The following is a 52,398-nucleotide window of genomic DNA, read 5'->3' as shown; positions in this document are numbered from 1 at the left end:
TTTGCGCCGATGATAGTGTGGCACTTGCCCATGCGAAAGTAGGTCACCGCCAGGTCCTATACTGAAGCCCTCGTACCCTGTACGAGGGCTTCTTTCATTGGTGCGTGGCGATCATGCCGGATACGCGAAGAAGCCCCCGTGCCATGCACGGGGGCTTCTTCGCTTCTCAGGATAAATAGCCAATGCTGGCTAGCGGTTCTCCCATTGCGCCGACGCCAGCCGGGCCATGTGCGAGTACGACTCGGTTTCGGTGTACTGGCGGCGCAGCCAGTCCGCATCGCTGTCGCTGCGAATCACCCGCTGTGCCAGCGCATCGAGCTGCGGCTGCGTGCCCAGTTGCCCGGCCTGCGGCGCGAGCCGGGACAGCATGGTCAGGATCGAGGCACTCAGCGAGGCGACCTTGCCGTCGCTGCCGATGATCTCGCCCTGCAGGCCGAAGCGGCAGGCCTGGAAGCGGTTGTAGCTGTAGGTCAGGTAGACGTCGGCGCTCGGCGTGCTGTCGTCGGCCAGGAAAGCAGCCGCCAGCGTGCGCGCATAGGCACCCAGCTCAACCGCCCGTTCCAGCGACAGTGGCGTATCGCAGACCCGGATTTCCACCGTGCCGTATTCCGGCTTGGGCCGGACGTCCCAGTAGAAATCCTTCATCGAGCGCACGATGCCGTAACCGGCCATGCGCTCGAAATAGTCGTTGAACGACGACCAGTCGAGCACGAACGGCATCGAGCCGGACAGCGGAAAGGCATTGACCGCATTCAGACGCGACGAGGCGAAGGCGCTGTCACTGCCCTGCCAGTACGGCGAGGAGGCCGACAGCGCGATGAAATGCGGAATCACCGCTGCCAGCCGGTGTGTCAGCCGGCAGGCGGCATCGCCGTCCGGGCAGCCGATATGGATGTGCTGGCCGAATACCGTGAACTGCTTGGCCAGATAGCCGTACAGCTCGGATACCAGCTTGTAGCGCTCCTTCGGATAGATGCGCTGCTCGGCAAAGCGCGAAAACGGGTGGGTGCCACCGCCGGACAGGGCCAGGTTGAGCTTGTCGGCGGCACCCAGCAGTTGCTTGCGGATGGTTTTCAGCTCGTCGAGCATGGCATTGGCGTCGGTGTGGACGGCGCTGGCGATCTCGATCATGCCTTCAGTGATTTCCGGCTTGATGTCGCCGACCGGGCCCTGGCGCTCGATCAGCCGCATCATGTCGGCGGCACCCCGGGTCAGCGCGTAGTCGCGCCGGTTGAGGATCTGCAGTTCCAGCTCGATACCGAAAGTCAGTGGCGTCGATGGCGTGAATTCGAGTCTCATCGCGTGTTCTCCCCGTGTTCCTTGCAGACGCGCAGCGCCTGACGGATGACGATCGGCCCGAGCAGTTCGGACAGCAGCAGTATCGACAGCGAGATGGCTGCCAACTGGCTGGCCAGCACCGGGTTGAACTGGCCGACCATGCCGATGCCGATCAGCGGGGCGCCGGCGACCGGCCACAGCGTGGCGCCGATGGCGACGCCCTGCCGGTAGTCGACGCCATTGGGCCGGGCCAGCAGCACCATCATCGCTACCGGCACCGCCAGCCGGACCACCAGCACGACCACGGCCGGCAGCCAGGCCACGGCCAGCGCACGGGGTTCCAGCGCGGCACCGGCGAGGACAAACAGGGCGACATACAGCAGCCTGCCATAAGGCAGCAGATCCGGTTCGGCCAGGGCGAACTGGCGGTCCAGGCGGCGGGTGGCGCTGCCGAACACCAGCAGCGACACGGCGGCCGGCCAGCCGAGCCAGCTGCAGATGCCCATGGTGACGGTGACCAGGGCGACCAGAATCACTGGCTGGTAGCCGTCGAGCTTGCCAAGCCAGTCGGCCAGCCGGACCGCCAGCCAGGCGCTGAACAGACCAAGCAGCAGGGCGGCGACGCTGCGTGCAAGCAGGCTGAGCAGCGAGGCGGTCAGCGGCTGGCTGTGTGCCTGCCAGCCGGCCAGGGTCAGCCCCAGCGCCAGCCAGCCGAGCAGGTGGATCAGCGCGGTCTGGTTCAGCGCCCGCTCGCTGACCACGCCTTCGGCGCGCAGCTCGCGTATGGTCAGCAGCAGCGTCGCCGGCGAGACGGCCAGCGTCAGCGCGGCGATCAGCAGCGAGGTGGTCACGCTGAGGCCGACGGCGCCGAGTGCCACCGCCACGGCGGCGAACAGGGTCATGGCGATGGCCAGCGAGGTCATGGCCAGCCAGCGCTCGCGCAGCAACCAGCCGACGTCGAGCCGGCGCCCGAGCTGGAACAGGATCAGTGCCAGCCCGATTTCCACCAGCGGCTGCAGATCGGTCAGTTGCGCCTGGTTGACCAGACCGAGTGCGGCCGGGCCGAGAATGAAGCCGGTCAGGACCCAGGCCGACAGGATCGGCAGGCGCAGGGTACGGACAAACAGGCGGGCACCGATAATGCCTGCCGCCAGCAGGGCACCAAAGGTGGTCAGTATGTTGAACGAGGCCGGCAGGGCCGGCAGCAGTTCGGCGAGATGATTCATCGCAGGCCTCCTGGCGGCATGGCGCCGCGGTTGGTCGCGGTGGGACACGGGACGTCAGGCGCCGGTCTGGAAACCGGACCACGCGACAAGGAGGGGGACGCGTCGGCTGCCCGCTGCGGACAGGACGATTCCCCGGGCGGGAATGAACAACTGTGCTACAGGCTATGCGCTGTCGGACAACAGCGAAAGCAAATGGCGATTTATTTTTTCTATGAGCGGGCACCCTCCGGCGGCAGATATTTTCCTGTCATGGCCCGGTCCGCATGCCGCTTGTCCCGCCGGCCGGGGTCGGGCACACTTCCGCCGTTTTCCGCGCGGGGTGCGCGGCAGCCTTCACCCGTCGGCTGCGCAAGATGGACGGGAATCGCTGGCGAATCAGGGTCCTGCGTGACCCGGTGGCCGGCGTACTCTCTGGACCGGGAGTTACCGAATGACTGACATTCTTGGCGATGGCGCGATGCGCCGTCAGGGCCTGTACGGCTCGAATATCGAAAATACCTACGCAGGCGTGCTGTCGTTCATGCGCCGCAACTACACGCGCGACCTGCGCGGTGTCGACGTCGCCGTCAGCGGCGTGCCGCTGGATCTGGCGACCACTTTCCGTCCCGGCGCCCGCCTCGGGCCGGCGGCGGTGCGTGCCGCGTCGGTGCAACTGGCCGAACTGAAACCGTTCCCGTGGGGCTTCGACCCGTTCGATGACCTGGCGGTGATCGATTACGGCGACTGCTGGTTCGATGCGCACAATCCGCTGACGATCAAGAAAAGCATCGTCGACCATGCGCGCACCATTATCGACAGCGGCGCGAAGATGCTGACCTTTGGCGGCGACCATTACATCACCTACCCGCTGCTGACCGCACATGCGGAAAAATACGGCAAGCCGCTGTCGCTGATCCACTTCGATGCGCATTGCGATACCTGGCCGGACGATGAGCCGGACAGCCTGAATCACGGCACCATGTTCTACAAGGCGATCCGGGAAGGCCTGATCGACCCGGCGCGCTCGGTGCAGATCGGCATCCGCACCTGGAACGACGACTTCATGGGCATGCAGATGCTCGACGCGCCGACCGTGCATGAAATCGGCTGTGCCGAAGTGCTGCGCCGGATCAAGGCCATCGTCGGCGACAATCCGACCTATCTGACCTTCGACATCGACTGCCTGGACCCGGCCTTTGCACCGGGCACCGGCACGCCGGTTCCGGGCGGCCTGAGCAGTGCGCAGGCGCTGCAGATCATCCGCGGCATGGAAGACGTCAACCTGGTCGGCATGGACGTGGTTGAAGTGTCGCCGCCGTTCGACCAGAGCGAAATCACCGCCATTTCGGCGGCGCATATCGCCGTCGACCTGCTGTGCGTGCTGCGCAACCGCAAGCTGGCAGGCAAGCTGTAAGACCCCGGCTGCCGGACTAGACCAGGTCCGGCAGCCATTTCGCCACCAGCAACAGGGCCAGCAGCAGCCCGGATTCGCTGAGTTCGATGCCGGCACCGAGGCAGTCGCCGGTCACCCCGCCCAGCCGTGCCATCAGTGTGCGGCGCCAGGCCAGCCACAGCAGTGGCGCCACCAGCAGCGCCGGTGCAAACCAGGCCGACGCGGCCGCCAGCGCCGCGAATGACAGCCAGAAGCTGGGCCAGTGCGTGCACCAGCCGAATCGTTCCGCCTGCCCGCCGGCCGCCAGCTGCGGCATCGTCCCCGACCAGTACACCGCGCCGAGCCGGGCCCAGGCCGGCAGCAGCAGCCAGGCCAGCCACGGCGTGCCCGTCTGCACCAGCAGCATCACCAGCACCAGCTTGGTCGCCAGCTGCATGACCAGCGCGACCACGCCGAAACTGCCGACATGCGGATCTTTCAGCACGGCCAGGAAGCGTTCCGGTGAGCGGTGCGCGGCGCCGAGTCCGTCTGCCAGATCGGCCAGACCATCCAGATGCAGCGCGCCGGTGACCCAGGTCCAGACGCCGACCACCGCCAGTGCGGCCAGCCACGGGTCGATCAGCGCGCCGGCACCGGCTGCTGCCGCCAGCAGCAACCCGACCATCAGCCCGACCGTGGCGAACCAGCGTGCGGATTCCGTCAGCCAGGCCGGATCGAAAGTGGCCAGGCGCGGGGTCGGCAGGCGGGTCAGGAACTGTACGGCGAGAATCAGGCCACGCATCGGCGGGTCATCCTTGAGTCAGGGGAGCGGCACCGGCACCCGGCGTCGAAAAGGCATGCGCCAGCCCGGCATCCAGCCGCGCCCAGCTGGCGTCATCGGGCAGGCCGAAGCGCAGGCTGGGGCCATGGCCACCGAGGGCAGGGAAACAGCGCACCAGAATGCCCTGCTGCGCCAGCGCGTGGTACCGGGCGGGGGCGTCCGGATGCGGGCACCAGCAGAACAATGGCGTCGAGGCGACTTTCAGTCCGTGCTGTTCCAGCAGGGCGACGAGGCGCGATTGCTGGCGCTGCAGCCGGTCGCGCATTGCCTGTTGCCAGTCGGTATCGGCCAGCGCGGCCGCTACCACGGCACGGGCCGGACCGCTGACCGCCCAGGCGCCGAGTTCGGCTGCCAGCCGGTCGATCAGCGCGGGCTCGCCGAGCGCGAAGCCGGCGCGCAGCCCGGCCAGGCCGAAGAACTTGCCGACGGAACGGCAGACCAGCAAGCCCGGTGCGCCGGTATGGGCGGCAATGCTGTGCGCCGGCGAGGCGTCCATGAAAGCTTCATCGACCAGCAGCAGGCCGCCGTGTGCGGCCAGGGCCTCACGCCAGCGCAGCAGTGTCCCGGGCGCGACCCGCTCGGTGGTGGGGTTGTTCGGATTCACCACCAGCAGGACATCGAGCGTCGGCAGGGCTGCCTCGATGCCGTCGAGGTCGACCGGCACCACCTCGTGTCCGGCGCGGCGCCAGGCCGGCGCGTACTCGCTGTAGGTCAGCGGCGCGATGCCGATCCGGCCGGGCGGCAACAGCCGCGGCAGGGTGCGGATGGCGGCCTGACTGCCGGCGACGGCCAGCACGCGGGCTGCGGGCGGCGCGCCGTAGTAGTGGGCGGCGATGGCCGGCAGCGCGTCGTCGTCGTCGGGCAGCCGGCGCCAGACATCGACATCCAGCGGCGGCAGCGGGTAGCTGCACGGATTGATGCCGGTGGACAGGTCGAGCCAGTCGGCCAGTGGCCGGTCGAAGTGCCGCGCGGCTTCGCGCAGCCTGCCGCCATGCGGTGGGGGAGAGATCGTCATAGCAGGGAGGCCAGAGTGAGCGCGGGCAGGATGGCGCCGAACGCCAGCCAGGCCTGCTGGGTCCGTACCACCAGCCGCCAGGCTTCGGTAATGTGATGGTCGCCGGCGGTTTCGCCGCAGCCGAGCGGCGGGCGGTCTTCGATGTGTCCGTGGTAACGGGCCGGGCCGCCAAGACAGACGCCGAGACTGCCGGCGCCGGCCGCCATCACCGGGCCGGCGTTGGGGCTGTCCCAGTGCCGGGCCTGGGTTTTCCAGCAGGCGAATGCGTCGTGGCTGTGGCCGAGCAGGGCATAGCTGATGGCAGTCAGCCGGGCTGGCAGCCAGTTCAGCACATCGTCGGCACGGGCGGCCACCCGACCGAAATGCAGCAGGCGCGGTGTCCGGTAGCCCCACATGGCGTCCAGGGTATTGGCCAGCCGATAGGCCAGCGCGCCGGGGCCGCCGGCCACGGCGAACCAGAACAATGCGCCGAAGATGGCATCGTTGCCGTTCTCCAGCGTGGATTCGACCGCGGCGCGGGCGACGGCGGCCTCATCGGCATCGTCGAGATCACGCGATACGATGCGGGCGGTCAGCGCACGTGCGGCCGGCAGGTCGCCGGCGGCCAGGGCGGCGGCGATCGGGCGGACGTGGGCGCCGAGGCTTTGCGCGCCGAGGGTGAAATACAGCAGCAGGGCATGCACCAGCAGTGCCAGTGGCAGTGGCAGTGCCATGACGAGGGCCTGGGCGGCGACCGCCGGTGGCAGCACCAGCGCACACCAGCCGCACGCACCGAGCAGCAGCCGGGAACCGGGCCGGCCGTCGGGGCGGTTGAAGGTTCGTTCGAGCCAGCCGGCGAGGTGGCCGAAGCCGACCAGTGGATGGGCACGGCGCGGCTCGCCCAGCAGGTAGTCGAGCGCGACACCGGCGACGGCTGCGCTCCAGAGCCAGAATGCGTGAATGCCGATGGCGTGCATGGGGGCCATTCGATGCGCACGGCGGCGCCAGGAAACGGAGCGGTATTGTATAGGCTGCGCGTCACCGCCCCCAAACCGGGCACGCCATTCGTCAGCCGGACGCCGGCGCCATGGTGGCCGGCTCAACCCATTGCCGGGTTGGCCAGTGCAATCAGGTAGTCGGGGCAGCCGTCGGCCAGCGACAGCTGCACGTAACCGCCACGCGAGACGAACAGCCGTCGCGCGCTGGGCAGCGACAGTTCGAGCCGCGCGGCCAGCACGGCGGCGATCACGCCGCCGTGGGTAATCAGGACGGCGTGGCCGTCGCCGAGGCGCTCGACCCAGCTATCGAATGCGCTGATGACCCGGGTGCGGAAGCCGGCCAGCGTTTCGCCACCATCCGGCAGCAAGCGGCCGTTGCTGTACTCGGCCTGCCAGTCGGCCGGCAGGCCGTCCAGCGGGGCGCCGTCCCAGACGCCGAAATCGGTTTCGGCAAAACCGGCATCGACGTGCAGCGCCAGACCGGCATCGGCGGCGAAGTCTTCTGCCGATGCCAGACAGCGCTGCAGCGGCGAACAGGCGATCGCCGTGACCGGTGCCATGGCCGTCAGCGCCGGCCAGCCCCGGCGCATGGTGTCGCGTCCGGCCCCGGTCAGCGGCGGGTTGCTGCGCCGGCCGACCAGCAGGCCGGCGGCGTCGATCTCGCCGTGCCGCCACAAGGTAATGCGCTTCATTCGTGGTCCCGGTCGCTGACGCCGGCTTCGGCAAAGGTGGCCATGTCGGCATGCAGCCGGATCGCCATCTGCAGCATCGGCACGGTCAGCGCCGCGCCGGATCCCTCGCCGAGGCGCAGCCCGAAGTCGTACAGCGGCTCCAGCCCCATCGCGGTCAGTGCCAGCTCATGACCCAGTTCCCGGGAACGGTGCGAGGCCAGCAGCCAGTCGCGGGTGTCGATATCGATGCCGCAGGCGACCAGGGCCGCGGCTGCGGTGATGAAGCCGTCAACCAGTGCCGGTACACCGGCGCTGGCGGCTTCGAGGTAGTAACCGGCAATGGCGGCGATTTCCAGCCCGCCGACCTCGGCCAGCCAGCCGGCCGCCGTGTCGGTAGTCCGGGCGCGCAGCAGCGCCTTTTCGACCGCTCCCCGCTTGCGGGCCATGCCCTGGTCGTCCACACCGGTACCGCGCCCGACCACATCGACCGGGCGGGCGCCGCTCAGTGCGCAGATCAGCGCGGCCGACGGGGTGGTGTTGCCGATGCCCATCTCACCGGCGATCAGCAGCGTTGCACCGGCGGCAATGGCGCGGCGGGCGGCGGCGCGGCCGGCTTCGATCGCCTGTTCGCATTCCTGTTCCTGCATGGCCGGTTCGTCGCACAGATTGCGCGAACCGTAGCGGACCTTGGCATGCACGATCGGCATGGCCGGATCGAAGTCTGCCGCCACACCGACATCGACCACTTCCAGTGTCGCGTCGATTTCCCGCGCCAGCACACTGATTGCCGCCCCGCCGCGAACGAAGTTCTTCACCATCTCGGCGGTGACTTCGACCGGATAAGCCGAGACGCCGCTGCGGGCGACGCCATGGTCGGCGGCAAAGACAGTGATGGCGGGGCGCAGGCGCGAGGGAATGGCGCGGCCCTGCCAGGCCGCGAACTGGCAGGCGAGGGTTTCCAGCTTGCCGAGACTGCCGGCGGGTTTGGTCAGTCGCGCCTGGCGGGCGACGGCGGCATCGAAGGCGGACGCATCGGGATGGGGCATCAGGGGGTTCCGGAAGAGAGAAGGGAATCGTCCCGTCTTGCGGGGCGGCGAAAATCGAACGCGAGACCTTACCGCTGCGCCGGCAGCGCTTCAATCGGCATTACGGCGTAATTTGATCTTGCGGGCTGTCATGCCGGCATGCCGCCGCTATAATCCGGCTCCATCTTGCCAGGGTGTCCGCCGCCGTCAGGCGCGGATGAAACGGGAAGCCGGTGACAGGCCGGCGCTGCCCCCGCAACGGTATGGTTCGCATGCAAGCGGCTTCACGCGCCACTGCCCGACAGGGTGGGAAGGCGAGGCCGCGGGAACCCAGCCCGGAGACCGGCCCAGGCAATCTGCAGTGGAGTATCGCGGGGAGGCGGTATGACAGCGACAGCGCGACCGGCATCAGGCCGGGCCGCGCCGATTGTCCATTCTGAAAGGCCATGCGCCTGTCTTTCTCGCACTCCTGATCCGTTTCCAGGGAGTGTTTTTCGTGAAGTGCAATATCCGTAGCAAATGGTTTGTCGCCAGCCTGGCGTCGCTGGCAGTGGCGAATGCGTTCGCTGACGAACCCGCCACCACCGCCGGCGAAATCGTGGTGACCGCCAACCGTTCCGCCACCGACAGCCGTGAACAGACCCGTGACGTGACCGTGATCGGCCAGCAGGAAATCGCCCGTGCCGGCGGCCTGAACCTGCCGCAGCTGCTCGCGCGCCAGTCCGGCGTCGAGTATGCGAGCAACGGCGGCGATGGCCGCGCGAGCGCGCTGTATCTGCGCGGTACCAGCTCCAAGCAGTCGGTGGTGCTGATCGACGGCGTGCGCGTATCGTCGGCGACTTCGGGGCAGACCGCGCTGGAACAGATCCCGCTGGAACTGATCGACCATATCGAAATCGTGCGCGGCCCGGTATCCGGGCTGTACGGCGCTGATGCGATCGGCGGCGTGGTGCAGATTTTCACCAAACAGGGCAAGGGCGCACCGAAGCCGTACCTGAGCGCCGGCGTCGGCAATGACGGCACCTGGCGCGTCGGCGGCGGCATCGGCGGCGTGGTCGGCGATACCTCGTTCTCGCTGAACGTGGCCGGTCGCGGGACCGATGGCGGCTTCTCCGCCACCAATGCGCAGAACACGTTCAGCTACAACCCGGACGATGACGGCTACCGCAACCTCAGCTACAGCGCCAATGTGTCGCACCAGATCGTCGACGGCCATGAAATCGGCATCAAGCTGTTCCAGTCCTTCGGCAAGGCCGACTTTGACAACGGCACGCCGCTGGCCGACGACTACAACAAGCAGCGCGTCCAGAGCAACAGCGTGTACCTGAAAGACCGCTTCAGCGATGTATGGACCAGCACGCTGACCGTGACCAACGGTGTCGATCGCTACGAGACCTACAGCGGGGTGAATCTCGATCGCTCCGGTCTGTACAAGACCACCCAGGATACCTACACCTGGCAGAACGACCTGGACCTCGGCGTGGCCGGCCGGGTGGTGCTGGGTGCCGAGTACCTGAACCAGAAGGTCGACAGCACGCAGGCCTATACCCGGAACGAACGCAACAACAAGGCGGTGTTCGCCGGCTGGAGCGGCAATTTCGGCGACCACCTGCTGAATGCGTCGCTGCGTCATGACGACAACTCGCAGTTCGGTGAAAAGACCACCGGCTCGCTCGGCTATGGCTACCGGCTGACCGACAGCATCAAGCTGACCGCGAACTACGGGACCGCTTTCCGCGTGCCGACCTTCAACGATCTGTACTGGCCGCTGGCCTATGGTTTCCAGGGCAACCCGAACCTGAAGCCGGAGTCGGCCCGCAACGGGGAAGTCGGTGCCGAGTACAACGGGGCATACGGCATGCTGCGGCTGACGGCGTTCGAGAACCGCATCGACGACATGATCAATGGCTATGTGTGCAGCGGCAGCGGTCCGTGCACGGCGGAGAACGTCGACAAGGCCCGCATCCGCGGTCTGGCGCTGGCAGGCAGCACCACCCTGCTGGGTACCCGCATCGCCGCCAACGTCAACTGGCAGGACGGTGAGGATCGCAGCAATGGCAACCAGCTGTCGCAGCGCGCCAGGGTGTTCGGCAGCGTCGACGTCAGCCGCGACATCGGTCCGGTCACGCTGGGCAGTGCCCTGACCGCCGCCGGCTCGCGCTACAGCGATCCGGCCAACAAGCAGCCGCTGGCCGGTTATGGTCTGGTCGACCTGTATGCCGACTACCGGCTGACCCCGACCACCACGCTGTACGCGCGGGTCAACAATGTGTTCGACCGCGACTACACGCTGATCCGGAGTTTCAACCAGCCGGGCCGCGAGTGGCTGGTCGGCGTGAACTGGCAACCGAAGTAAGACCGTGCGTCCGGCATCCCCGGCAGGAGGTTCCATGCTGCATCTGATCACCGGCGGCGCCCGTTCGGGCAAAAGCCGCCATGCCGAGAAACTGGCGCTGGCCCACGTCGGCCCGGTGCATTACCTGGCGACCGCCAGTGTCGGTGATGCCGAGTTTGCCCACCGGGTGGCGATGCACCAGGCACGCCGGCCGGCGTCGTGGCGGGCGGTCGAGTGCGGTGTGGCCCTGAGTGACGCGCTGCAGGATGCCGCGCGTCCGGACGGGCTGGTGCTGATCGACTGCCTGACGCTGTGGCTGGCGCACTTTCTGGCGCCGGGGGAGGCGGAACGCTATCCGCAGGCGCGGGCCACGCTGCTCGACGCGCTGGCCTCGGCGGCGGGCGACGTGGTGGTGGTCAGCAATGAAATCGGCCTCGGCGTGGTGCCGATGGGCGCAGAAACGCGCTGGTTCGTCGATGAGCTGGGCTGGCTGAACCAGTCGGTTGCCGCCATTGCCGACCGGGTCACCCTGGTTGCCGCCGGCCTGCCGCTGGTGTTGAAGGGAGGGGCGTCGCAATGAAGCGAGTGCGCCATGTGGCCCTGCTGCTCTGCCTGTGCCCGCTGCCGGCCATGGCGACACCGGCCGGCGTCAGCGTCAGCGACGATACCGGTGCCCGCGTTTCACTGCCGCAGCCGGCGCGGCGCATCATTTCACTGGCACCGCATGCGACGGAAATGCTGTACGCGATCGGTGCTGGCGGGCGGCTGGTCGGGGCGACCAACTACAGCGACTGGCCGGATGCCGCCCGCCGCCTGCCGCGCGTCGGTGGCTACAGCGGCGTCAGCGTGGAGAAGGTCATGGCGCTGAAGCCGGATCTGGTGGTCGGCTGGGCCAGCGGCAATGCCCCGCGCGAGCTGGCGCGAATCCGGGCGCTCGGCATCCCGGTCTATCTGACCGAACCGGACTCGCTGGATACCGTGCCGGCCAGCATGGAAAAGCTCGGCATCCTCAGCGGCTTCAGTGACGGTGGCCGTCGTCAGGCCGCGGCGTTCCGGACCCGGATCGCCGCACTGCGCGAACGCCATGCCGGACTGACGCCGCTGCCGGTCTTCATCCAGATCAACGTGTCGCCGCTGATGACGGTCAACGGCCGCCAGTTCATCTCGGCACTGGTCGCGCTGTGCGGCGGCCGCAATGTGTTTGCCGCGCTGGCGCCGCGGGTGCCGCAGGTCGGGGTCGAGGCGGTGATGGCGGCGCGACCAGCGGTGATGCTGGTGCCGGGCGATGTCGACCGGCTCGCGGCGTGGAAGCGCTGGACGACGATTCCGGCGGTGGCGAACGGGCAGTTGTACGGCCTGCCGGAAGACCTGGTCAGCCGGCCGGGTCCGCGCCTTGCCGACGGCGCCAGCGCGGTCTGCCGCGTGCTGGACAGTGCCCGCAGCCGGCCGTGACCGGCCGGGATTTGACCCTGTCGGACGGCCACGCTACAGTGCCCCGGATATGGATACCGAACTCGAAAAACTCCAGGCCAGCGTGAGCGAGCTGGCCGCACTGGCCACCCGCCTCGGCAATGAGAATCGCGCCCTGCGCGCAGAGCGGGAGACGCTCGAGCAGGCCAATCGCACCGCGAACGAACGCGTGGCCGCCGCCGAACAGCGGCTGGTCGACCTGTCCGCGCGGCTGGCGGTGACCGAACAGCGCGCGCAGGATGCCGAAGCGCGCAATACCGACCTGACTGCCCGGCTCGATACCACGCGCTCGCGCATCGAAGCCCTCCTGACCCGACTGCCGGAGATCGATAAATGAGTGATACCGTCACCGTCGGCCTCGATCTGCTTGGCCGCCGCTTCACCTTTTCCTGCCCGTCCGAAGAACGCGACAGCCTGATGGCCGCCGCCCGCATCCTCGACGAGAAAATGCGCACCATCCGTGACAACAGCCGGGTGGTCGACGGCGAGCGCATCGCCATCCTCGCCGCGCTGAATCTGACCCATGACCTGATGCTGAAACGGGTCGAAAATCCGCTGGACATGGAAGCGATTCAACGTAAAATAGAATCCATCGACGAGACGGCACAGCGCGCCATACAGGCCCAGGCCGACTTGTTCTGATCTCTTACAGCTTTAGTCCCCTGCGGTGTTCGGGAAGGCTTAAATTCTCTGAACCAATAGATGTTAAAAGGCTGCCAGCTGATTGCGCGTGGGCGAGTCGTGCCGCTAGCCGGTGCGCCCGAAATGCGCTGCCGGTGGCCACCTGAACCTCAGGTTCGGGATGACAAGTCTAATCGGCACCTGCGGGGGCTACCCTCTTCTCCCTCCCCATGACCCTGACGGAAGCCAAGCGCGCCCTGCGCCGCGAACTGCGCGGCAAACGGCTGATGCTGACGCCCCGTTACCGGCTTTCCGCCGCGAACCGGGTCGCCATCCGGGCCCAGTCCTATCTGGCGCCGGGTCGTCGAATCGCCGTCTATCACGCCAGTGGCAGCGAGCTTTCGCTCGCGCCGCTGATTGCGCGCGCGCTCGCGCGCCGCTGCCGGGTGTTCTGGCCGGTGGTGCCGGCGCGCGGCCGGGTGCTTGGCTTCGTCGAACTCACGTCGTCCACCCGCTGGCGCGTCAGCCGGCTCGGCATCGTCGAACCGCTCGGGCCGGTGGTGCCGGCCTCGCGCCTGCAGGCGGTATTCATGCCGCTGGTCGGTTTCGATGCCGCCGGTTACCGGCTCGGCCAGGGGGGCGGCTACTACGATTGCACCCTGTCTCCGCTGATGCGCCGCCACGCCCGTCCGTGGCTGTTCGGCTGCGCGTTTGCCTGCCAGCGCGCCGACGCCATCCCGCGCGAGGCGCACGACCTGCCGCTGGACCGGGTCCTGACCGAACAGCGCGTCTGGCGGCCCGCCCGCTGATCGCCTGCTTGTTCCTGCCGTTCGCCGCAGGCACAATCGATTCCTTCCGCATAGTGAAATGACATGTTCTGGCTGATGAAGTCCGAGCCCGCCTGCTGGGGGATCGACGACCTTGCCCGCGACGGGCGTGGCGAGTGGACCGGGGTGCGCAACTACCAGGTGCGCAACTTTATCCGCGACCGCATGCGGCCCGGCGACCGGGCGTTCCTGTGGCATTCGAGCTGCCGCGAGATCGGCCTGGCCGGGGAGATGGACATTGCATCGGCCGCCTATCCGGACCCGACCCAGTTCGATCCCGACAGCCGCTACTTCGACCCGAAAGCCACGCCGGACCAGCCGCGCTGGTATTCGGTCGACGTGTCGTTCGTCACCCGCTATCCGCGGGTCATCACCATGGCCGAACTGCGTGCCGTGCCCGAGCTGGCGACCCTGCAGGTGCTGGCGCCGGGCAGCCGGCTGTCGGCCATGCCGGTCGATCCGGCACACTGGAAACTGATTCACGAAAGGTGGCGCTAGTGCCCGATCTGTCCATTCTGGCCGCGCTGGCCGGCGTCGGTGTCATTGCCGGTTTTCTGGCCGGCCTGCTGGGGGTGGGGGGCGGGCTGATCATCGTGCCGGCCATGGTGTGGACGCTGGAGGCCAGCGGTTTCCATACCCATGTCCAGCACCTGGCACTCGGCACCTCGCTGGCGGTGATGGTGTTCACCAGCATGTCCAGCGTGCGCGCCCATCATCTGCGCGGTGCCGTCGACTGGAGCATCGTGCGCCGGATGGCACCGTGGATGGTGATCGGCACGCTGGCCGGCACCCAGGTCGCCGGCTATCTGCCCAGCCGCGAACTCAAATGGTTCTTTGTCGTCTATGCGTACGCGGTTGCGGCGCAGATGCTGCTCGACAAGAAGCCGAAGGGCACGCGTACTCTGCCGCAAACCGCCGGCATGGGTGTCGCCGGTGGCCTGATCGGGCTGGTTTCCAGCTTTGTCGGCATCGGTGGCGGCTCGATGAGCGTGCCGTTCATGGTCTGGTGCCAGATCGCCGTACCGCGGGCGATTGCGACCAGTGCCGCGCTCGGCTGGCCGATCGCGGTGTCCGGCGCGATCGGCTACCTGATCAGCGGCTGGCAGGCTCCCGGCCTGCCGCCGTGGTCGGCCGGCTTCATCTATCTGCCGGGCCTGATCACGCTGTGCGTGATCACCAGCGCGCTGGCACCGCTGGGCGCGGCGCTGGCGCACCGCTTGCCGGTCAGCCGGCTGAAGAAGGTGTTCGCCGCCCTGATTGTGGTCATGGCGACCGACATGCTGTGGGGGCTGCTGCGCTAGCAGCCGGACTTCGCCCGCCGCCACAGCGGCCAGCCGGACCCGGCCGACGCCGGGCGGAACACCAGCCAGTTGCCGAGCATGACCAGGGCGACGCCGGCCAGCGCCAGCGGTGTCCATACATAGCCTTCGGCGAACACCGAAATGTTCAGCGCCACCAGCGGGAACAATACCGTGCAGTAGGCGGCGCGCTCCGGGCCAAGCCGGCCGACCAGCATCAGGTAGGCGGTGAAGCCGATCACCGAGCCGGGAATCGCCAGATACAGCAGCGCGCCGACATAGCCGGGGCTGGGGTCGAACACGAATGGCACGCCCGCCGCCGCACTGCCGACCAGCAGCACCAGCGCACCGCTCAGCATGCCCCAGGCGTTGGTGTACAGCGGCTTCAGGCCGAGTGACTGCAGCCGCGCCGACAGCAGGTTGCCGGCCGAGAAGCACAGGGTGCCGACCAGACTCAGGCCGAGGCCGATGGCCGTGCGCATGCCCGAGGTGTGGGAGAACTCCGGCGAGAACAGCGCCAGCAGGCCGAGCAGGCCGACGGCGCCGCCGAGAATCACGTTCGGGGCGATGCGGCGGCCGAGGAACAGGCGTGCATTGACCGCATTCCACAGCGCAGCCGTCGAGAACACCACCGCTTCCAGTCCGGTGGTGATGTAGTCCCCTGCATGGTAGAAGCACAGGAAATTGACGCAGAACAGGCACAGGCCCTGGGCGAATACCAGTCCCCAGGCCTGGCACGGCAGCGGTTTCAGCTGGCGACGCACGGCGAGAATGGCGAACAGCACGGCGGCGGCCAGGGCAAAGCGCCAGCCGATCGACAGGCTGACCGGCACCTCGCCGAGCTGCATCTTGATGGCGATCCAGGTCGTGCCCCAGATCAGCACGACGGACAGGTAAAGCAGGGCATTCATGATGAAACATCCGGAGACGGGAATGTTTCCATCATCACCAGTGATGGCCGTTGCTGCTTGCACGTTCTTGCGCTTTTGTTGCTGCGCGGCAGCATGCGCGGTCGGTCGGCAGTACACTGCCGCACATGGACTCGTCGCTGGACCATCAGATCTTCACCATCCTGTCCGAGCGCTCGCATGCCACGCTCGAACGCGCCGCCATGCTCAGCGACGGCATCGGCGTGGCCGAATGGCGCAACCACGACGACCAGACCTGCTACAGCGAACCGGGCAGTCATACGCTGTCGCTGTACCTGTCCGGCGGGCAGGGCACCTGGCGGCGCAGCCAGCCCGGCCACTATGGCGCACCGGGGCGACTGTGCCTGCTGCCGGGCGACCATGCGTCGGAATGGGTCATCGACGGCGACCTGCACTTCGTCCACCTGTATTTCTCGCCGACCCGGCTGGCCGAACTGATCGTGACCAGCATGGATCGCGAACCCCGCGCGGTGCAGCTGGCCGACCTGACCTATCTGGACGATGCCGTGCTGGCAGGCTGGTGTCGCCGCATCCACGCCATCGACTGGACGGAGGATGCCATGCGGCTGGCGGCGAACGAACTGGTACAGCAGACACTGCTGCACCTGGTGCGCCAGCACAGCGGCTGGCGGCCGTGCGCGGTCCGGGGCGGGCTGGCGCCGGCGCTGCGCCGGCGGCTGGTCGACTATATCGATGCCGGGCTGGATGGCGAGATCACGCTGGCCGAACTGGCCGGGCTGTGCGCGCTGTCCGAATTCCACTTTGCCCGTGCGTTTCGCGCCAGCTTCGGCCTGCCACCGCACGCCTGGCTGATTGCGCGCCGGCTCGACCGCGCGCGCCGCTTGCTGCGCGACGGCGACCTGCCGCTGACCGCGGTGGCGGCGGCCTGCGGCTTTGCCAGCGGCAGCCACCTGACGCGGCGCTTTCGCGACGCGCTTGGCGCAACGCCGTCGCAATATCGCGCGGCGTTGCGGCGTTAGCTGTAGTCGACGATCAGCGGCGCGTGATCGGAGAACTTCTCGTCCTTGTAGACGCTGGCCGAGGTGGCACGCGCGGCCAGTGCCGGTGTGGCGATCTGGTAGTCGATGCGCCAGCCGACGTCCTTGGCATAGGCCTGGCCGCGGTTCGACCACCAGGTGTAGCCGGGGATGTCCGCATACAGCCGGCGCCAGACGTCGACGAAGCCGACGCGGTCGAACACGTCGCTCAGCCACGCGCGTTCCTCGGGCAGGAAGCCGGAGTTCTTCAGGTTGCCCTTCCAGTTTTTCAGGTCGATTTCCTTGTGGGCAATATTCCAGTCACCGCACAGCACCAGGTCACGGCCTTCGGCGATCAGCGCTTCCAGTTGCGGCAGGAAGGCGGCCATGAAGGCGAATTTCACCTGCTGGCGCTCTTCGCTGGACGAGCCGGACGGCAGGTACAGCGAAATCACGCTCAGCGGGCCGAAATCGGCGCGCAGATAGCGGCCTTCGGCATCGAACTCGGGCAGGCCAAGTCCTTCGATCACCCGGTCCGGCTGCTGGCGGGCATAGATGCCGACGCCGCTGTAGCCCTTCTTCTCCGCGCAATGGAAGGCACTGAACGGGTAGCCGGGCGGCTGGCGGTGAAGGGGCGACAGGTCGGCGTCCTGGGCCTTCAGCTCCTGTACGCAGACGATGTCGCCGCCGCTGCCGGCCAGCCAGTTGAAAAACCCTTTCTTGTCCGCCGAGCGGATACCGTTGAGGTTGGCGCTGATGATGCGTGGCAAAGTGGATCTCCGGGAAGGGGGTTGCGGGGCGGGATGCGGCGTGACGCGAGGCGCCGGCACGGGTATGCTTCGCGCCGTTTGCGCGGCCGCGCTGGACGGCCGCCACCGGATCAGGAGTGGGGCCATGAGCGATTTTCGTCAGGATTTTATTCGTTTCGCCGTCGATGAGCAGGTTTTGCGCTTCGGCGAGTTCGTTACCAAGGCCGGCCGGCCGAGCCCGTACTTCTTCAATGCGGGCCTGTTCAACCACGGCGCGAGCCTGCTGGCACTGTCGCGCTTCTATGCCCAGTCGATCGACGCCAGCGGCATCGGCTTCGACATGATGTTCGGCCCGGCCTACAAGGGCATCGTGCTGGCCGGTGGCGTGACCATGGCACTGGCCGAACGTGGTCGCGACGTGCCGTTCGCCTACAACCGCAAGGAAGCCAAGGACCATGGCGAAGGCGGCGTGCTGGTCGGCGCCCCGCTGCGTGGTCGGGTGCTGGTGATCGATGACGTGATTTCCGCCGGTACTTCGGTGCGCGAATCGGTCGAGCTGATCCGTGCCGCCGGCGCGGAACCGGCCGGTGTCGCCATTGCGCTGGACCGGATGGAACGCGGTCAGGGCACGCTGTCGGCCACCCAGGAAGTAGCCGAACAGTTCGGTATCCCGGTGGTCGCCATCGCAACCCTCGACGATCTGCTCGGCTACCTGGCCGGCGCGCCGGAACTCGAACAGAACCTGCAGCGGGTGCAGGCCTATCGTCAGCAGTACGGGGTGGCGGCGAGCTGAACCGGACCCCGGCAGTGCAAAAGCCACGGGCATATTTCCGTGGTTTTTTGCATTCCGTTACCCTGCCTGCCCCCTTTTTCTACAATACTTCCGGATATTGCCAATTCCGGGAGTCGATAAATGCGCACGCTATGGAAACTGTTGATCGCCGCATGGGTGCTGAGCCTGTCCGGTTGCGGCTACAACACGCTGCAGGCCAATGACGAGCAGATCAAGGCCAGCTGGGCTGAAGTGGTGAACCAGTACCAGCGTCGTGCCGATCTGGTGCCGAATCTGGTCAATACGGTCAAGGGCTATGCGACGCACGAGGAAAAAGTGCTGACCCAGGTCACCGAGGCACGGGCGCGGGTGGGCAGCATCCAGGCCTCGCCGGAACTGGTCAACGACCCGGAGGCGTTTGCCCGCTTCCAGTCGGCGCAGGCCGGTCTGAGCAGCGCGCTGTCGCGCCTGCTGGTGGTGTCGGAGAACTATCCGGACCTGAAGGCCAATACCGGCTTCCGCGATCTGCAGGCGCAACTGGAAGGCACCGAGAACCGCATTACCGTGGCCCGCAACCGCTATATCCAGTCGGTGCAGGACTATAACCTGACCGTGCGCAGCTTCCCGTCCAACCTGACCGCCATGGCATTCGGCTACAAGGTCAAGCCGAACTTCACGGTGGAAAACGAACGCGCCATCTCGACGGCGCCGACGGTCGATTTCGGCACCACGCCGGCGGCGCCTGCCGCTGCGGCACCGGGCACGACGAAATGACCCTTGCCGCCACGACCAGGACCCTGCTGACGGCAGTGGCCCTGGTCTGCAGCCTGTTCGCCGCCGCCGGGCCGGTGGCGGTGCCGGCGCTGACCGCGCGGGTGACCGATCTGACCGATACGCTGGACGCCGGGCAGCGCGCCGCGCTGGAGCAGAAGCTGCAGGCCTTCGAGGCGAAGAAGGGCAGCCAGCTGGCGCTGCTGATCGTGCCGACCACTGGCGACGACAGCATCGAGCAATACGGCATGCGGGTGGTCGAGCAATGGAAGCTCGGGCGCAAGAAGGTCGACGACGGGGCACTGCTGATCGTGGCCAGGAATGACCGCAGCCTGCGCATCGAGGTCGGCTACGGGCTGGAGGGCGCGCTGAATGACGCGACCGCCAAGCGGATCATCAGCGAAATCATCGTGCCGCATTTCCGTGACGGCGATTTCTATGCCGGCATCGATGCCGGCCTAGACAGCATGATGGCGGTCATCGATGGCGAGCCCCTGCCGGCGCCGCAGGCGCCGCGTGGCGAGAACGGCGGTGGCGGGCTGGACCTGCTGGTGTTTGCCGTGGTGCCGGTGTTCGTGCTGGGCGGGCTGCTGCGCAGCATGCTGGGCCGGCTGCCGGCCGCACTGCTGCTGGGGGCGGGGACGGCGGCGGTGTTCGAATGGCTGTTTGCCACCCCCTTGCTGCTGACGCTCGGTGCCGGTGCGCTGTCCTTCGTGCTGACCCTGCTCGGCATCGTGGGGACCGGTGGCGGCTTTGGCGGCGGGGGCTTCGGTGGTGGTGGCGGACGCGGCGGCGGATTCGGTGGCGGCGGTGGGGGCTTTGGTGGTGGTGGGGCTTCGGGAAAATGGTAATGACAGTATGCAAACGCCTGTTCAGGCATCTGGGCATGACACGCTGGCGCCAGCGGCAGGCATTTCCGCCGGCGACGCTGGCGGCGATCGAGGCCGCCATCGCCAGCGGTGAAAGCCGCCATGGCGGGCAGGTGCGCTTTGCGGTCGAGGATGCGCTGTCGCCGGGGGCGATCCTGGGCGGGCGCACGGCGCAGAGCCGCGCCATCGAGGTGTTTTCGCTGCTGCGGGTCTGGGATACCGAGCACAATAACGGCGTGCTGGTTTATGTGCTGCTGGCGGACCGGGCGGTCGAAATCGTTGCCGATCGCGGCATCGATGCCAGGGTGGGGGCGGCCGGCTGGGCCGGGATTTGCGAGCAGATGGAAACGGCCTTTGGCCGCCGCGACTTCCGTGGCGGTGCGCTGGACGGCATTGCGGCGGTGACCGGGGTCATTGCGACCCATTTCCCGGCCGGTGGCGGGCCGAACGAGCTGCCGGACCGGCCGGTGCTGCTGTAGCGGCATGGGTGAGCAGCGACGGCCGCTGTGGCGTCGCTGCTCACCCCTCCGCTCAGGCGGGACGACGCGCCAGTGCCCGGGCGCCGATGTCACGGCGCATCTGCCGGCCGTCGAAGTAGATCTGGTCGGCCACTTCATAGGCGCGGTGCTGGGCCATGCGCACGCTGTCGCCGAGCGCCGTCACGCACAGCACGCGGCCGCCGGCGGTAACGACCTGCTGCTGCTCGTTGAAGCGGGTGCCGGCATGGAACACGACGCAGTCGGCGCTTTCTGCCGGCAGGCCGTTGATCACGTCGCCGGCCTTCGGCGTTTCCGGGTAGTTGCCGGCGGCGAGCACGACACCCAGTGCCACGCGGCGATCCCATTCGGCCTCTACCTTGTCCAGGCGGCCATTGACGCCGGCTTCCAGCAGTACGGTGAAGTCGGACTTCAGTCGCAGCATGATCGGCTGGGTCTCCGGGTCGCCGAAGCGGCAGTTGAACTCGATCACCGACGGCGAGCCCTGGGCATCGATCATCAGCCCGGCATACAGGAAGCCGGTGTAGACGTGGCCGTCCTTCTTCATGCCTTCGAGCGTCGGCAGGATGATTTCGCGCATCACCCGGGCATGGACGCCGGGGGTGACCACCGGTGCCGGGCTGTAGGCACCCATGCCGCCGGTGTTCGGGCCCTGGTCGTGGTCCAGCAGGCGCTTGTGGTCCTGGCTGGTGGCCATCGGCAGCACATGGTCGCCGTCGACCATGACGATGAAGCTGGCTTCCTCGCCGACGAGGAAGTCCTCGATCACCACACGGTGACCGGCGTCGCCCATCTTGTTGCCGAGCAGCATGTCGTCGATGGCGGCATGCGCTTCTTCCGGCGTCATTGCCACGATCACACCCTTGCCGGCGGCCAGGCCATCGGCCTTGATGACGATCGGTGCGCCCTTGCGGTCGATATACGCGTGCGCGGCGGCGGCATCGCTGAAGGTTTCATAAGCGGCGGTCGGAATGCCATGGCGCTTCATGAATGCCTTGGCGAAGTCCTTGGACGATTCAAGCTGGGCCGCATACTGGGTCGGGCCGAAGATCTTCAGCCCGGCCGCGCGGAACGCATCGACCACGCCGGCCGCCAGCGGCGCTTCCGGTCCGACCACGGTCAGCGCAACGTCCTCGTCGCGGGCGAATGCCACCAGCGCGGGAATGTCGGTGACGGCGATATTGGTCAGGTGCGGGTCGAGCGCCGTACCGGCGTTGCCGGGGGCAACGAAGACCTTGGAGACGCGGGGCGATTTGGCGATGCGCCAGGCGAGCGCATGCTCGCGACCGCCCCCGCCGATGACCATGACTTTCATGCTGTTTCCTCAATGTCTGCGACACGGGCCGTCAGCGACGACCCCGGTGGTCCGTTCGTCGGCCAGGCCTAGAACGAGATGTTGAATGCTTTGGGCACCGGATAGCGCAGGGTGGCCGCATCCGGTTGCAGTGTCATTTTGCGCTGGATGGCCTGCCCGCGCAGCCGTCCGCTCCAGTCGACTTCCAGTGAATAGAACGGCTTGCCCGCCTCGGGAACCAGGCGCCAGCTGGCGGTCAGCTCGGTGCTGACCGGGCAGTTCGACGCATCGGGGCAGGTGCCGGCATCGCTGGCGCTGGTGACCAGCTCGCCCATCGGGACGATATGGCCGTCGCGCGCAGCGAAGAATTCGACGTTCTCGCGGCTGTAGCCCATGTGCGTCCAGCCATTGCTGATCTGCCAGCCCCAGGCCTGCTCGCCGAGCCGGACCAGCCGGACCCCGGGCGCCATGCCCTGGGTACCGGCGGTCAGGGTACGGCTGTCCTTCAGCACGAAGTCGCCGGCCTGGTCGGCGAACAGCAGCGTTCGCACCTGGCCGGAAGCCGCGAAGCTGTCCATGCCGTCGCCCTGTGCATCCACGGTGTCGGCCACGAAGGCGGTCAGCGCGTAATGCACACCGTCGGCGGCGGTGAAGAACTGCGGGGCGAGGAAGTGGCCGTCGAGGCGGGTCGGGCCGTTCTGGGTCTCGGCATCGACCAGCCAGCGACCGGGTTTCGGACCGGCGCTCATCTTCTGCGCGCTGCGATAGTGCTCGAGACCGCGTTCCAGCGTCCGGCCGTCGGGTGCCGGTGCCACCGCCACCGCCGTGGCGGCGGGGGCAGCGGACACGGCGGCAGCCGGCGTGGTGGTCAGCATGCGGACCAGGACGGCCAGCACGATGCCCGCCAGCGCCAGAATGGCCAGAAACAGCAGCAGGGGTGTTTTTTTCCTGGTCACGGGCTTAGTGGCGGAAGTGGCGGAAGCCGGTAAATACCATGGCGATGCCGTGTTCGTCAGCTGCGGCGATCACTTCCTCGTCACGCATCGAGCCACCCGGCTGGATGATGGCGGCGATGCCCTGCTCGGCGATCACGTCGACCCCGTCGCGGAACGGGAAGAACGCATCCGACGCGGCCACGGCGTTCTTCAGTGCCAGACCGGCATCCTGCGCCTTGCGGGCAGCGATGCGGGTCGAGTCGACGCGGCTCATCTGGCCGGCGCCGATGCCGGCGGTCTGGCCGTTGGCAACGAACACGATGGCGTTCGACTTGACGAACTTGGCCACACGCCAGGCGAACAGCAGGTCGCCAAGCTGTTGCGCGGTCGGCTGGGCTTTGGTGACCACCTTCAGCTCGGCGGCGGTGACGTTCTTGATGTCCGGCGTCTGTACCAGCACGCCGCCGCCAACGCGCTTCAGCTCGAAGCGGTTCGAGCCGGCGGCAACCGGCACTTCCAGCACGCGGACGTTTTTCTTCGCCGCGATCAGCTGGCGCGCTTCGTCGGTGAACGACGGCGCGATCAGCACTTCGAGGAACTGGCCGGTCACGGCCTCGACGGTCGGGCCGTCCACCTCGCGGTTGAAGGCGATGATGCCGCCGAAGGCACTGGTGGTATCGGTCGCGAACGCCAGCCGGTAGGCGGTCAGCGGATCGGCTGCGACGGCGACACCGCACGGGTTCGCGTGCTTGACGATCACGCAGGCGGCATCCTCGAAGGTCTTGACCGCTTCCCATGCCGCATCGGCATCGGCGATGTTGTTGTAGCTGAGTTCCTTGCCCTGCAGCTGCCTGTAGTGGGCAAGGGCGCCCGGTGCCGGGTCGAGGTCGCGGTAGAACGCGGCGGCCTGGTGCGGATTTTCGCCGTAGCGCATGTCCTGGGCCTTGACCAGCTGGACATTGAGGCGGTTCGGGAAGATGACCCGGCTCGGCTTGCCGCTGAGTTCGCCATCGGACAGCGAAGTCAGCCAGTTGCTGATCGCGCCGTCATAGGCGGCGGTGTGGGTGAAGGCCTTCTTGGCCAGCGAGAAGCGCGTGGCGCGCGACAGGGCGCCGGTGGTCGAACCCAGTTCTTCGAGCAGCGGTGCGTAGTCGGCACTGTCGGTGACGATGGCGACGTGGGCCCAGTTCTTGGCTGCCGAGCGGACCATGGTCGGGCCGCCGATGTCGATGTTCTCGATGGCGTCCTCGATGGTGCAGTCGGGATCGGCAACGGTGGACTCGAACGGATACAGGTTCACGCACACCAGGTCGATGTTGCCGATGCCGTGTTCGACCATCTTGGCGACATGTTCCGGCAGATCGCGGCGACCGAGAATGCCGCCATGGATTTTCGGATGCAGGGTCTTGACCCGGCCATCGAGCATTTCCGGGAAGCCGGTGTAGTCGGCGACCTCGATGACCGGCACATTGTTGTCGGCCAGCAACTTGGCAGTGCCGCCGGTGGAGAGGATTTCCACGCCATGGGCGGCGAGGCCGCGGGCGAAGTCGAGAATGCCGGTCTTGTCGGAAACGCTGATCAGCGCGCGTTCGATTTTGGTCATGACAGCCTTGATGGATGTGAGAGTCGAAAGGGAAAGGAGCCTGTTCACGGTCGCGGTCGGATCATGGCGCCTCCCGGCGTCATGACCCGCCGGGCTTACAGCATCTGGTACATCTTCATCTTTTTCCTGAGCGTATTCCGGTTCAGGCCCAGCAGGTCGGCGGCACGGGTCTGGTTGCCGCCGGCGTAATCGAGCACGACCTCGAGCAACGGCTTTTCCACCCGCGCCAGCACCATGTCGTAGATGGCGCACGGCTGTTCTCCGTCCAGATCCTGGAAATACTGCTCCATGGCGAGCCGGATGGATTCGGAAAGATGGTCGTGGCGTGGTGTCATTGTTGTCGTGCCGTCGAGGTTGAACAAGTCGCCGTCCGTCCGGAAGGCGGGTTACTGTGCATAGTCGAGCCGTGAACCGTGCTCGGCCAGGCGGTCGAAATAGTCGGCCACCGCCCGGTGCTGACCGGCGGTGGATTCCAGCTGGTACATCGCCTGCCGGAACGCATTGGCATCGCGCAGGCCGTTGGTATACCAGGCGATGTGCTTGCGGGCGACGCGGCAGCCCTGGTATTCACCATAGAAGCCATACAGGTCATCAAGGTGTTCCAGCAGCACGCCGCGCACTTCGCGGATCTCCGGCGGCGGCAGACGGGTGCCGGTGTCCAGATAGTGCTGGATCTCGCGGAAGATCCACGGCCGGCCCTGGGCGGCGCGGCCGATCATGATCGCGTCGGCGCCGGTGTGCGCCAGCACGGCGCGGGCTTTCTCCGGCGAATCGATGTCGCCGTTGGCGATGACCGGGATCGAGACCGCCGCCTTGACCGCCGCGATGGTGTCGTATTCGGCGTCGCCGCGATACAGGTCCTCGCGCGTGCGGCCGTGCAGCGCCAGTGCCTGGATGCCGGCGGCCTCGGCGATGCGGGCCACGGTCAGCGCATTGCGATGGTCGCGGCTCCAGCCGGTGCGGGTCTTCAGCGTGACCGGCACGTCGACTGCGCCGACCACGGCTTCCAGAATGCGGCCGACCAGCGCCTCGTCACGCAGCAGCGCGCTGCCGGCGGCGACATTGCAGACCTTCTTGGCCGGGCAGCCCATATTGATGTCGATGATGGCAGCGCCGTAATCGACATTGCGCCGGGCCGCTTCGGCCATCTGCGCCGGATCGGCGCCGGCGATCTGTACCGAGATCGGTGCCGGTTCGCCACTGTGGTCGGCCCGCTTCAGCGTCTTGCGGGTGGTGGCCAGTGCGGTATTCGCGGCAATCATCTCGCTGACCGCCAGCCCGGCGCCGAAACGCCGGCACAGCATGCGGAACGGACGATCGGTGACCCCTGCCATCGGCGCGACGACAAGCTTGTTGGGGAGACGATGCGGACCGATGTTCATGTGTGCTTAAAAAATAGGCAATTGGGCAGCGAGGGGCGCCATTTTAATCGCTTTTCCACAGCGGGTAAAAAGCTTTTTGCCTAAATTTTGTGCGCTTTCAATCGATATCCCGCATGAGGCACGTGCCGCGTGCCGGCGCGGGCCCGGCAATGGCAGAATATTCACTTTGCACCCGTCGTCGACCCGGGGCCCACACGGTCGTCATGACATAATCCCCCCCATGAAAAGACTCGGCCTGTTCCTGATTCCTGCGTTGCTCGGCGGTTGCGCCGCTGTCGGCGTCAACTCCCCCAACCATGGCTTCGATGACGGCAATCTGTACCAGTATGCGGCGCGACCGCTCAGCAGCGGCCAGGACGCCGAGCTGACCGTCTGGGCGCCGTATATGGGACTGGGCCAGCCGCAGCTGTACGAGGCGCTGTCGCACTATGCGGCGCGGGAGGCGCAGGCGCGTGGCTGCACCAGCTACCAGCTGTCGAACCAGACCAGCGGCATTACCAATACCCTGTGGCGCGGGCAGCGCTATGTGCGCGGCAATCTGCTGTGCACGGTGGCCGTGCCGCCGGCGCCGGTGGTGACCGATATGTATCCGCCGATCTACTCCGCGCCGGTGGCCGAACCGCTGGTGCGGCCGGCGCTGAAGCCGACCAAGGCGCCGGCGCGGAAAAAAACCGGGAAGAAGACGGTGAAGAAAAAAAAGCCGGCCGCCTGCGCCTGCCCGGCGCCGACACCGGCAGCCAAACCGAAGCCGTAGCAATCAGCAATAATGGCGCCATTTTGGCGCCATTATTGTTTTTGTGGTGCCATAATGGCACTGATACTGGCGTACGCCGGTTTCTCTGACATGGATTGCACGGATGCCAACGTATCCGGGAGAAGTGAAATGACGCTAGCAAAAGAGCGGGTTGTCCCCGCTGCGGCCCGGGGGAGGATATCGGCGCGTGTTCCACAGAGCGTGCAGGAGCACCTGCAGCAGGCTGCCGATCTGACCGGCGCGACGCTTAACCAGTTTGTTGTCCAGGCGGCGCTGGATGCCGCGGAAAAGGTGCTGGCCAGGGAGCGATCTCTCTTATTGTCCGATGAGGAGGCCAGGCGCTTCTGTCAGTTGCTGGACCATCCATCCGAGCCCAATGCTGCCTTGCGTGGCGCTCATGAACGCTATTCCGCCAGAAAGGTTCCTCATGCAGGCACGGATTCAACCTTTGAATTCGACGCATGAGCGTGGTGCGTTTCGTTGTGGTCACGCTGAACTGGACCGCTGGCTGGCGGAGGTTGCCGGGCAGCACCAATTGAAGGACCTGTCGAGGACGTTCGTCCTTGCCAGTCTCGCTGAACCGGACAAGATCCTTGGGTTTTATGCGCTTGCGACCAGCGAGATTCCTACCGGGAACTTTCCGCCCGGGCTGGCCAGAAAACGTCCCCGAGTGATACCGGTTGCCCGCATGGGCCGGTTGGCGGTGGATGGGGCCTCGCAAGGGAAGGGATATGGAGAGACGCTGCTGCTGGATGCGCTGAAGCGGGTCGAGTCACTATCTGCGTCGATAGGAATCAATGCCGTTGTGGTCGATGCCAAGGACGACGACGCAGCGCGGTTCTACAGCCGCTATGGATTCACGCCGCTCAGTCATCATCCCCTCACGCTGGTCATGCCGCTAACCCTCGTTCGTCAGCTTGGGTCGTAGCGGATAAAGAGGAACGCTGTCTGAAAACAAAACCCCCGCACGTGGCGTGCGGGGGTTTTGTCTGCATCTGGCGAAGTCAGCCTGTAAGCCGGGTTCTGTGTCGGACGGTTGCCCGTCCCAGACAGTCATTCCTCTAGGCGTACGGTTACCCGCACGCTCCAGCAACCTACCCGGGAACAACGCGAGCCGCGTTGGCGCTCCCTGCTTGGTCTTGCTCCGGATGGGGTTTAGCCTGCCGTCCGTGTCGCCACGTCCGCGGTGCGCTCTTACCGGGACCGGTTGCCCGATCCGTTCCCGAAGGAATCCACCTTTTCACCCTTGCCTGTGCCGGTTGCCCGGCCATCGGCGGTTCTGCTCTCTGTTCCACTTTCCGTCGCCTCGCGACGCCCGGCCGTTAGCCGGCATCCTGCTCTGTGGAGCCCGGACTTTCCTCCCCCCGCGAACGGGCGGCGACTGTCCGGCTGACTTCGATGCGCATTCTAACCGATGCCGGGCCGGACGTTGTTCTTACTTCAGCCGGACCGAAAGCGACGGGCGTCCGCCTGCATGGCCAGTCTGCTTACTTGACCGAAATCCTGTCGAACACGCCGCCGTCGGCAAAGTGGGTGTGAGCGACCTTCGCCCAGCCACCGAGCGACTGGATGGTGAACAGCTTTACGTTCGGGAACTGCGACGCGTATTTGGCAGCGACATTCTTGTCGATCGGGCGATAGTAGTTCTCGGCAATGAGGGTCTGCGCTGCCGGCGTGTACAGGTAGTTCAGGTAATCCGTGGCGATGGCACGGGTGCCCTTCTTGTCGACGTTCCTGTCGACCACCGCCACCGGCGGTTCGGCCAGAATGGACACGCTCGGGGCGACGATGTCGAACTTGTCCGGACCCAGCTCCTTCTTCGACATCAGCGCTTCGTTTTCCCAGGCCAGCAGCACATCGCCCATCCCGCGTTCGACAAAGGTCATGGTCGCGCCGCGTGCGCCGGTATCCAGCACCGGCACGTGCCTGAACAGTTCCTTCAGGTAGGCGGTGGCGGTCTGGGCGTTGCCGCCAGGCTGCTTCAGCGCCCAGCCCCAGGCCGCGAGGTAGTTCCAGCGTGCGCCACCGGAGGTTTTCGGGTTCGGGGTGATGACCTGTACGCCCGGCTTGACCAGGTCGCCCCAGTCCCTGATGTTCTTCGGATTGCCCTTGCGGACCAGGAACACGATGGTCGAGGTGTACGGGCTGGCATTGTGCGGCAGGCGGCTCTGCCAGTTGGCCGGCAGCGCCCTGGTGCGTTCGGCGATTTCGTCGATGTCCCAGGCCAGCGCCAGCGTCACCACATCGGCCGGAATGCCGTCGATGACCGAGCGGGCCTGCTTGCCCGAGCCACCATGCGACTGCTGGATGGTCAGGGTATTGCCCGGATGCTTGCCCTGCCATTCCTTGACGAAGGACGCATTCACGTCCTTGTACAGCTCGCGCGTCGGGTCATACGACACGTTCAGCAGTTTGTAGTCGGCAGCGAGGGCATGGCCGGCGGTGGCCAGCAGCGCGGCGAAGAGCAGGGTGCGTTTCATCGGGGGGACTCCGTGGGTGTGGGGTAGCGTGGAGCCATGCTAAGGCGAAACGAATATTCCAAAAAATAATGGAAAATCCTTACGTAATTTCTTTTTGGTCTATTGAGGCGGTCAGCCCCGGCAGGAACGCTGCTTTACAACGTCAACATACCCTCTGAGAATCGCCGCATGATCTCGCTCTCACTGCACCCGCTTCGGACCGAACTGAATGACGAAGCCCATGCCCGACCTTCGCTGCCGGTGGCCGCGCCGGCCCGGTTGACGTCACTGACGTTTTTCTTCGAGCGCGACAGCGGCGAGCAACTGGCCGCCGTGTCCGCACTGGCGGCCCGCCTCGGCATGGATGCGCCGCCGGCTGGCGCCACGCACTATGTCGGCCGGGCCGGCGAGCTGACCGTCAGCTGGTCGCGACATACCGAATTCGTCAATTACATCTTCGGTCTGGACGGGACCGGCGGCGATCCGTTCGTGCAGAACGCGCTGACCCATATCCCGGACGACTGGCTGGAAACCGTGCCCGGGCAGATGCTGGCCGGCGTCCATGCGCTGATCATCGATGCCGGCGCCGCCGGGCAGCTGGACCAGATGGCGGCCCGGTGGTTTTCCGCCCATGACCTGATCGGCGCCGACCTGGCCGACGGCAATGCGATGGCGCTGACCGACCTGCGGCTGCATGACGACGCCTATGCCGGAGTCGGCTTCGTGCGCTACGTGATGCTGAACCGCGACATGAGCGCCCGCCAGGCCGGGCGCATGCTCGGTCGTCTGTTCGAGATCGAGACCTACCGCATGCTGGCGCTGCTGGCACTGCCGCTGGCCAAGCAGCAGATCCGCGAACTGGACCTGCTCGGTGTCGCCTTGCGCGATGCGACGCGGCGGCTGCGCGCGACCGACGAAGAGCCGGCGCTGCTGGCCGATCTGGCCGGGCTGTCGGCGCAACTGGAGGATGCCGTCAGTGCCAGCCAATACCGTTTTTCCGCTGCCAGCGCCTATTACGAACTGGTCGGGCGGCGCATCGGCGAGCTGCGCGAGTCGCGCATTGCCGGTCTGCAGCCGTTTCGCGAATTCATGGAGCGCCGGCTGGCGCCGGCCATGGCGACCTGCGAAACCGCCACCCGGCGCCAGGAACGGCTGTCGACGCGGCTGCAGCGTGCAACGGCGCTGATGCGGACCCGCATCGAGGTCGGCCTGCAACAGCAGAACCAGCAACTGCTGCAGTCGATGGACCGGCGTGCCGAGCTGCAACTGCGACTGCAGGAAACGGTCGAAGGGCTGTCGGTCGGCGTGCTGACCTACTATGCCGTCGGCCTGTTTGCGTATGCGGCCAAGGCGGTCAAGGCTGCCGGCTGGCATGTGAATCCCGAACTGGCCACCGGCCTGGCCATCGTGCCGATCGCCGCCTGCGTGTGGTTCGGCGTCCAGTTCGCGAAGCGGCGACTGCTGCACGACGATTGATGGCGGGGCGCGCCGGCTTCGCTGACTGTTGTAACATCGACGGCATATTCCGAGGAAACGCGAGATGGACATCCAGACCTATATGCACGAACTGGGCCGTGCCGCCCGCGCCGCCAGCCGCGAGATGGCGCGCGCCGACACGCTGACCAAGAATACCGCGCTGCACGCGATTGCCGATGCGATCGATGCGGCCACCGACGCGCTGCTCGAAGCCAATGCCGAGGATGTGGCCGCCGCGCTGGCCGATGGCCTGGCACCGGCGATGATCGACCGGCTGACGCTGAACGAAAAGACCATTGCGACCATGTCAGAAGGGCTGCGCCAGATTGCCACGCTGCCGGATCCGGTCGGCGAGATGGGCGGCTTCGCCTACCGGCCGTCCGGCATCCAGCTCGGCAAGATGCGGGTGCCGCTCGGCGTGATCGGCATCATCTATGAAGCCCGCCCGAACGTGACCGCCGATGCCGCCGGCCTGTGCCTGAAGGCCGGCAACGCGGTGATTCTGCGCGGCGGCAGCGAAGCGATCCGCTCGAATCGCGCCATTGCCGATTGCGTCAGCGCCGGGCTGGAGCAGGCCGGGCTGCCGGCCACCGCCGTGCAGGTGGTGGAGACGACCGACCGTGCTGCCGTCGGCCAGCTGATCACCATGCCCGAATACGTCGACGTGATCGTGCCGCGCGGCGGCAAGGGGCTGATCGCCCGCATCAGCGCCGAGGCGCGGGTGCCGGTCATCAAGCATCTGGACGGCAACTGTCATACCTATGTCGACGTCGACGCCGATCTGGTCAAGGCGCTGTCGATCTGCGACAACGCCAAGACCCAGCGCTACGGCACCTGCAACACCATGGAAACGCTGCTGGTGAATGCGGTGGTCGCGGCGGAGTTCCTGCCGCAGATCTGCGCGATCTACCTCGACAAGGGCGTCGAGTTGCGCGGTGACGACACGGTGCGCGCGCTGGTCGGTGCGGACAGGGTGGCGGCGGCGACCGAAGACGACTGGTTTACCGAATATGCGGCGCCGATCCTGGCGCTGAAGGTGGTTGACGGGCTGGACAGCGCGATCGCGCATATCAACCACTACGGCAGCCATCACACCGATGTGATCGTGACCGAGAATTACACGTCGGCGCGCCGTTTCCTGCGCGAGGTGGACTCCAGCTCGGTGATGGTCAATGCCAGCAGCCGTTTTGCCGATGGTTTCGAGTACGGGCTGGGTGCCGAAATCGGCATTTCCACCGACAAGATCCATGCGCGTGGTCCGGTCGGGCTGCTGGGGCTGACCAGCGAGAAGTGGATTGTGCTCGGCGACGGCCAGATCCGCGTCTGAGAGACGGCATGACCGGGCTGGCCGGGTGTCCGGCCAGCCACTATCCTGAATACGTTCGTCCTGCCCGCGGAGTTTCGCCATGACGCTTTCCCGTTCCCAGCAGCGCTATGTCGATGGCAAGACGCAACGCCGCTTCACCCCGCGCCGCAGCCATGGCGAACTGTCGCTGGCCGCGGCGCGTGATCCGGTCGCCATGATCGAGGCATCCAGCCAGGGGCGGGTGCCGGCGCTGGTGCCGTTGCGTTACCAGCGCATGCTGGCGTCGCCGTTTGCCTTCTTCCGGGGCGTGTCGCTGATCCAGGCCGCCGATCTCGCCGCCGGGCCGGACAGCGGCATCATCGTCCAGGCCTGTGGCGATGCCCATCTGATGAATTTCGGCTTTTTCGCCTCGCCGGAACGCAACCTGCTGTTCGACATCAACGATTTCGATGAAACCCATCCCGCACCATGGGAATGGGATCTGAAGCGCCTGCTGGTCAGCCTGGTGCTGGCCGGGCGCGAACAGGGCTTTTCCGCGGCCACCATCGAGGCGGCTGTCCGGGCGGCCACCACCAACTACCAGGCCTTTGTTCACCGTGCGACCGGCATGGGGGCGATGGCGGTCTGGTACGACCGGGTGTCGATGGACATGCTGCAGCAGCGGGTCGAGGACGACCCGGCGCTGAAGAAGCGACTCAACAAGCTGGCGCAGCAGGCGGTCGGCCGTACCAATGAAAAACTGCTGCCGAAGATCACCACCGTCGAAAATGGCATGCTGCGGTTCAAGGAAATGCCGCCGACACTGTTCCATACCCATGACGACGGTTCGCTGCTGCCGAATGACGACAGCTGGCTGGCCTCCGGCAACTGGCAGGCGATGGTCGAGCCGATGATGGCGGACTACCTGGCCACGCTGATCGACGATCGTCGTGCGCTGTTGTCACGGTTCCGCATGGAAGACATGGCATTCAAGGTGGTCGGGGTCGGCAGTGTCGGTACCCGCTGCCTGGTGATGCTGCTGCAGGACGATGGCGACGAGCCGCTGTTCCTGCAGATCAAGGAGGCCAGACCGTCGGTGCTGGAAGGTCATACCGGCCGCTCTGCCTTCAGTCATGAGGGGGAGCGGGTGGTGTCCGGCCAGCGGCTGATGCAGGCGGCCAGCGATGTGTTCCTCGGCTGGACCACGGGCCCGGCCGGACGGCACTTCTATGTGCGGCAGCTGCGTGACATGAAAACCTCGGTGTCGCTGGCCGAGATGGATGCCGGCACGCTGGAAGCGTACGGCCGGGTCTGTGCCCGCACGCTGGCGCGCGCGCATGCGAAGTCCAGCGGTCGGGCTGCGGAAATTGCCGGCTACTTTGGTCAGAGTGCGGTGCTGGTCGATGCGCTGGTGCGGTACGCGCACGGCTATGCCGACCAGGTGGAGGCCGATTACGATGCGTACCGGCAGGCGGTCCAGCAAGGGCGGATTTCGATCGACACCGGCGACCCGCTGAAAACGGGGGCGCTGTGAAGCCGGCGCCGCGCTACCGCCTGCTGCATGGCCGGGGGCGGACCGTGCTGCGGCTGGGCCTGCTGGCGGTCAGCCGCCGGGCCCTGCGGGCGCGCCGGCCGGTTCTGGCCGGCGGTCTGCTGGTGCTGGCCTGGGTATTGCGCCCGCGCTGACGCCGGCTGCTACCAGAAGCGTTCGCCGGGGGCGAGGTAGCGCCACTGGCCGAGCGGCAGGTCACCGAGCAGTACCTTGCCGATGCGCACGCGCTTGAGGCCGACCACCCGCAGGCCGACCAGTTCGCACATGCGACGGATCTGGCGCTTCTTGCCCTCGTTCAGCACGAAGCGCAACTGGTCGCGATTCTGCCACCACACCCGTGCCGGCTTCAGTGCCTCGCCATCGAGCGACAGGCCGTGGTTCAGCAGGCGCAGGCCGTCGGCATTCAGGCGGCCTTCGACCCGGACCAGGTATTCCTTGTCCACCGGCGAGTCCTCGCCGATCAACTGCCGGGCGATGCGGCCGTCCTGGGTCAGCACCAGCAGGCCGGTCGAGTCGATGTCGAGCCGGCCGGCCGGTGCCAGACCCTGCAGGTGCTCGCGCCGGAAGGTCTGGCGACTGGCGTCACCTTCCCACAGATTGGCCGGCAGGATCAGCGCGGCGGCGGGCTGGTAACCTTTTTCCGCCTGGCCGGACACATAGCCGATCGGCTTGTTGATCAGCACGGTCACCCGCGCCGCCTGTGCCTCGCTGGCCACGCGGTCGAGGTCGATGCGCTGGTTCGGGAATACCTTGCTGCCCAGTTCGCTGACGACGACGCCGTCAACGCGAACCAGACCGCGGGCAATGTAGTCGTCCGCCTCGCGACGCGAGCACAGGCCCAGTTCGGACATGCGCTTGGACAGGCGGATCTTGTCGGTGTCTTCCATGATGGGATCCCGGGTAATGGACTGGTTCCCGCAGCAAGGGTGGGAATCAGCATGGCGAGCAATGAATGCGAACGTCCGGCGCGCGGCCGGACGTGGGTATGGGAGGCAGTATATCAGCCGATCTGGCGGCAATTCTCGGCAAAGCGGTGTTCACCATCCGCGCCGCGCCAGAACAGGGCGCTGCCCGGAGGGTCCGTCTGCCATTGCCAGACCAGCTGGGCATTCTCGAAACGGTTGCCCTGTTCGGATGCCACCGGCGTCAGCAGGTAGTGGCGATCACGGTAGCGCAGATCGACACGGGTCAGGCCGGACAGGTCCAGCGGCATGTCGCGCACGGTGAAGCGGACGCCGTTGTCGCAGCGGTAGCGGTCGACGCCGGCCGCCTTCGCCGCCGGCGCGGCGAGCAGCGCGGCAAGCAGCGCCGGGTACAGCAGGCCGGGGCGAAGGGTCATGTTCGTGCGCGCCGATCAGTGTTCCTGCAGGCGTTCCTGGACATAGGCCGAGTCGCGCAGCTGACGCATCCAGTCGGCGTAGGCCTGTTCGGCCTTGCGGGCGCGCAGTTCCTGGCGGACTTCGTTGCGCTCGCGCTCATTGCCGACGTCCTGCTGGCGCGAACCGGCGATCTGGATCAGGTGCCAGCCGAACTGGGTGCGGACCGGTTCGGACAACTGACCCGGCTTCAGCGCCTGATAGGCGCGCTCGAAATCAGGCACCATGTCGCCGGGGTTGACCCAGCCCAGTTCGCCACCGCGCGCGGCACTGCCATCCTCGGAGTAGAGCTTGGCGGCTTCGGCGAACGGCATGCCCTTCTGGATGCGGTCGCGGATCTGCAGGATGCGGTTCTTGGCATCCTGTTCGCTGACCGCCTCGTTGGTACGCACCAGGATATGGGCGACGCTGGTCTGCTCGACCATCTGCGCCTGGCCGCGGGTGCGCTTTTCCTCGAGCTTCAGGATGTGCAGGCCGTTGGCAGAACGCAGGATCGGCGTGTGCTGGCCGACCTGCAACGGGTCGATGGCCGCGACGAACGGTGCCGGCAGGCGGGCTGCGCTGCGCCAGCCGAGTTCGCCGCCGCTGAGGGCATCGCCGGCATCGGAGAACGAGGCGGCAACCTGGGCGAACGGCTTGCCGGCCTGCAGCAGGGCGATCGCCTCATTGGCACGCGCCTGTTTCTTGGCGATGTCCTGCGGATTGGCCTGGTCCGGCAGCGAGACGAGGATATGGGCCAGCCGGTATTCGGTGCGGCTGGCATTGACGGCGCTCTTCAGTACGGCATCGACTTCGCTGTCGGACACGAACACCTTGCTGTCGACTTCGCGTTCGCGCAGGCGGTCGATCATGACCTGCTTGCGCAGGGTCTCGCGGAAGGCCTGCTCGCTGGTCCCGCTCTGCTTGAGCTTGTCGCGGAACTGCGCCGTGGTCAGCTTGTTCTGCTGCGCCAGACGGTCGATCACCCGGTCGAGCTCGTTGTCGTCGATGCGGATGCCATTGTTGGTCGCGTACTGCAGCAGCACTTCCTCGTTGACCATGCGGTCCAGCACTTGCTGTTCCAGCACGGCGTCGGCAGGCAGCGGCACATTCTGTTTCTTCAGCTGCTGCACCGCCTCGGCCACCCGGGCGGACAACTGCCGCTGGGTGATGACGCCCTTGTTCACGACCGCGACGATACGGTCGGCGGTGCGGACTTCGGCGGCGGCGAGCGCAGGCTGCGCCAGCAGACTGGCGGCCAGGATCAGGGCGGAGGGGCGGAGGAGCGGTCGAAGGTTCATTGGAGGATAGCGTTCTTGTTTGACTCGGTATAGCCAGGGATGGCCAGCTTGAGTGCATCGAGGGGATTGTTGCCCAGACGGCCGAATTCCGCCAACTCCAGCTGGAAGAAATAGCTGGTCTTGGTGTCGTTCAGGCTGGATACATAGTGCTGGACCACGAAGCGCGCTGCCCAGCAGCCGGCACGGTATTCGACGCCGGCCAGGTGTTCCAGCGGCGTGCTGTCGGTCAGCGAGTAGTTTTCCCGTGCCACGCCATACCAGCGCGGGGCGATCGGCCACATGACGCCGAGGTCGATCTGGCGCTGGTTTTCATACACCTGGGAGCCGACCTGGACCTGGCGGTCGTAGCGGTAGCGCAGCGACGCGACCCGGTCCGGATCGGGCGAGTAGCGGATGCCGGTGCTGTAGCGCTCGGCTTCCTTCAGCGTGTTGTTCCACTGGTAGTTGGCTTCGACCGACGTGCGGCGGTTCAGGTCGCCGCCGATGGTGCCGAGTACGTCCGACAGCCCCTTCTGCGGCGCGGTGCCACCGGGCAGCGTCACGCGCTGGTCGATGAACGAGTAGCGGCCGGCCAGGCCGAAGCGCAGGCGCTCGATGCCATTTTCGGGATCGAGAAAGCGCGTGGTCGCACCGAAGGTGACCTGGTTGGCATCGTTGATGCGGTCGCCGCCGGTAAAGCGGTTTTCGGTAAAGATCTGCGCGAAGTCGAACGTGTTTTCCGTGGTGTCGAACACCGGCAGTTTCGACTGGTCGCGATACGGGATGTTCACGTAGTACAGCCGCGGCTCGAGGGTCTGCACCATGTCGCGGCCGAACAGATTCAATGGCCGTTCGAAATACATGCCCGAATCCAGGCTGACGATCGGCAGCGTGCGCGATTCGTTGCCCTGTTCCTGGTCGGTGCCGGAGCGGCTGTTCAGGCTGTAGTCGGTGTAGTGCACACCGAACTTCGGTGTGACGTAACCCCAGCTGCTGGTCAGCGGCAGCGATACCGACGGGTAGGCGATGAAGCGCTCGCCTTCCTGCTTGGTCGGGTGGGCAAAGCTGACGAATTCCGAATCGAATTTCAGGTTCAGCGGGGTACCGAGGCCGATATTCGCGTCCGTGCCGGTGGTGAACAGCAGTTGCGGCATGCGCTGGTACGGCGGATCGACCGGGGCGGCCGGGTCCTGCAGCGTCTGGTATTTCTGTGCACGCAGGGTCCAGCTGCCCCAGCCCGGATTCCAGTACAGCGACACGTCCTGCAGCAGGTTGATGTTGTCGGCCACGGCAAAACGGCCGCTGCCGAGGTCGCGGAAGTAGTTGCTGTCGCTGGCGTGGTTGTAGTTGATCGCCAGATTCAGTTCCGGTGTCAGCTGCTGGTTGTGGCGGATGGACAGATAGTCGCGCGTCTGACCTTCCTTCCGGTCGTCGAGCACTTCAGCCGCAATGCTGCCGCTGTAGCCCGGCTGCAGGTAGCGGAATTCACCGCCCAGCTGCAGGCCGCGATTGGCGATCAGGCGCGGCGTCAGCGTCGCATCCATGTTCGGTGCGATATTCCAGTAGTACGGCAGCGTGAAATCGAGGCCGTTGCCGGAATCGTAGCGGAAGGTCGGCATCAGCAGGCCGGACTTGCGCTCATTGCTGAGCGGGAAGTCGAGATACGGCGTCCACAGGATGGGCACGCCCTGGAACTCGAAGTAACCGTTGCGGGCGGTACCGACATTGGTGGTGTAGTCGAGGTCGATATCGCGGGCGTTGATGTACCAGTCGTCGCGGCCGGGGTCACAGGTGGTGAAGCGGCCACGGAAAATGTTGTAGGTGTCCTTGCCGGTCATGTCGACGCGCTCGCCCTTGCCGCGCAGCTTGCTGTCGGTGCGGGTCAGGTCGGCATCGAACAGCACGCCGCGGCTTTCGTCCATCGCGTAGTCGAGGTCGCGGCCGATGACGGTGTCGGTCGGGCGGCTCAGCTTGACCCGGTCGCCGGCCAGTGCGCGGCCCCTGGCCTGGTAGTAATCGAGCCAGTCTGACTCGATGGTCTGGTCGCCGCGAACGACGACGACATTGCCTTCGGCATGCAGGCGATCATTGACGATCCCGTCGATCTGGTCGGCGGTGACGGTGGTTTCCGGTTCGGCGGCGGTCGCTTGCGCGGGCGTCGTCGGTGTGGCTGGAGCGGGCTCGGCGGCTGCGGCGAATGCGGATAGCAAGGCGGCAACAAGCGGGGTCACGCGAAAAATGCGCATGGGCGGGGGCGGACTGGATTGCGGTGGAAAAACCGGCGATGGGAGCATTATCTGCAACCTGGCGTCGGACTGCGACGAATTATGCCGGCTGACAGTGGAAAATCTTGCGTAAAATCGCACAGTTTGCCATTTGCCGCAATTCCGGACACCCGATGACACGACTTTCCACCCTGCAGAACTGGGTCAGTGACCAGTGCGCCGTACCGAACCTCGAACTGACGCCCGCCTCGAGCGATGCGAGCTTCCGCCGCTACTTCCGCGCGGTGCTGCCCGACCGCAGCGTCGTGGTGATGGATGCGCCGCCCGAGCACGAGGACTGCCGGCCGTTCATCCACGTCGCCGGACTGTTTGCCGATGTGCATGTGCCGAAAATCCATGCCAGTGACCTCGATCAGGGCTTCCTGCTGCTGGAAGACCTCGGCTCGACCACCTATCTGGACGTGCTCGATGCCGACAACGCCCGCGCACTGTATCTGGATGCCATCGACGCGCTGGTGCGCATCCAGCTCGCCAGCCGCCCCGGTGTGCTGCCGGACTACGATGCCGCGCTGCTGACGCGGGAAATGTCGCTGTTTCCGGACTGGTTCGCCGGTACCCATCTGAAAAAACCATTCACGCTGGCCCAGCGCAAGGTCTGGGACGAAGCGGTCGAACGGATTGTCGCCAATGTCCTGGCCCAGCCGAAGGTGTTCGTCCACCGCGACTACCACAGCCGCAATCTGATGCTGTCCGCGGGAGACAATCCCGGCGTCATCGATTTTCAGGATGCGGTGTACGGGCCGATCACCTATGACCTGGTGTCGCTGCTGAAAGATGCCTATGTCGAGTGGGATGAAGAGTTCTGTCTCGACCTGGTCATCCGCTACTGGGAAAAGGCGCGCAAGGCCGGCCTGCCGGTCGACCCGTCGATCGACCAGCTGTATCGCGACTACGAGTGGATGGGCGTGCAGCGCCACCTGAAAGTCGCCGGCATTTTCGCCCGGCTCAGTCACCGTGACGGCAAGGACGGCTATCTGAACGATATCCCGCGCGTGCTCACCTATCTGAAGCGGGTGTGCAACCGCTATGTGGAACTGCGCCCGCTGGGTGAGCTGATCCGCGACCTGTCCGGCGAAGTGACCGCGACCGGTTTCACCTTCTGAGCATGACGATGACGGACATGAAAGCCATGGTGCTGGCAGCCGGTCGCGGCGAGCGCATGCGGCCGCTGACCGATACCACGCCCAAGCCGTTGCTGCAGGTCGGGGCGGAACCGCTGATCGGCTGGCACCTGCGCCATCTGGTCCGGGCCGGGCTGAACGATATCGTCATCAATACCGCCTGGCTGGGGGAACGCATTGAACAGGTGCTGGGCGATGGCGCCGGTTACGGCGCGCGGCTGCACTATTCGCGAGAGGGCACGGCGCTGGAAACCGCCGGCGGCATCGCGACCGCGCTGCCGTGGCTGGGCGAGCGGCCGTTCATGGTCGTCAATGGTGATGTGCTGACCGATATCGACTTTGCCGCCCTGGCCCGCGCCGGCGCGATGCTGGACGGCGTGACCCGGCTTGCGCACCTGGTGCTGGTCGCCAATCCGGCGCATCACCCGCACGGGGACTTCGACCTCGATGCCGACGGGCGGGTCGTCGACGCGCCGCGGCATACCTTCAGCGGCATTGGCGTCTATCACCCGGCGCTGTTCGTCGGGCTGGCCGCCGGTCAGCCGGCGAAGCTGGCGCCGCTGCTGCGCGAGGCCATGGCGCGGCGCCAGGTCAGCGGCGTGCTGCACGACGGGCTGTGGCTGGATGTCGGCACGGTCGAGCGACTGGACGCGGCACGGCAGATCGCGGCGGCATGGTCGTGAGCACCACGCCGGGTCTGGCAGTTCCCCGTCGCCTGCTGGGCATCGATCCCGGCTCGCGGGTGACCGGCTTCGGCGTGATCGACATCATCGGCCAGCAGCGGGTCTATGTGGCCTCCGGCTGCATCCGCACCCAGCCGGGGGCGCCGCTGACCGATCGCATCCGCACCCTGCTCGACGGACTGTCCGAAGTGGCCGCGGCCTATCTGCCGGCCGAGGCAGCGGTCGAGCAGGTATTCGTCAACGTGAATCCGAAGGCGACGCTGATGCTGGGCCAGGCGCGTGGCGCCATCCTGTCCGCGCTGGTGCTGGCCGGTCTGCCGATTTCCGAATACACCGCGCTGCAGGTCAAGCAGTCGGTAGTCGGTCACGGCAAGGCCGACAAGACCCAGGTCCAGCACATGGTGGTGCGGCTGCTGAAACTGTCCGGCACGCCGCAGGCCGATGCGGCCGATGCGCTGGCGGTGGCGCTGTGCCATGCCAATCACAGTCATGCTGCCATTGCCGGCTTTGCCCGCGACGGGCTGCGGATACGCGGCGGCCGGCTGGCCTGAATCGTCCGCCCCGGGTCCGATCCCTGCACCCGACACGGTGTCGGTCGTGCGCCGCAGGTGGTATGGTCGTGTGGCACAGCCTCAGTCCGCCGCCGCCCGTTCTCTGCGCCGAGGTTTATCGACCTCCTGACGGCGGATATACTCTGCTGCAATACGGACGCTGTTTTCAGTCGCGCGACCTTCACCAGGGGCGCGCGATACGTTTTCAAGCCCCCCGATTTCCTACTTACCGACAGATTTGCGATTGCCCGACATGCAAGAACACTACAGCCCGCGCGAGATCGAAACCGCCGCGCAACAACACTGGGACACCACCGCCGCGTTCCGCGCCGTCGAAGACACCGCCAAGCCGAAGTTCTACTGCCTGTCGATGTTCCCGTATCCGTCGGGCAAGCTGCACATGGGCCACGTCCGCAACTACACCATCGGCGACGTGCTGTCGCGCTACATGCGCATGCGCGGTTTCAATGTCCTGCAGCCGATGGGCTGGGACGCGTTCGGCATGCCGGCGGAAAACGCCGCGCTGAAGAACCAGGTCGCACCGGCGGCGTGGACCTATTCGAACATCGACTACATGCGCGCCCAGCTGAAGCGGCTCGGCTTCGCCATCGACTGGGAACGGGAAGTCGCGACCTGCAAGCCCGACTACTATCGCTGGGAACAGTGGTTGTTCACCCAGCTGTTCAACAAGGGCATCATCTACCGCAAGAACGGGGTGGTGAACTGGGACCCGGTCGACCAGACCGTGCTGGCCAACGAGCAGGTGATCGACGGGCGCGGCTGGCGTTCGGGCGCGCTGGTCGAAAAGCGCGAAATCCCGATGTACTACTTCAAGATCACTGCCTACGCCGACGAGCTGCTGGCCGATCTGGACAAGCTGGACTGGCCGCCGCAAGTGGTCACCATGCAGAAGAACTGGATCGGCAAGAGCTTCGGTGCCGACATCGTGTTCCCGTATGACGTGGATTCGATCGGTCATGCCGGCGAGCTGAAGGTGTACACCACCCGTCCGGACACGCTGATGGGCGCGACCTATGTCGCCGTCGCTGCCGAGCACGCGCTGGCCACCCAGGCCGCCGCCGGCAACCCGGCACTGGCTGCCTTCATCGCCGAGTGCAAGCGCGGTGGCGTGTCCGAGGCCGACCTCGCCACCCAGGAAAAGAAGGGCATGGCGACCGGCCTGTTCGTCGTCCATCCGCTGACCGGTGAAAAGCTGCCGGTCTGGGTCGCCAACTACGTGCTGATGGGGTACGGCGAGGGCGCGGTGATGGCCGTGCCGGCGCATGACGAACGCGACTTCGCCTTCGCCAATCTGTATGCGCTGCCGATCAGGCAGGTGATCGCCCGCCGCGACGGCGACAATGATTACGATGCCGGCCAGTGGCAGGAATGGTATGGCGCCAAGGACGACAGCGTGCTGACGGTGAACTCCGGCAAGTACGACGGCCTTACGCCGCAGGCGGCCTTCACCGCCATCGTCGACGACCTGGCCGCGCAGCAGCATGGTGCAAAGCGCACCCAGTATCGCCTGCGCGACTGGGGCATCTCGCGCCAGCGCTACTGGGGCTGCCCGATCCCGATCATCCATTGCGACAGCTGCGGCGACGTGCCGGTCCCGGCCGACCAGTTGCCGGTGGTGCTGCCGGAAGACGTGGTGCCGGACGGTTCCGGCAATCCGCTGGCCAGACTGCCGTCGTTCTACCAGACCACCTGCCCGACCTGCGGCAAGCCGGCCCGGCGCGAAACCGACACCATGGACACCTTCGTCGAGTCGAGCTGGTACTTCGCCCGCTATGCGTCGCCGGACTGCGCCAACGGCATGGTCGATGCGCGTGCCGGCTACTGGATGAATGTCGACCAGTACATCGGCGGCATCGAACACGCCATCCTGCACCTGCTGTACGCCCGCTTCTTCAACAAGCTGATGCGCGACGAAGGCCTGCTGAACAACGACGAGCCGTTCCAGCGCCTGCTGACCCAGGGCATGGTGGTGTGCGAAACCTTCTATCGCGACCTCGACAATGGCGGCAAGGAATGGATTGCCCCGGCCGACGTCGTCATCGAACGTGACGGCAAGGGCAAGATCGTTGCCGCCACCCATCGCATCGACGGCCTGCCGGTCGTGGTCGGCGGCATCGAGAAGATGTCGAAGTCGAAGAACAACGGCGTCGATCCGCAAGCGCTGATCGAATCGCATGGCGCCGATACCGCCCGCCTGTTCATGATGTTCGCCGCCCCGCCGAGCCAGTCGCTGGAGTGGTCGGACGCTGGCGTCGAGGGCGCATTCCGCTTCCTCAAGCGGCTGTGGAAGACCGTGCACGAATTCGTGGCCGATGGCGTGGTGACGGCCTATGCCGGCGGCGAGCTGGATGCCGGACAGAAGGCGCTGCGCTTCAAGCTGCACAGCACCATCCAGAAGGTCAGCGACGACTTTGGCGTGCGCCAGCAGTTCAATACTGCCATCGCGGCGGTGATGGAATTGCTGAACACCTATGACAAGACCGGTCGTGGCGATGCCACCGGCCGCGCGGTCGGCCAGGAAGTGCTGGAAACCGCCGTGCTGCTGCTGTCGCCGATCGTGCCGCATATCGCCGAAGCGCTGTGGAGCGCCCTGCGTCCGGACAGCGCCCTGCTCGACCAGGCGTGGCCGCTGGTCGATGCCGCCGCGCTGGTGCAGGACGAAATCGAGCTGGTGGTGCAGGTCAACGGCAAGCTGCGCGGCAATGTCACGGTGTCGAAAGATGCCGGTCGCGACGCGATCAAGGCCGCCGCGCTGGCGAACGACAATGTGGTGAAGTTCATGGAAGGTCGTCCGGCGAAGAAAGTCATCGTCGTGCCGGGCCGGCTGGTGAACATCGTCGTCTGAGATTGACCCCCGCGCCCCCGCCGCCAGTGACGGGGGCGCCCATTCACCGGGAGCCCCGATGTTTTCCATGCGTACCGTATTCGTCGCGCTTGTCGCGCTGGCCCTGACTGCCTGCGGCTTCCACCTGCGCGGCAGTCCGGAAGACACGGCAATGATGAAAATGCCGTTCAAGTCGGTCTATGTGGCGCCGGGCAGCCAGATTTACCCGTCCATCGTGCGTCAGCTGGCCTTCCGCCCCGACGTGGTACGGGTGAACGACATCAAGGCCGCCGAGGCCGTGCTGCGCGTGGCCGGCGAACACCAGGAGAAGGAAACCTCCGCGCTGACCCGTGCCGGTCAGGTTGCCGAATACCGGCTGATCTACTCGGTTACGGTCACGCTCGAACGCAACAAGGTCATGTATGGCGAACCGGTCACCGTGCGCGTGCACCGGACCTTCCCGTACAGCGACAACTCGGTGCTGGGCAAGGCCGAGGAAGAACAGACGGTCTGGAAGTCGCTGCGTGACGATGCCGCCACGCTGCTGCTGTACCGCATCGCTGCTCTGAAGCCGGTCGACCCGCTGGCGCCGGTGGCAACACCGCCGGCCAAACGCTGATGCAGAAGCGTATCGACGAGCTCGACCGGCTGCTGGCCGGCGGGCTCGCACCGCTGTATGTCGTGCATGGTGATGAAACCCTGCTGGCGCTGGAAGCGGCGGACGCGATCCGTGCCCGCGCGCGCCAGGACGGGTACCAGGAGCGTGAAGTCCTGACCGTGGAAAGCGGCTTCGACTGGTCGTCGCTGACCGCGGCGGCCAGCAGCGTGTCGCTGTTCGCCGACCGCAAGTTGCTGGAAATCCGCATCCCGTCCGGCAAGCCCGGTACCGAGGGCGGGGCGGTGCTGGCAGCCTTTGCCGCCCGGCTGCCCGAAGACACGGTGACGCTGGTGCAACTGCCGAAGCTCGAACGCGCGCAGATGAGCGGCAAGTGGTTTTCGGCGCTGGACGCCGCCGGCATCGTGCTGGCCGCTCAGCCGGTCGAACGGCGCGAGCTGCCGGCCTGGATCGCCCGCCGGCTGGAACGGCAGCAGCAGAGGCTGACGCCGGACGCACTGGCGTTCATGGCTGACCGGGTCGAAGGCAATCTGCTGGCGGCGCGGCAGGAGATCGACAAGCTGGCGCTGCTGCACCCGCCTGGCGAACTGGATCTGGACGCACTGCGGGCCGCGGTGGCCAATGTCGCCCGCTTCGATGTGTTCAAGCTGTCCGAGTCCTGGCTGGCCGGCGATGTGGCCCGGGTCACGCGCATGCTGGCCGGTCTGAAGGCCGAAGGCGAGGCGCCGGTGCTGGCACTGTGGTCGGTGGCCGAGGAACTGCGCGGCCTGATCCGTCTCCGTGTCGGTCTCAAGGACGGCAAGCCGCTGGCGGCGCTGATGAAGGAAAACCGGATCTGGGGCGAGCGCCAGCGACTGGTCGAACCGGCGCTGCGCCGGCTGTCGCAGGCCAGGCTGCAGACCGCGCTCGGCCAGTGTGCCGACATCGACCGTGCGATCAAGGGCGCCGGTGACGGCGACCCGTGGGACAAGCTGGAACACCTGCTGCTGGCCCTGAGCCGCACGCCCTGATCTGCTGCGGGCGAACGCTCGTCCGTTCCGCGTCGCGGGCCCGTCCGGTGGGCGGTAGACTGAAAGCGTTTACTTGATAAGGACTGGCGCCCTTGCGACGGCCCCGGGACGCAGTATGGGATACAAACTCGGCATCAACACCCTCGGCATGCACGGCCAGGGCGGGCCGCTGGATGCGCTGCCGTATCGCAAGATCGCGCTGGTCTGCGAAGGCGGCGGCCAGCGCGGCATTTTCACTGCCGGCATTCTCGACACCTTCCTGAAGCAGGATTTTTTCCCGTTCCAGCTGATGATCGGCACTTCGGCCGGCGCCCAGAACGTCTCGGCCTATGCGTGCGGCCAGCATGGCTATGCACGCGACGTCATCACCCGGCTGACCACCAGCCGCGAATTCTTCAACCCGATGCGCTTTATCCGTGGCGGGCACCTGATTGACCTGGACTGGCTGCTGGACACCACTGCCCAGTCCTGCCCGCTTGATCTTGAACAGGCGCGCCGCCGGCTGGAAGGGCGCGAGCTGCTGTTGTGCGCCTGCCGCAGCGATGATTTCCGCCCGGTGTACTTTCGCGTGCAGCAGGATGACTGGCTCGGTGCGATCAAGGCATCGAGTGCCGTTCCACTGTTCTACCGGCGCGGCGCGGTACTGAACGGCGTGACCTATCTCGATGGCGGCGTGCGCGACGCCATCCCGGTGCGCGAGGCCTGGCAGCGTGGCGCCGACCTGATCGTGGTCATCCGCACCACGCCGGCCGGCGTCATGGAACCGCCGCCCTGGCGCCTGCGCATGCAGGGCGCACTGGCGAAAAGCCGCTTCCGCGACTGGGTCGCCCTGTTCGAGTCGCACGAGCAGAGCTATGTCGCTACGCAGAAATTCATCGAAAACCCGCCCGGCAACCTGCGCATCGTCGAAATCGCGCCGCGCCGGCCGCTGCGCAGCCGCATCGTCGGCAGCTCGGCGGGGGAACTGGACAGCGATTACCGGCGCGGCACACTGTGCGCCCGGCATTTCCTGAACAAGGTTGCCCCGTACCTGCAGCAGGTGGACCCGCGCTGAAACCGGTCTGGCGTCCGGCATGAAAAAAGCCGCCGGGCAGCAGCCGGGCGGCTTTGTCGTGGCGGAGCAGATCAGCTTGCGAGTTTGTTCCGGATCAGCGCGGCCACGTCGGCCAGCGGCACACTGGTCGCGGCACTGTCGCGGCGTTGCTGGTATTCGACGTTGCCTTCCTTCAGCCCCCGGTCGCCGATGACCACGCGGTGCGGCAGGCCGATCAGCTCGCCGTCGGCCAGCAGCACGCCCGGGCGCTCGTCACGATCGTCCAGCAGCACATCGATGCCGGCTGCCTTCAGTTCGGCGTACAGCGCGTCGGCGGCTGCCTTGACCGTCTCTGAGCGGTGATAGCCCATCGGCACGATGCCGACGGTGAACGGGGCCATTGCATCGGTAAAGACAATGCCGCGCTCGTCGAAGTTCTGCTCGATCGCTGCGGCGACAATGCGGCTGACGCCAATGCCGTAGCAGCCCATTTCCATGACCTGTGACTTGCCGTCGCGGTCGAGGAAGGTGGCCGACAGTGCTTCCGAATACTTGGTGCGCAACTGGAATACGTGGCCGACCTCAATGCCGCGGCACAGCGCCAGTTCGCCCTGGCCGTCCGGACTCGGGTCGCCGGGCAGCACATTGCGCAGATCGGCGACTTCCGGTTCGGCGACATCGCGGCCCCAGTTGACGCCGGTGTAGTGCTGGTCGTCCTCATTGGCGCCGGTAATCATGTCGGCCATGGCGGCGACGGTGCGGTCGGCAATGACACGGCCCTTGAATCCGACCGGACCCAGCGAGCCGGGGCGGGCACCGAAGGCAGCCTCGATGTCGGCCGGCGCGGCGAAGGTCAGCGGCGAGTCGATACCGTCGATCTTTTCCGCCTTCAGCTCGTTCAGGGTGTGGTCGCCACGAACCAGCAGCAGCACCGGGCCGTCGCTGCCGTTGACTACCACCGCCTTGACGGTGGCCTTGATGTCGACATTCAGGAAGGACACCAGGTCGGCGATGGTCTTGACCTTCGGTGTGTGCACCTTGCTCATCGGTGCGCTCGCTGCCGGACGCGGCGTGGCCGGGGCGACGGCCTCGGCCAGCTCGACGTTGGCGGCATAGCCGGAGGTCGGGCAGTAGGCGATCACGTCCTCGCCGGAGTCGGCCAGCACCTGGAACTCGTGCGAGCCGGTGCCGCCGATCGAGCCGGTATCGGCCGCGACCGGGCGGTACTCGAGGCCCAGACGGTCGAAGATGCGGCAATAGGCGTCGTACATGGTCTGATAGGTGGCCTTCAGACTGTCGAAGTCGGTGTGGAACGAGTACGCATCTTTCATGACGAATTCACGCGCGCGCATCACGCCGAAGCGCGGGCGGACCTCATCGCGGAACTTGGTCTGCACCTGGAAAAAGTTCAGCGGCAGCTGCTTGTAGCTTTTCACTTCCTTGCGCACGACGTCAGTGATGACTTCCTCGTGGGTCGGGCCGACGCAGAAGTCGCGGTCGTGACGGTCCTTCAGGCGCAGCAGCTCCTTGCCATAGAACTCCCAGCGGCCGGATTCCTGCCACAGTTCGGCCGGCTGGATGGCCGGCATGATCAGCTCGACGCTGCCGGCGCGTTCCATTTCCTCACGCACGATGCGTTCGACCTTCTTCAGCACGCGAAAGCCGATCGGCATCCAGGTGTACAGACCGCTGGCCAGGCGCTTGATCAGACCGGCGCGCAGCATCAGTTTGTGACTGGGAAGTTCGGCTTCGCTCGGTGCTTCCTTGAGCGTGGACAGGAAAAATTGGCTGGCGCGCATGGTGACGATATCCGTTGGAATACTGGCAAAATTGTCCTGATTGTAGCGTGCGGCGGGCACGGGCGAACAGGGAGGTGCGGCGTTTCCGCCACTGGGATCAAACGGAGCATGAAGATGTATTACTCCCGGCGCGTTGCACAGACTACAATTCGACCGTTTCCGTTGCACCGCCGGCTAGTCCCGGCGGTTTCGCTTTCATGCAGACTGCCACTACGTCCAAACCGTTGCCTCCCGTTGTCATCGCCGCCCTCGGCGTGGTCTTCGGCGACATCGGCACCAGCCCGCTGTACACGCTGAAGGAATGCTTTTCTCCAGCGCACGGGCTCGCGCCGACGGCAGACAACGTGCTGGGCATCCTGTCGCTGATTTTCTGGGCGATCATGCTGGTGGTGTCACTGAAATATGTTGCCTACGTGTTGCGGGCCGACAATAACGGCGAAGGCGGGGTCATGGCGCTGATGGCGCTGGCGCTGCGCGCCAAGCGCAGCTGGAGCCTCGGCCTGATGATCGTCGGCATCGCCGGGGCGTCACTGTTCTACGGCGATGCCGTGATTACTCCCGCCGTGTCGGTGCTGTCCGCTGCGGAAGGGCTGGAAGTGGTGACGCCGGAGCTCACGCCGTATGTGCTGCCACTGGCGATCTGCGTGCTGGTGGCCCTGTTCTTCGTCCAGCGTTACGGCACGGCGAAAATGGGCACCTGGTTCGGCCCGGTCATGGTGCTGTGGTTTGCCTCCCTGGCTGCGCTGGGGCTTTACAACATCATGCAGGTGCCGGAAGTCCTGGCCGCCCTGAATCCGTATCACGCCTTCCTGTTCGTCGAGACACACCGCTTTGCCGCCTATCTGGCGCTGGGTGCCGTGGTGCTGGCGCTGACCGGCGGCGAGGCACTGTATGCCGACATGGGCCACTTCGGCCGCCGGCCGATCCGCTGGGCCTGGTTCGGTCTGGTGCTGCCGTCGCTGACACTGAACTACTTCGGCCAGGGGGCGCGCATCATCAAGGAACCGTCCGCCGTGACCAATCCGTTCTTCAACCTGGCGCCGGACTGGCTGGTGCTGCCGCTGGTGGTACTGGCGACACTGGCCACGGTGATCGCGGCGCAGGCGGTGATCTCCGGCGCCTATTCGCTGACCCGTCAGGCGGTGCAGCTCGGCTACTGCCCGCGGGTCGACATCCGCCACACGTCGGAAAACGAAATCGGCCAGATTTACATTCCGGTGGTCAACTGGGCACTGCTGGCTTCGGTGCTGATCGTGGTACTGGTGTTCCGCAGCTCGTCGGCACTGGCCGCCGCCTATGGCATCGCCGTGACCGGCACCATGGTGCTGACCACGATTCTGGCTTTCATCGTGTCGCGCTATCGCTGGCGCTGGCCGCTGCCGGCCGCGCTGGCCGTGACCGCTTTCTTCCTGAGCATTGATCTCGCCTTCTTCAGCGCCAACGTGCTGAAGGTGGTGGACGGCGGCTGGCTGCCGCTGCTGCTGGGGCTGGTGATCTTCACCCTGCTGACCACCTGGAAGCGCGGGCGTGAGCTGCTGTACCAGCGCCTGTTCGCCGATGAACTGCCGCTCGACGACTTTATCCGCAACCTGGAATCCTATCCGCCGGCACGGGTGACCGGCACGGCGGTGTTCATGACCGGGTCGACCCAGGGGATTCCGCATGCGCTGCTGCACAACCTGAAGCACAACAAGGTGCTGCACGAGCGGGTGGTGCTGATGACGATCAAGAACGTCGACGAACCATTCATGCAGGACGACACCCGGGTCGTGGTCCGGCGGCTGTCGCCGGCGTTCTGGCAGGTGATCGCGCGCTACGGCTTCAAGGAAAGCCCGAGCGTGCCCGACGTGCTGGCGCTGTGCGCCGAGCAGGACCTGGTGCTGGAAGAAATGGATACCTCGTTCTTCCTGTCGCGCGAATCGCTGATCTCGTCGTCGCGGCCGGGCATGGCACGCTGGCGCGAGCGACTGTTCGTGCTGATGTCTAAGAATGCGACCCGGGCGACCGACTTCTTCCACATCCCGGCCAACCGGGTAGTGGAAATGGGGACCATGGTCGAACTGTAGTCAGCCCTCGCCGCGCCACAGCGGCAGCCCGCTGCCGCGCGTGGTGCGCTCCCAGTCGAAGGTCGGGCCGGGATCGCGCTTGCGGCCGGGCGCGACATGCTCGTGGCCGGCCAGCTCGCGCACGCCCGGGTGGCGTGCCTTCAGCGCCTTCAGCAGCGGGATCAGCGTCAGGTACTGGGCATCGGTGAACGGATCGGTCAGATTGCCTTCCAGCTCGATGCCGAGCGAGAAGTCATTGCAGCGCTCGCGTCCGCGCCAGTTCGACACGCCGGCATGCCAGGCCCGCGCCACGGTCGGCACGCACTGCCAAAGCGTGCCGTCGCGACGAATGAAAAAGTGGCTCGACACCCGCAGCCGCGCCACTTCCGCGTAGTACGGGTCGGCATCTGCTTCCAGCGTATTGGTGAACAGCCGCAGCACGGCGTCGCCGTCATAACAGTCCGGTGGCAGGCTGATGTGGTGGATCACCACCAGCTCGATGTCCATGCTGCGGGCATCGTGGTTTGGCGAACGGCACTGCCGTGCCGGGCTGCAAATTCCTTGAGCGTCGATAATCATCGGAGCGTGGGCCTGCGTCTACAATGGCGATCACTGTAGCAGATGCCGCCCGCCCCCGAATCCGCCTGGAGTCCGCCCGATGCAGCCAGAAGAACCGTTTGCCGCACCCGCGCCGAGCTTCGCCGCGCCGCTGGACATGCTGCATGCCTGTCACGACAAGGTGCGCCGCTTTGCCGGCTGGCTGGATGCCCTGCCGGCCTGGCTGGAACAGCACGGCTGCAATGACGGTGCCGTCAGCGCGGCGCAGGGCATCTTGCGCTATTTCGATATTGCCGGCCCGCTGCATCACGATGACGAGGAACGCGACCTGTTTCCGCTGCTGCTGGCCCGCGACCCGTCGCTGGCCGATGAAATTGCCGCACTGAAGGCCGAGCACCGCGCATTCGCCGGGCTGTGGGCGCAGCTGAAGCCGCAACTGGAAGCCGTGGCGGCGCGCCAGACCGCCACGCTGGATGCCGCGCTCGCCCACGCCTTTGCCGGCCGCTACCGCGAGCATGCGGCGCGTGAGGAAGGCGGGGTCTTCGCGCAAGCCGCCGTGCTGCTGTCCGCCGCCGAACTGGCGGCCATTGGCGAGCCGATGCAGGCGCGGCGTCGCGCCTAACTGAGCGTGATCGCCAGCACCAGATACGACGCGTACAGCACGCCGTTCAGCATCAGGTGGCGGATGCGGATACCGCCCGGATGACGGGCCAGATGCCGCAGCCAGCAGGCGGCGACCAGCGTGATCACCAGACCGAGGAATACTTCCGGACGCGGCACCCACGGTGTCAGCGCAATGCCGATGGCCGGCAGCAGGGTGCCCTGGAACACCATGGCGCCGGTGATGTTGCCGAAGGCCAGGGTGTCCTTGTCACGGCGGACCCACAGGATGGAATTGATCTTCTCCGGCAGTTCGGTGGCGATCGGAATGATCAGCAGCGACAGCAGCAGCGGCGAGATGTGCAGGAAGGACGAGGCGCCGGCCACGCCGTCGATAAAGCCCTCGGCGCCCCAGACCAGCAGCGTCAGCCCGAGACCGAGCTGAAGGACGATGGTGAACAGATTGACCGGCAGCCGCAGCCGCGCCAGATACATGGTGTTTTCCGCTTCGGTGCCGTGCCCGGCCTCGACCAGCGCGCTGGATGCCTTCAGCGTTACCAGCATATAGACGAAGTACAGCAGCACCAGCACGAACGACAGCATGCCGCGCAGGTGCAGGCTGTCGTACTGGTGCGGGACGAACATGGCCAGCGTCGCAATGGCGTAGCCGGCCAGGAAGAAGCTCAGGTCGCGCTTGAGACCGGTCGGTTCCGGCCGGATATGACCGTGCAGTCCGCGCTGGCGCAGCGCGGCGATGGCCATCATGCAACAGGTCAGGGTGCCGAGCATCAGCGGCGCGCCCAGAATGGCGCCGACACCGATCTCGTGGTTGACCGTCTGGTCGGCGGTGCCGCCGATAATGGCCAGAATCGGCACCAGCGTTTCCGGCAGCGCGGTACCGACTGCCGCGAACAGCGAACCGGTGACACCCTCGGAAATATGCAGCTTCTCGCCCAGATGCTCCAGCGCATTGGTGAAGATTTCGGCGGCGACAAGAATGACCAGCAGGAAGAAGAACAGTTCGGCGAACAGCAGCGGCATGACGATGGCCGGGTCAAAATGGCGGGCCGTCATTGTATGCCTGTGGCGGCGGCTGCGCTGCGGCTGCAGGCATTGTCGCCGCTGGTGTCCACCCTGCAAGAGAGCGAAGAACGGACGAGCGAAGCGAGGTTTCCCCGCGGCGGCGGGGACGGAAGGGGGCGGGTTCAATCAGGCGACTGCCGTGCTCACGACAGTCGCTGTCAGCCGGGCGTGTACCGGCGCCACTGCTGCCGCTGGTGCCCCCCCTGCAAGAGAGCGAAGAACGGACGAGCGAAGCGAGGTTTCCCCGCGGCGGCGGGGACGGAAGGGGGCGGGTTCAATCAGGCGACTGCCGTGC

At 66.3% G+C, this 52,398-nt stretch carries 52 protein-coding genes, 2 other RNA genes and 1 riboswitch; of the genes, 31 read left to right on the top strand and 23 right to left on the bottom strand.

What is annotated here, in order from left to right; genetic code table 11:
- Positions 1 to 189: 189 nt before the first annotated feature.
- Together ACYVG8_RS14820 and ACYVG8_RS14815 are read right to left on the bottom strand one after the other, a co-directional pair.
- Entirely contained in the window at positions 190 to 1,299 is a 1,110-nt protein-coding gene (locus ACYVG8_RS14820) for a YbdK family carboxylate-amine ligase (RefSeq protein WP_028499502.1), read from the bottom strand.
- Positions 1,296 to 2,504, bottom strand: coding sequence for a cation:proton antiporter (locus ACYVG8_RS14815; protein ID WP_281660907.1), 1,209 nt, complete (start codon positions 2,502 to 2,504; stop codon positions 1,296 to 1,298). The genes ACYVG8_RS14820 and ACYVG8_RS14815 overlap by 4 nt, the downstream gene beginning before the upstream one ends.
- Before the next feature lie 430 nt (positions 2,505 to 2,934).
- On the opposite strand from ACYVG8_RS14815, the gene speB reads away from it, so the two are divergent.
- Positions 2,935 to 3,897, top strand: coding sequence for an agmatinase (gene speB, locus ACYVG8_RS14810; RefSeq protein ID WP_028499500.1), 963 nt, complete (start codon positions 2,935 to 2,937; stop codon positions 3,895 to 3,897).
- 16 nt (positions 3,898 to 3,913) lie between these two features.
- On the opposite strand, the gene ACYVG8_RS14805 is transcribed toward speB, so the two are convergent.
- From ACYVG8_RS14805 to cobT, 5 genes are all read right to left on the bottom strand, one after another.
- Positions 3,914 to 4,657 (bottom strand): adenosylcobinamide-GDP ribazoletransferase, encoded by a 744-nt coding sequence (locus ACYVG8_RS14805; RefSeq protein WP_028499499.1) that lies wholly within the window; start codon positions 4,655 to 4,657, stop codon positions 3,914 to 3,916.
- A gap of 7 nt (positions 4,658 to 4,664) precedes the next feature.
- The gene (gene cobD, locus ACYVG8_RS14800) at positions 4,665 to 5,711 is read right to left on the bottom strand and encodes a threonine-phosphate decarboxylase CobD (RefSeq protein WP_112692832.1); all 1,047 of its coding nucleotides are present in this window, start codon (positions 5,709 to 5,711) and stop codon (positions 4,665 to 4,667) included.
- Positions 5,708 to 6,667, bottom strand: coding sequence for an adenosylcobinamide-phosphate synthase CbiB (gene cbiB / locus ACYVG8_RS14795; RefSeq protein WP_107889051.1), 960 nt, complete (start codon positions 6,665 to 6,667; stop codon positions 5,708 to 5,710). Before cbiB ends, cobD begins: the two co-directional genes overlap by 4 nt.
- Before the next feature lie 122 nt (positions 6,668 to 6,789).
- On the bottom strand, positions 6,790 to 7,380 hold the full coding sequence (locus ACYVG8_RS14790) for a histidine phosphatase family protein (RefSeq protein ID WP_036386102.1): 591 nt from the start codon (positions 7,378 to 7,380) through the stop codon (positions 6,790 to 6,792).
- On the bottom strand, positions 7,377 to 8,405 hold the full coding sequence (gene cobT, locus ACYVG8_RS14785) for a nicotinate-nucleotide--dimethylbenzimidazole phosphoribosyltransferase (protein WP_028499497.1): 1,029 nt from the start codon (positions 8,403 to 8,405) through the stop codon (positions 7,377 to 7,379). Before cobT ends, ACYVG8_RS14790 begins: the two co-directional genes overlap by 4 nt.
- 154 nt (positions 8,406 to 8,559) lie before the next feature.
- A riboswitch (cobalamin riboswitch) is annotated at positions 8,560 to 8,749 on the top strand.
- Between the two features lie 131 nt (positions 8,750 to 8,880).
- On the opposite strand from cobT, the gene ACYVG8_RS14780 reads away from it, so the two are divergent.
- The 9 genes from ACYVG8_RS14780 (at position 8,881) to ACYVG8_RS14740 (ending at position 14,938) form a co-directional block, all read left to right on the top strand.
- Entirely contained in the window at positions 8,881 to 10,740 is a 1,860-nt protein-coding gene (locus ACYVG8_RS14780) for a TonB-dependent receptor domain-containing protein (protein WP_158537483.1), read from the top strand.
- Positions 10,741 to 10,774: 34 nt separating this feature from the next.
- Positions 10,775 to 11,299 carry a bifunctional adenosylcobinamide kinase/adenosylcobinamide-phosphate guanylyltransferase gene (gene cobU, locus ACYVG8_RS14775; protein ID WP_028499496.1) on the top strand — a complete coding sequence of 175 codons (525 nt, stop codon included), beginning with the start codon at positions 10,775 to 10,777 and terminating at the stop codon, positions 11,297 to 11,299.
- Complete coding sequence (locus ACYVG8_RS14770; RefSeq protein WP_460746174.1) at positions 11,296 to 12,171, top strand: cobalamin-binding protein; 876 nt, start codon at positions 11,296 to 11,298, stop codon at positions 12,169 to 12,171. The genes cobU and ACYVG8_RS14770 overlap by 4 nt, the downstream gene beginning before the upstream one ends.
- A gap of 49 nt (positions 12,172 to 12,220) precedes the next feature.
- Positions 12,221 to 12,526 carry a carbohydrate porin gene (locus ACYVG8_RS14765; protein WP_036386101.1) on the top strand — a complete coding sequence of 102 codons (306 nt, stop codon included), beginning with the start codon at positions 12,221 to 12,223 and terminating at the stop codon, positions 12,524 to 12,526.
- The gene (locus ACYVG8_RS14760; RefSeq protein ID WP_028499494.1) at positions 12,523 to 12,831 is read left to right on the top strand and encodes a cell division protein ZapA; all 309 of its coding nucleotides are present in this window, start codon (positions 12,523 to 12,525) and stop codon (positions 12,829 to 12,831) included. The genes ACYVG8_RS14765 and ACYVG8_RS14760 overlap by 4 nt, the downstream gene beginning before the upstream one ends.
- Before the next feature lie 14 nt (positions 12,832 to 12,845).
- Positions 12,846 to 13,024, top strand: a non-coding RNA gene (gene ssrS / locus ACYVG8_RS14755) — 6S RNA.
- A 16-nt stretch (positions 13,025 to 13,040) separates the two neighbouring features.
- Positions 13,041 to 13,619 (top strand): 5-formyltetrahydrofolate cyclo-ligase, encoded by a 579-nt coding sequence (locus tag ACYVG8_RS14750; protein ID WP_028499493.1) that lies wholly within the window; start codon positions 13,041 to 13,043, stop codon positions 13,617 to 13,619.
- Between the two features lie 63 nt (positions 13,620 to 13,682).
- Complete coding sequence (locus ACYVG8_RS14745) at positions 13,683 to 14,135, top strand: EVE domain-containing protein (protein WP_028499492.1); 453 nt, start codon at positions 13,683 to 13,685, stop codon at positions 14,133 to 14,135.
- Positions 14,135 to 14,938, top strand: coding sequence for a sulfite exporter TauE/SafE family protein (locus tag ACYVG8_RS14740; protein ID WP_460746173.1), 804 nt, complete (start codon positions 14,135 to 14,137; stop codon positions 14,936 to 14,938). The genes ACYVG8_RS14745 and ACYVG8_RS14740 overlap by 1 nt, the downstream gene beginning before the upstream one ends.
- Here the strand turns inward: ACYVG8_RS14740 and ACYVG8_RS14735 are convergent.
- On the bottom strand, positions 14,935 to 15,846 hold the full coding sequence (locus tag ACYVG8_RS14735; protein ID WP_460746172.1) for a DMT family transporter: 912 nt from the start codon (positions 15,844 to 15,846) through the stop codon (positions 14,935 to 14,937). The genes ACYVG8_RS14740 and ACYVG8_RS14735 overlap by 4 nt on opposite strands.
- 125 nt (positions 15,847 to 15,971) lie before the next feature.
- Between ACYVG8_RS14735 and ACYVG8_RS14730 the strand changes: the two genes are divergently transcribed.
- The gene (locus ACYVG8_RS14730; RefSeq protein ID WP_460746170.1) at positions 15,972 to 16,844 is read left to right on the top strand and encodes a helix-turn-helix domain-containing protein; all 873 of its coding nucleotides are present in this window, start codon (positions 15,972 to 15,974) and stop codon (positions 16,842 to 16,844) included.
- Here the strand turns inward: ACYVG8_RS14730 and ACYVG8_RS14725 are convergent.
- Entirely contained in the window at positions 16,841 to 17,611 is a 771-nt protein-coding gene (locus tag ACYVG8_RS14725; protein ID WP_028499488.1) for an exodeoxyribonuclease III, read from the bottom strand. The two genes, ACYVG8_RS14730 and ACYVG8_RS14725, sit on opposite strands and share 4 nt — an antisense overlap.
- Positions 17,612 to 17,735: 124 nt before the next feature.
- Between ACYVG8_RS14725 and pyrE the strand changes: the two genes are divergently transcribed.
- The 4 genes from pyrE to ACYVG8_RS14705 all read left to right on the top strand — a co-directional run bounded on the left by pyrE (position 17,736) and on the right by ACYVG8_RS14705 (position 20,481).
- On the top strand, positions 17,736 to 18,383 hold the full coding sequence (gene pyrE / locus ACYVG8_RS14720; protein ID WP_028499487.1) for an orotate phosphoribosyltransferase: 648 nt from the start codon (positions 17,736 to 17,738) through the stop codon (positions 18,381 to 18,383).
- A 120-nt stretch (positions 18,384 to 18,503) separates the two neighbouring features.
- Positions 18,504 to 19,136, top strand: a complete 633-nt coding sequence (locus ACYVG8_RS14715) for a LemA family protein (RefSeq protein ID WP_112692834.1) — start codon at positions 18,504 to 18,506, stop codon at positions 19,134 to 19,136.
- Entirely contained in the window at positions 19,133 to 19,984 is an 852-nt protein-coding gene (locus ACYVG8_RS14710; RefSeq protein ID WP_028499485.1) for a TPM domain-containing protein, read from the top strand. Before ACYVG8_RS14715 ends, ACYVG8_RS14710 begins: the two co-directional genes overlap by 4 nt.
- Positions 19,984 to 20,481, top strand: coding sequence for a TPM domain-containing protein (locus ACYVG8_RS14705; RefSeq protein WP_460746169.1), 498 nt, complete (start codon positions 19,984 to 19,986; stop codon positions 20,479 to 20,481). The genes ACYVG8_RS14710 and ACYVG8_RS14705 overlap by 1 nt, the downstream gene beginning before the upstream one ends.
- A 52-nt stretch (positions 20,482 to 20,533) precedes the next feature.
- Here ACYVG8_RS14705 and purD read toward each other — a convergent pair whose 3' ends face one another.
- From purD to dusB, 5 genes are all read right to left on the bottom strand, one after another.
- Positions 20,534 to 21,814: a phosphoribosylamine--glycine ligase gene (gene purD / locus ACYVG8_RS14700; RefSeq protein ID WP_028499483.1), complete on the bottom strand. Its 1,281-nt coding sequence runs from the start codon at positions 21,812 to 21,814 to the stop codon at positions 20,534 to 20,536.
- Between the two features lie 68 nt (positions 21,815 to 21,882).
- Positions 21,883 to 22,749 carry a hypothetical protein gene (locus ACYVG8_RS14695; protein WP_107889054.1) on the bottom strand — a complete coding sequence of 289 codons (867 nt, stop codon included), beginning with the start codon at positions 22,747 to 22,749 and terminating at the stop codon, positions 21,883 to 21,885.
- 4 nt (positions 22,750 to 22,753) lie between these two features.
- Positions 22,754 to 24,331, bottom strand: coding sequence for a bifunctional phosphoribosylaminoimidazolecarboxamide formyltransferase/IMP cyclohydrolase (gene purH / locus ACYVG8_RS14690; protein WP_107889055.1), 1,578 nt, complete (start codon positions 24,329 to 24,331; stop codon positions 22,754 to 22,756).
- 95 nt (positions 24,332 to 24,426) lie between these two features.
- A complete protein-coding gene (locus ACYVG8_RS14685; protein ID WP_028499480.1) occupies positions 24,427 to 24,666 on the bottom strand; it encodes a helix-turn-helix domain-containing protein in 240 nt (79 codons plus the stop codon).
- A gap of 51 nt (positions 24,667 to 24,717) precedes the next feature.
- Positions 24,718 to 25,713, bottom strand: coding sequence for a tRNA dihydrouridine synthase DusB (gene dusB, locus ACYVG8_RS14680; RefSeq protein ID WP_107889056.1), 996 nt, complete (start codon positions 25,711 to 25,713; stop codon positions 24,718 to 24,720).
- Between the two features lie 220 nt (positions 25,714 to 25,933).
- On the opposite strand from dusB, the gene ACYVG8_RS14675 reads away from it, so the two are divergent.
- Genes ACYVG8_RS14675 through ACYVG8_RS14665 form a run of 3 tightly spaced genes read left to right on the top strand, consistent with a single transcriptional unit; the run spans position 25,934 to position 27,395 of the window.
- A complete protein-coding gene (locus ACYVG8_RS14675; RefSeq protein ID WP_460746167.1) occupies positions 25,934 to 26,467 on the top strand; it encodes a hypothetical protein in 534 nt (177 codons plus the stop codon).
- Positions 26,468 to 26,521: 54 nt separating this feature from the next.
- Positions 26,522 to 26,932 carry a type II toxin-antitoxin system TacA family antitoxin gene (locus ACYVG8_RS14670; protein ID WP_460746166.1) on the top strand — a complete coding sequence of 137 codons (411 nt, stop codon included), beginning with the start codon at positions 26,522 to 26,524 and terminating at the stop codon, positions 26,930 to 26,932.
- Positions 26,895 to 27,395 (top strand): GNAT family N-acetyltransferase, encoded by a 501-nt coding sequence (locus ACYVG8_RS14665; protein WP_460746164.1) that lies wholly within the window; start codon positions 26,895 to 26,897, stop codon positions 27,393 to 27,395. The genes ACYVG8_RS14670 and ACYVG8_RS14665 overlap by 38 nt, the downstream gene beginning before the upstream one ends.
- Positions 27,396 to 27,463: 68 nt before the next feature.
- Here ACYVG8_RS14665 and rnpB read toward each other — a convergent pair.
- Positions 27,464 to 27,864, bottom strand: an RNA gene (gene rnpB / locus ACYVG8_RS14660) — RNase P RNA component class A.
- Positions 27,865 to 27,954: 90 nt separating this feature from the next.
- Entirely contained in the window at positions 27,955 to 28,947 is a 993-nt protein-coding gene (locus ACYVG8_RS14655) for a sulfate ABC transporter substrate-binding protein (RefSeq protein WP_315385936.1), read from the bottom strand.
- Between the two features lie 168 nt (positions 28,948 to 29,115).
- Here ACYVG8_RS14655 and ACYVG8_RS14650 point away from each other — a divergent pair, with 168 nt between their 5' ends.
- From ACYVG8_RS14650 to ACYVG8_RS14635, 4 genes are all read left to right on the top strand, one after another.
- Positions 29,116 to 30,402 (top strand): DUF3422 family protein, encoded by a 1,287-nt coding sequence (locus ACYVG8_RS14650; protein ID WP_028499474.1) that lies wholly within the window; start codon positions 29,116 to 29,118, stop codon positions 30,400 to 30,402.
- 64 nt (positions 30,403 to 30,466) lie between these two features.
- Positions 30,467 to 31,729 carry a glutamate-5-semialdehyde dehydrogenase gene (locus ACYVG8_RS14645; protein WP_028499473.1) on the top strand — a complete coding sequence of 421 codons (1,263 nt, stop codon included), beginning with the start codon at positions 30,467 to 30,469 and terminating at the stop codon, positions 31,727 to 31,729.
- 79 nt (positions 31,730 to 31,808) lie between these two features.
- Positions 31,809 to 33,221 (top strand): DUF2252 domain-containing protein, encoded by a 1,413-nt coding sequence (locus tag ACYVG8_RS14640; protein WP_051528894.1) that lies wholly within the window; start codon positions 31,809 to 31,811, stop codon positions 33,219 to 33,221.
- Positions 33,218 to 33,373: a hypothetical protein gene (locus ACYVG8_RS14635; RefSeq protein WP_159075961.1), complete on the top strand. Its 156-nt coding sequence runs from the start codon at positions 33,218 to 33,220 to the stop codon at positions 33,371 to 33,373. The genes ACYVG8_RS14640 and ACYVG8_RS14635 overlap by 4 nt, the downstream gene beginning before the upstream one ends.
- 9 nt (positions 33,374 to 33,382) lie before the next feature.
- Here ACYVG8_RS14635 and ACYVG8_RS14630 read toward each other — a convergent pair whose 3' ends face one another.
- The 4 genes from ACYVG8_RS14630 to ACYVG8_RS14615 all read right to left on the bottom strand — a co-directional run bounded on the left by ACYVG8_RS14630 (position 33,383) and on the right by ACYVG8_RS14615 (position 38,105).
- Positions 33,383 to 34,126 (bottom strand): pseudouridine synthase, encoded by a 744-nt coding sequence (locus tag ACYVG8_RS14630; RefSeq protein ID WP_036386099.1) that lies wholly within the window; start codon positions 34,124 to 34,126, stop codon positions 33,383 to 33,385.
- Between the two features lie 113 nt (positions 34,127 to 34,239).
- Positions 34,240 to 34,578 carry an MliC family protein gene (locus tag ACYVG8_RS14625; protein ID WP_028499471.1) on the bottom strand — a complete coding sequence of 113 codons (339 nt, stop codon included), beginning with the start codon at positions 34,576 to 34,578 and terminating at the stop codon, positions 34,240 to 34,242.
- Positions 34,579 to 34,593: 15 nt separating this feature from the next.
- Positions 34,594 to 35,895: a peptidylprolyl isomerase gene (locus ACYVG8_RS14620; protein WP_028499470.1), complete on the bottom strand. Its 1,302-nt coding sequence runs from the start codon at positions 35,893 to 35,895 to the stop codon at positions 34,594 to 34,596.
- On the bottom strand, positions 35,892 to 38,105 hold the full coding sequence (locus ACYVG8_RS14615) for an LPS-assembly protein LptD (protein WP_158537485.1): 2,214 nt from the start codon (positions 38,103 to 38,105) through the stop codon (positions 35,892 to 35,894). The genes ACYVG8_RS14620 and ACYVG8_RS14615 overlap by 4 nt, the downstream gene beginning before the upstream one ends.
- 167 nt (positions 38,106 to 38,272) lie before the next feature.
- Here ACYVG8_RS14615 and ACYVG8_RS14610 point away from each other — a divergent pair, with 167 nt between their 5' ends.
- The 7 genes from ACYVG8_RS14610 to ACYVG8_RS14580 all read left to right on the top strand — a co-directional run bounded on the left by ACYVG8_RS14610 (position 38,273) and on the right by ACYVG8_RS14580 (position 46,039).
- Positions 38,273 to 39,262, top strand: a complete 990-nt coding sequence (locus ACYVG8_RS14610) for an aminoglycoside phosphotransferase family protein (protein WP_028499468.1) — start codon at positions 38,273 to 38,275, stop codon at positions 39,260 to 39,262.
- Between the two features lie 17 nt (positions 39,263 to 39,279).
- Positions 39,280 to 39,963, top strand: coding sequence for an N-acetylmuramate alpha-1-phosphate uridylyltransferase MurU (gene murU / locus ACYVG8_RS14605; protein ID WP_028499467.1), 684 nt, complete (start codon positions 39,280 to 39,282; stop codon positions 39,961 to 39,963).
- A 14-nt stretch (positions 39,964 to 39,977) separates the two neighbouring features.
- Positions 39,978 to 40,514 carry a crossover junction endodeoxyribonuclease RuvC gene (gene ruvC / locus ACYVG8_RS14600; protein ID WP_028499466.1) on the top strand — a complete coding sequence of 179 codons (537 nt, stop codon included), beginning with the start codon at positions 39,978 to 39,980 and terminating at the stop codon, positions 40,512 to 40,514.
- Between the two features lie 253 nt (positions 40,515 to 40,767).
- Entirely contained in the window at positions 40,768 to 43,380 is a 2,613-nt protein-coding gene (leuS, locus tag ACYVG8_RS14595) for a leucine--tRNA ligase (RefSeq protein ID WP_460746162.1), read from the top strand.
- A 67-nt stretch (positions 43,381 to 43,447) separates the two neighbouring features.
- Positions 43,448 to 43,978 (top strand): LPS-assembly lipoprotein LptE, encoded by a 531-nt coding sequence (locus ACYVG8_RS14590; protein WP_158537486.1) that lies wholly within the window; start codon positions 43,448 to 43,450, stop codon positions 43,976 to 43,978.
- Positions 43,978 to 44,985, top strand: a complete 1,008-nt coding sequence (gene holA / locus ACYVG8_RS14585) for a DNA polymerase III subunit delta (protein ID WP_028499464.1) — start codon at positions 43,978 to 43,980, stop codon at positions 44,983 to 44,985. The genes ACYVG8_RS14590 and holA overlap by 1 nt, the downstream gene beginning before the upstream one ends.
- Before the next feature lie 115 nt (positions 44,986 to 45,100).
- A complete protein-coding gene (locus ACYVG8_RS14580) occupies positions 45,101 to 46,039 on the top strand; it encodes a patatin-like phospholipase family protein (protein ID WP_315385949.1) in 939 nt (312 codons plus the stop codon).
- Positions 46,040 to 46,110: 71 nt separating this feature from the next.
- Here the strand turns inward: ACYVG8_RS14580 and ACYVG8_RS14575 are convergent, their stop codons facing one another.
- Positions 46,111 to 47,817 carry a proline--tRNA ligase gene (locus ACYVG8_RS14575; RefSeq protein ID WP_460746160.1) on the bottom strand — a complete coding sequence of 569 codons (1,707 nt, stop codon included), beginning with the start codon at positions 47,815 to 47,817 and terminating at the stop codon, positions 46,111 to 46,113.
- 197 nt (positions 47,818 to 48,014) lie between these two features.
- On the opposite strand from ACYVG8_RS14575, the gene ACYVG8_RS14570 reads away from it, so the two are divergent.
- Complete coding sequence (locus tag ACYVG8_RS14570; RefSeq protein WP_036386094.1) at positions 48,015 to 49,883, top strand: potassium transporter Kup; 1,869 nt, start codon at positions 48,015 to 48,017, stop codon at positions 49,881 to 49,883.
- On the opposite strand, the gene ampD is transcribed toward ACYVG8_RS14570, so the two are convergent.
- A complete protein-coding gene (gene ampD / locus ACYVG8_RS14565; RefSeq protein ID WP_036386091.1) occupies positions 49,884 to 50,441 on the bottom strand; it encodes a 1,6-anhydro-N-acetylmuramyl-L-alanine amidase AmpD in 558 nt (185 codons plus the stop codon).
- 79 nt (positions 50,442 to 50,520) lie between these two features.
- On the opposite strand from ampD, the gene ACYVG8_RS14560 reads away from it, so the two are divergent.
- On the top strand, positions 50,521 to 51,042 hold the full coding sequence (locus ACYVG8_RS14560; protein ID WP_028499460.1) for a hemerythrin domain-containing protein: 522 nt from the start codon (positions 50,521 to 50,523) through the stop codon (positions 51,040 to 51,042).
- Here the strand turns inward: ACYVG8_RS14560 and ACYVG8_RS14555 are convergent.
- The gene (locus ACYVG8_RS14555) at positions 51,039 to 52,094 is read right to left on the bottom strand and encodes a sodium:calcium antiporter (protein ID WP_460746159.1); all 1,056 of its coding nucleotides are present in this window, start codon (positions 52,092 to 52,094) and stop codon (positions 51,039 to 51,041) included. The genes ACYVG8_RS14560 and ACYVG8_RS14555 overlap by 4 nt on opposite strands.
- Positions 52,095 to 52,398 lie beyond the last annotated feature (304 nt).

The organism is Microvirgula curvata, from assembly GCF_054781615.1.
Note: the sequence above shows the minus strand (reverse complement) of the source record. Positions and strands in the feature narration are given on the sequence as shown.

Coding starts and splice junctions, on each gene's coding strand:
- ACYVG8_RS14820 (WP_028499502.1), bottom strand. CDS start 1,299: ATGAGACTCGAATTCACGCCATCGACGCCACTGACTTTCGGTATCGAG.
- ACYVG8_RS14815 (WP_281660907.1), bottom strand. CDS start 2,504: ATGAATCATCTCGCCGAACTGCTGCCGGCCCTGCCGGCCTCGTTCAAC.
- speB (WP_028499500.1), top strand. CDS start 2,935: ATGACTGACATTCTTGGCGATGGCGCGATGCGCCGTCAGGGCCTGTAC.
- ACYVG8_RS14805 (WP_028499499.1), bottom strand. CDS start 4,657: ATGCGTGGCCTGATTCTCGCCGTACAGTTCCTGACCCGCCTGCCGACC.
- cobD (WP_112692832.1), bottom strand. CDS start 5,711: ATGACGATCTCTCCCCCACCGCATGGCGGCAGGCTGCGCGAAGCCGCG.
- cbiB (WP_107889051.1), bottom strand. CDS start 6,667: ATGCACGCCATCGGCATTCACGCATTCTGGCTCTGGAGCGCAGCCGTC.
- ACYVG8_RS14790 (WP_036386102.1), bottom strand. CDS start 7,380: ATGAAGCGCATTACCTTGTGGCGGCACGGCGAGATCGACGCCGCCGGC.
- cobT (WP_028499497.1), bottom strand. CDS start 8,405: ATGCCCCATCCCGATGCGTCCGCCTTCGATGCCGCCGTCGCCCGCCAG.
- cobU (WP_028499496.1), top strand. CDS start 10,775: ATGCTGCATCTGATCACCGGCGGCGCCCGTTCGGGCAAAAGCCGCCAT.
- ACYVG8_RS14770 (WP_460746174.1), top strand. CDS start 11,296: ATGAAGCGAGTGCGCCATGTGGCCCTGCTGCTCTGCCTGTGCCCGCTG.
- ACYVG8_RS14765 (WP_036386101.1), top strand. CDS start 12,221: ATGGATACCGAACTCGAAAAACTCCAGGCCAGCGTGAGCGAGCTGGCC.
- ACYVG8_RS14760 (WP_028499494.1), top strand. CDS start 12,523: ATGAGTGATACCGTCACCGTCGGCCTCGATCTGCTTGGCCGCCGCTTC.
- ACYVG8_RS14750 (WP_028499493.1), top strand. CDS start 13,041: ATGACCCTGACGGAAGCCAAGCGCGCCCTGCGCCGCGAACTGCGCGGC.
- ACYVG8_RS14745 (WP_028499492.1), top strand. CDS start 13,683: ATGTTCTGGCTGATGAAGTCCGAGCCCGCCTGCTGGGGGATCGACGAC.
- ACYVG8_RS14735 (WP_460746172.1), bottom strand. CDS start 15,846: ATGAATGCCCTGCTTTACCTGTCCGTCGTGCTGATCTGGGGCACGACC.
- ACYVG8_RS14730 (WP_460746170.1), top strand. CDS start 15,972: ATGGACTCGTCGCTGGACCATCAGATCTTCACCATCCTGTCCGAGCGC.
- pyrE (WP_028499487.1), top strand. CDS start 17,736: ATGAGCGATTTTCGTCAGGATTTTATTCGTTTCGCCGTCGATGAGCAG.
- ACYVG8_RS14715 (WP_112692834.1), top strand. CDS start 18,504: ATGCGCACGCTATGGAAACTGTTGATCGCCGCATGGGTGCTGAGCCTG.
- ACYVG8_RS14710 (WP_028499485.1), top strand. CDS start 19,133: ATGACCCTTGCCGCCACGACCAGGACCCTGCTGACGGCAGTGGCCCTG.
- ACYVG8_RS14705 (WP_460746169.1), top strand. CDS start 19,984: ATGACAGTATGCAAACGCCTGTTCAGGCATCTGGGCATGACACGCTGG.
- purD (WP_028499483.1), bottom strand. CDS start 21,814: ATGAAAGTCATGGTCATCGGCGGGGGCGGTCGCGAGCATGCGCTCGCC.
- purH (WP_107889055.1), bottom strand. CDS start 24,331: ATGACCAAAATCGAACGCGCGCTGATCAGCGTTTCCGACAAGACCGGC.
- ACYVG8_RS14685 (WP_028499480.1), bottom strand. CDS start 24,666: ATGACACCACGCCACGACCATCTTTCCGAATCCATCCGGCTCGCCATG.
- dusB (WP_107889056.1), bottom strand. CDS start 25,713: ATGAACATCGGTCCGCATCGTCTCCCCAACAAGCTTGTCGTCGCGCCG.
- ACYVG8_RS14675 (WP_460746167.1), top strand. CDS start 25,934: ATGAAAAGACTCGGCCTGTTCCTGATTCCTGCGTTGCTCGGCGGTTGC.
- ACYVG8_RS14670 (WP_460746166.1), top strand. CDS start 26,522: ATGGCACTGATACTGGCGTACGCCGGTTTCTCTGACATGGATTGCACG.
- ACYVG8_RS14665 (WP_460746164.1), top strand. CDS start 26,895: ATGCAGGCACGGATTCAACCTTTGAATTCGACGCATGAGCGTGGTGCG.
- ACYVG8_RS14655 (WP_315385936.1), bottom strand. CDS start 28,947: ATGAAACGCACCCTGCTCTTCGCCGCGCTGCTGGCCACCGCCGGCCAT.
- ACYVG8_RS14650 (WP_028499474.1), top strand. CDS start 29,116: ATGATCTCGCTCTCACTGCACCCGCTTCGGACCGAACTGAATGACGAA.
- ACYVG8_RS14645 (WP_028499473.1), top strand. CDS start 30,467: ATGGACATCCAGACCTATATGCACGAACTGGGCCGTGCCGCCCGCGCC.
- ACYVG8_RS14640 (WP_051528894.1), top strand. CDS start 31,809: ATGACGCTTTCCCGTTCCCAGCAGCGCTATGTCGATGGCAAGACGCAA.
- ACYVG8_RS14630 (WP_036386099.1), bottom strand. CDS start 34,126: ATGGAAGACACCGACAAGATCCGCCTGTCCAAGCGCATGTCCGAACTG.
- ACYVG8_RS14625 (WP_028499471.1), bottom strand. CDS start 34,578: ATGACCCTTCGCCCCGGCCTGCTGTACCCGGCGCTGCTTGCCGCGCTG.
- ACYVG8_RS14620 (WP_028499470.1), bottom strand. CDS start 35,895: ATGAACCTTCGACCGCTCCTCCGCCCCTCCGCCCTGATCCTGGCCGCC.
- ACYVG8_RS14610 (WP_028499468.1), top strand. CDS start 38,273: ATGACACGACTTTCCACCCTGCAGAACTGGGTCAGTGACCAGTGCGCC.
- murU (WP_028499467.1), top strand. CDS start 39,280: ATGAAAGCCATGGTGCTGGCAGCCGGTCGCGGCGAGCGCATGCGGCCG.
- leuS (WP_460746162.1), top strand. CDS start 40,768: ATGCAAGAACACTACAGCCCGCGCGAGATCGAAACCGCCGCGCAACAA.
- ACYVG8_RS14590 (WP_158537486.1), top strand. CDS start 43,448: ATGCGTACCGTATTCGTCGCGCTTGTCGCGCTGGCCCTGACTGCCTGC.
- holA (WP_028499464.1), top strand. CDS start 43,978: ATGCAGAAGCGTATCGACGAGCTCGACCGGCTGCTGGCCGGCGGGCTC.
- ACYVG8_RS14580 (WP_315385949.1), top strand. CDS start 45,101: ATGGGATACAAACTCGGCATCAACACCCTCGGCATGCACGGCCAGGGC.
- ACYVG8_RS14575 (WP_460746160.1), bottom strand. CDS start 47,817: ATGCGCGCCAGCCAATTTTTCCTGTCCACGCTCAAGGAAGCACCGAGC.
- ACYVG8_RS14570 (WP_036386094.1), top strand. CDS start 48,015: ATGCAGACTGCCACTACGTCCAAACCGTTGCCTCCCGTTGTCATCGCC.
- ampD (WP_036386091.1), bottom strand. CDS start 50,441: ATGATTATCGACGCTCAAGGAATTTGCAGCCCGGCACGGCAGTGCCGT.
- ACYVG8_RS14560 (WP_028499460.1), top strand. CDS start 50,521: ATGCAGCCAGAAGAACCGTTTGCCGCACCCGCGCCGAGCTTCGCCGCG.
- ACYVG8_RS14555 (WP_460746159.1), bottom strand. CDS start 52,094: ATGACGGCCCGCCATTTTGACCCGGCCATCGTCATGCCGCTGCTGTTC.